Source organism: Roseobacter sp. (assembly GCF_045106495.1).
Taxonomy (GTDB): domain Bacteria; phylum Pseudomonadota; class Alphaproteobacteria; order Rhodobacterales; family Rhodobacteraceae; genus Roseobacter.
Window position 1 is genome coordinate 1 of the sequence record NZ_JBGCEQ010000011.1, and the last position, 55,830, is coordinate 55,830.

At 56.9% G+C, this 55,830-nt stretch carries 53 protein-coding genes, 1 tRNA gene and 1 pseudogene (1 of these 55 only partly in view); 32 read left to right on the plus strand and 23 right to left on the minus strand.

What is annotated here, in order from left to right; all coding sequences use genetic code 11:
- From AB8B75_RS08490 to AB8B75_RS08520, 7 genes are all read right to left on the minus strand, one after another.
- Positions 1-608: dimethyl sulfoxide reductase anchor subunit family protein (locus tag AB8B75_RS08490; protein WP_405361407.1), on the minus strand; the 608-nt coding region annotated here is incomplete at its 3' end.
- Positions 608-1,354, minus strand: coding sequence for a 4Fe-4S dicluster domain-containing protein (locus AB8B75_RS08495; protein ID WP_405361408.1), 747 nt, complete (start codon positions 1,352-1,354; stop codon positions 608-610). The genes AB8B75_RS08495 and AB8B75_RS08490, both read right to left, overlap by 1 nt.
- Positions 1,351-4,185, minus strand: coding sequence for a molybdopterin oxidoreductase family protein (locus AB8B75_RS08500; protein ID WP_405361409.1), 2,835 nt, complete (start codon positions 4,183-4,185; stop codon positions 1,351-1,353). The genes AB8B75_RS08495 and AB8B75_RS08500 overlap by 4 nt, the downstream gene beginning before the upstream one ends.
- Positions 4,186-4,209: 24 nt before the next feature.
- On the minus strand, positions 4,210-5,238 hold the full coding sequence (locus AB8B75_RS08505; RefSeq protein WP_405361410.1) for a YeiH family protein: 1,029 nt from the start codon (positions 5,236-5,238) through the stop codon (positions 4,210-4,212).
- A 7-nt stretch (positions 5,239-5,245) separates the two neighbouring features.
- Positions 5,246-6,250, minus strand: coding sequence for a phosphate acetyltransferase (pta, locus tag AB8B75_RS08510; protein WP_405361411.1), 1,005 nt, complete (start codon positions 6,248-6,250; stop codon positions 5,246-5,248).
- Positions 6,251-6,294: 44 nt separating this feature from the next.
- A complete protein-coding gene (gene xsc, locus AB8B75_RS08515; RefSeq protein WP_405361413.1) occupies positions 6,295-8,073 on the minus strand; it encodes a sulfoacetaldehyde acetyltransferase in 1,779 nt (592 codons plus the stop codon).
- Between the two features lie 70 nt (positions 8,074-8,143).
- The gene (locus AB8B75_RS08520; RefSeq protein WP_405361414.1) at positions 8,144-9,640 is read right to left on the minus strand and encodes a PLP-dependent aminotransferase family protein; all 1,497 of its coding nucleotides are present in this window, start codon (positions 9,638-9,640) and stop codon (positions 8,144-8,146) included.
- 263 nt (positions 9,641-9,903) lie between these two features.
- On the opposite strand from AB8B75_RS08520, the gene AB8B75_RS08525 reads away from it, so the two are divergent.
- Complete coding sequence (locus AB8B75_RS08525; protein WP_405361416.1) at positions 9,904-10,305, plus strand: BrnA antitoxin family protein; 402 nt, start codon at positions 9,904-9,906, stop codon at positions 10,303-10,305.
- A 475-nt stretch (positions 10,306-10,780) separates the two neighbouring features.
- Here AB8B75_RS08525 and AB8B75_RS08530 read toward each other — a convergent pair whose 3' ends face one another.
- Together AB8B75_RS08530 and AB8B75_RS08535 are read right to left on the minus strand one after the other, a co-directional pair.
- Entirely contained in the window at positions 10,781-11,338 is a 558-nt protein-coding gene (locus AB8B75_RS08530; RefSeq protein WP_405361417.1) for a hypothetical protein, read from the minus strand.
- A 162-nt stretch (positions 11,339-11,500) separates the two neighbouring features.
- A pseudogene (locus tag AB8B75_RS08535) lies at positions 11,501-12,892 on the minus strand (aspartate aminotransferase family protein).
- A 267-nt stretch (positions 12,893-13,159) separates the two neighbouring features.
- Here AB8B75_RS08535 and AB8B75_RS08540 point away from each other — a divergent pair.
- The 5 genes from AB8B75_RS08540 to AB8B75_RS08560 all read left to right on the plus strand — a co-directional run bounded on the left by AB8B75_RS08540 (position 13,160) and on the right by AB8B75_RS08560 (position 19,598).
- Positions 13,160-14,449 (plus strand): NAD(P)/FAD-dependent oxidoreductase, encoded by a 1,290-nt coding sequence (locus tag AB8B75_RS08540; RefSeq protein WP_405361418.1) that lies wholly within the window; start codon positions 13,160-13,162, stop codon positions 14,447-14,449.
- Positions 14,450-14,791: 342 nt separating this feature from the next.
- Positions 14,792-15,784 (plus strand): ABC transporter substrate-binding protein, encoded by a 993-nt coding sequence (locus tag AB8B75_RS08545; RefSeq protein ID WP_405361420.1) that lies wholly within the window; start codon positions 14,792-14,794, stop codon positions 15,782-15,784.
- Between the two features lie 111 nt (positions 15,785-15,895).
- Positions 15,896-16,702, plus strand: a complete 807-nt coding sequence (locus AB8B75_RS08550; protein WP_405361421.1) for an ATP-binding cassette domain-containing protein — start codon at positions 15,896-15,898, stop codon at positions 16,700-16,702.
- The gene (locus AB8B75_RS08555; RefSeq protein WP_405361423.1) at positions 16,699-17,967 is read left to right on the plus strand and encodes an ABC transporter permease; all 1,269 of its coding nucleotides are present in this window, start codon (positions 16,699-16,701) and stop codon (positions 17,965-17,967) included. Before AB8B75_RS08550 ends, AB8B75_RS08555 begins: the two co-directional genes overlap by 4 nt.
- A 578-nt stretch (positions 17,968-18,545) precedes the next feature.
- Positions 18,546-19,598, plus strand: a complete 1,053-nt coding sequence (locus AB8B75_RS08560) for a fatty acid desaturase (RefSeq protein ID WP_405361424.1) — start codon at positions 18,546-18,548, stop codon at positions 19,596-19,598.
- 144 nt (positions 19,599-19,742) lie between these two features.
- Here the strand turns inward: AB8B75_RS08560 and AB8B75_RS08565 are convergent, their stop codons facing one another.
- Positions 19,743-21,863 (minus strand): DEAD/DEAH box helicase, encoded by a 2,121-nt coding sequence (locus tag AB8B75_RS08565; protein WP_405361953.1) that lies wholly within the window; start codon positions 21,861-21,863, stop codon positions 19,743-19,745.
- A gap of 225 nt (positions 21,864-22,088) precedes the next feature.
- Here AB8B75_RS08565 and AB8B75_RS08570 point away from each other — a divergent pair, with 225 nt between their 5' ends.
- Complete coding sequence (locus tag AB8B75_RS08570) at positions 22,089-22,673, plus strand: hypothetical protein (protein ID WP_405361425.1); 585 nt, start codon at positions 22,089-22,091, stop codon at positions 22,671-22,673.
- A 14-nt stretch (positions 22,674-22,687) separates the two neighbouring features.
- Here the strand turns inward: AB8B75_RS08570 and AB8B75_RS08575 are convergent, their stop codons facing one another.
- Together AB8B75_RS08575 and AB8B75_RS08580 are read right to left on the minus strand one after the other, a co-directional pair.
- Complete coding sequence (locus AB8B75_RS08575) at positions 22,688-23,557, minus strand: hypothetical protein (RefSeq protein ID WP_405361426.1); 870 nt, start codon at positions 23,555-23,557, stop codon at positions 22,688-22,690.
- A 14-nt stretch (positions 23,558-23,571) separates the two neighbouring features.
- Complete coding sequence (locus AB8B75_RS08580; protein ID WP_405361427.1) at positions 23,572-24,381, minus strand: hypothetical protein; 810 nt, start codon at positions 24,379-24,381, stop codon at positions 23,572-23,574.
- A 222-nt stretch (positions 24,382-24,603) separates the two neighbouring features.
- Between AB8B75_RS08580 and AB8B75_RS08585 the strand changes: the two genes are divergently transcribed.
- From AB8B75_RS08585 to AB8B75_RS08595, 3 genes are all read left to right on the plus strand, one after another.
- Complete coding sequence (locus AB8B75_RS08585; RefSeq protein WP_405361429.1) at positions 24,604-26,481, plus strand: glycosyltransferase family 2 protein; 1,878 nt, start codon at positions 24,604-24,606, stop codon at positions 26,479-26,481.
- Positions 26,478-27,167 carry an FkbM family methyltransferase gene (locus AB8B75_RS08590; RefSeq protein ID WP_405361431.1) on the plus strand — a complete coding sequence of 230 codons (690 nt, stop codon included), beginning with the start codon at positions 26,478-26,480 and terminating at the stop codon, positions 27,165-27,167. The genes AB8B75_RS08585 and AB8B75_RS08590 overlap by 4 nt, the downstream gene beginning before the upstream one ends.
- 218 nt (positions 27,168-27,385) lie before the next feature.
- The gene (locus AB8B75_RS08595) at positions 27,386-29,293 is read left to right on the plus strand and encodes a SulP family inorganic anion transporter (RefSeq protein WP_405361433.1); all 1,908 of its coding nucleotides are present in this window, start codon (positions 27,386-27,388) and stop codon (positions 29,291-29,293) included.
- Positions 29,294-29,499: 206 nt separating this feature from the next.
- Here AB8B75_RS08595 and AB8B75_RS08600 read toward each other — a convergent pair.
- A tRNA-Ala gene (locus AB8B75_RS08600) sits at positions 29,500-29,575 on the minus strand.
- A 116-nt stretch (positions 29,576-29,691) separates the two neighbouring features.
- Positions 29,692-30,024 carry a TIGR02300 family protein gene (locus tag AB8B75_RS08605; protein WP_405361434.1) on the minus strand — a complete coding sequence of 111 codons (333 nt, stop codon included), beginning with the start codon at positions 30,022-30,024 and terminating at the stop codon, positions 29,692-29,694.
- A gap of 112 nt (positions 30,025-30,136) precedes the next feature.
- On the opposite strand from AB8B75_RS08605, the gene AB8B75_RS08610 reads away from it, so the two are divergent.
- The 3 genes from AB8B75_RS08610 (at position 30,137) to AB8B75_RS08620 (ending at position 32,161) form a co-directional block, all read left to right on the plus strand.
- Entirely contained in the window at positions 30,137-30,856 is a 720-nt protein-coding gene (locus AB8B75_RS08610; protein WP_405361436.1) for a M48 family metallopeptidase, read from the plus strand.
- Between the two features lie 21 nt (positions 30,857-30,877).
- A complete protein-coding gene (locus AB8B75_RS08615) occupies positions 30,878-31,528 on the plus strand; it encodes a GntR family transcriptional regulator (protein WP_405361437.1) in 651 nt (216 codons plus the stop codon).
- 150 nt (positions 31,529-31,678) lie between these two features.
- The gene (locus AB8B75_RS08620) at positions 31,679-32,161 is read left to right on the plus strand and encodes a GNAT family N-acetyltransferase (RefSeq protein WP_405361438.1); all 483 of its coding nucleotides are present in this window, start codon (positions 31,679-31,681) and stop codon (positions 32,159-32,161) included.
- 3 nt (positions 32,162-32,164) lie between these two features.
- Here the strand turns inward: AB8B75_RS08620 and AB8B75_RS08625 are convergent, their stop codons facing one another.
- Both AB8B75_RS08625 and AB8B75_RS08630 read right to left on the minus strand, forming a co-directional pair.
- Positions 32,165-33,127, minus strand: coding sequence for an acetyl-CoA carboxylase carboxyltransferase subunit alpha (locus tag AB8B75_RS08625; RefSeq protein WP_405361439.1), 963 nt, complete (start codon positions 33,125-33,127; stop codon positions 32,165-32,167).
- A gap of 63 nt (positions 33,128-33,190) precedes the next feature.
- Complete coding sequence (locus AB8B75_RS08630; RefSeq protein ID WP_405361440.1) at positions 33,191-33,787, minus strand: LysE family translocator; 597 nt, start codon at positions 33,785-33,787, stop codon at positions 33,191-33,193.
- A gap of 72 nt (positions 33,788-33,859) precedes the next feature.
- Between AB8B75_RS08630 and AB8B75_RS08635 the strand changes: the two genes are divergently transcribed.
- Positions 33,860-34,312: an Lrp/AsnC family transcriptional regulator gene (locus AB8B75_RS08635; RefSeq protein ID WP_405361442.1), complete on the plus strand. Its 453-nt coding sequence runs from the start codon at positions 33,860-33,862 to the stop codon at positions 34,310-34,312.
- An 8-nt stretch (positions 34,313-34,320) separates the two neighbouring features.
- Here the strand turns inward: AB8B75_RS08635 and AB8B75_RS08640 are convergent, their stop codons facing one another.
- Positions 34,321-34,791 (minus strand): DUF302 domain-containing protein, encoded by a 471-nt coding sequence (locus tag AB8B75_RS08640; RefSeq protein WP_405361444.1) that lies wholly within the window; start codon positions 34,789-34,791, stop codon positions 34,321-34,323.
- Positions 34,792-34,858: 67 nt separating this feature from the next.
- Complete coding sequence (locus AB8B75_RS08645) at positions 34,859-35,815, minus strand: L-malyl-CoA/beta-methylmalyl-CoA lyase (protein ID WP_405361445.1); 957 nt, start codon at positions 35,813-35,815, stop codon at positions 34,859-34,861.
- A gap of 249 nt (positions 35,816-36,064) precedes the next feature.
- Between AB8B75_RS08645 and dgcN the strand changes: the two genes are divergently transcribed.
- From dgcN to AB8B75_RS08660, 3 genes are all read left to right on the plus strand, one after another.
- Positions 36,065-37,066, plus strand: a complete 1,002-nt coding sequence (dgcN, locus tag AB8B75_RS08650; RefSeq protein WP_405361446.1) for an N-acetyltransferase DgcN — start codon at positions 36,065-36,067, stop codon at positions 37,064-37,066.
- Positions 37,067-37,131: 65 nt separating this feature from the next.
- On the plus strand, positions 37,132-38,097 hold the full coding sequence (gene dgcA, locus AB8B75_RS08655) for an N-acetyl-D-Glu racemase DgcA (protein WP_405361447.1): 966 nt from the start codon (positions 37,132-37,134) through the stop codon (positions 38,095-38,097).
- A gap of 69 nt (positions 38,098-38,166) precedes the next feature.
- Positions 38,167-39,027: a D-amino-acid transaminase gene (locus AB8B75_RS08660; protein WP_405361448.1), complete on the plus strand. Its 861-nt coding sequence runs from the start codon at positions 38,167-38,169 to the stop codon at positions 39,025-39,027.
- 27 nt (positions 39,028-39,054) lie between these two features.
- On the opposite strand, the gene AB8B75_RS08665 is transcribed toward AB8B75_RS08660, so the two are convergent.
- Both AB8B75_RS08665 and AB8B75_RS08670 read right to left on the minus strand, forming a co-directional pair.
- Complete coding sequence (locus AB8B75_RS08665) at positions 39,055-39,840, minus strand: leishmanolysin-related zinc metalloendopeptidase (RefSeq protein ID WP_405361449.1); 786 nt, start codon at positions 39,838-39,840, stop codon at positions 39,055-39,057.
- A gap of 178 nt (positions 39,841-40,018) precedes the next feature.
- On the minus strand, positions 40,019-40,330 hold the full coding sequence (locus AB8B75_RS08670; RefSeq protein ID WP_405361450.1) for a DUF1244 domain-containing protein: 312 nt from the start codon (positions 40,328-40,330) through the stop codon (positions 40,019-40,021).
- A gap of 205 nt (positions 40,331-40,535) precedes the next feature.
- Between AB8B75_RS08670 and pyk the strand changes: the two genes are divergently transcribed.
- From pyk to AB8B75_RS08735, 13 genes are all read left to right on the plus strand, one after another.
- A complete protein-coding gene (gene pyk / locus AB8B75_RS08675; RefSeq protein WP_405361451.1) occupies positions 40,536-41,984 on the plus strand; it encodes a pyruvate kinase in 1,449 nt (482 codons plus the stop codon).
- Positions 41,985-42,340: 356 nt separating this feature from the next.
- Positions 42,341-42,541 (plus strand): 50S ribosomal protein L35, encoded by a 201-nt coding sequence (rpmI, locus tag AB8B75_RS08680; protein ID WP_405361452.1) that lies wholly within the window; start codon positions 42,341-42,343, stop codon positions 42,539-42,541.
- Positions 42,542-42,552: 11 nt separating this feature from the next.
- Positions 42,553-42,918, plus strand: coding sequence for a 50S ribosomal protein L20 (gene rplT / locus AB8B75_RS08685; protein WP_219504822.1), 366 nt, complete (start codon positions 42,553-42,555; stop codon positions 42,916-42,918).
- Positions 42,919-43,062: 144 nt separating this feature from the next.
- Positions 43,063-44,001, plus strand: coding sequence for a lysophospholipid acyltransferase family protein (locus tag AB8B75_RS08690; protein WP_405361453.1), 939 nt, complete (start codon positions 43,063-43,065; stop codon positions 43,999-44,001).
- A gap of 94 nt (positions 44,002-44,095) precedes the next feature.
- The gene (locus AB8B75_RS08695; RefSeq protein WP_405361454.1) at positions 44,096-44,905 is read left to right on the plus strand and encodes an ABC transporter substrate-binding protein; all 810 of its coding nucleotides are present in this window, start codon (positions 44,096-44,098) and stop codon (positions 44,903-44,905) included.
- 7 nt (positions 44,906-44,912) lie between these two features.
- Positions 44,913-45,722 (plus strand): amino acid ABC transporter permease, encoded by an 810-nt coding sequence (locus AB8B75_RS08700; protein WP_405361456.1) that lies wholly within the window; start codon positions 44,913-44,915, stop codon positions 45,720-45,722.
- Positions 45,709-46,446 (plus strand): amino acid ABC transporter ATP-binding protein, encoded by a 738-nt coding sequence (locus AB8B75_RS08705; RefSeq protein WP_405361458.1) that lies wholly within the window; start codon positions 45,709-45,711, stop codon positions 46,444-46,446. The genes AB8B75_RS08700 and AB8B75_RS08705 overlap by 14 nt, the downstream gene beginning before the upstream one ends.
- Before the next feature lie 191 nt (positions 46,447-46,637).
- The gene (locus AB8B75_RS08710) at positions 46,638-47,045 is read left to right on the plus strand and encodes a universal stress protein (protein WP_405361459.1); all 408 of its coding nucleotides are present in this window, start codon (positions 46,638-46,640) and stop codon (positions 47,043-47,045) included.
- A 168-nt stretch (positions 47,046-47,213) separates the two neighbouring features.
- Entirely contained in the window at positions 47,214-48,287 is a 1,074-nt protein-coding gene (gene pheS / locus AB8B75_RS08715; RefSeq protein ID WP_405361460.1) for a phenylalanine--tRNA ligase subunit alpha, read from the plus strand.
- 39 nt (positions 48,288-48,326) lie between these two features.
- Positions 48,327-48,557, plus strand: coding sequence for a phenylalanyl-tRNA synthetase subunit beta (locus tag AB8B75_RS08720; RefSeq protein ID WP_405361461.1), 231 nt, complete (start codon positions 48,327-48,329; stop codon positions 48,555-48,557).
- A 127-nt stretch (positions 48,558-48,684) separates the two neighbouring features.
- Positions 48,685-49,488: an alpha/beta hydrolase family esterase gene (locus AB8B75_RS08725; RefSeq protein WP_405361463.1), complete on the plus strand. Its 804-nt coding sequence runs from the start codon at positions 48,685-48,687 to the stop codon at positions 49,486-49,488.
- An 87-nt stretch (positions 49,489-49,575) separates the two neighbouring features.
- Positions 49,576-51,975, plus strand: a complete 2,400-nt coding sequence (pheT, locus tag AB8B75_RS08730; RefSeq protein ID WP_405361465.1) for a phenylalanine--tRNA ligase subunit beta — start codon at positions 49,576-49,578, stop codon at positions 51,973-51,975.
- Between the two features lie 29 nt (positions 51,976-52,004).
- The gene (locus AB8B75_RS08735; RefSeq protein WP_405361466.1) at positions 52,005-52,454 is read left to right on the plus strand and encodes a YtoQ family protein; all 450 of its coding nucleotides are present in this window, start codon (positions 52,005-52,007) and stop codon (positions 52,452-52,454) included.
- A 77-nt stretch (positions 52,455-52,531) separates the two neighbouring features.
- Here AB8B75_RS08735 and AB8B75_RS08740 read toward each other — a convergent pair whose 3' ends face one another.
- Complete coding sequence (locus tag AB8B75_RS08740; RefSeq protein ID WP_405361468.1) at positions 52,532-53,236, minus strand: glutathione S-transferase family protein; 705 nt, start codon at positions 53,234-53,236, stop codon at positions 52,532-52,534.
- Between the two features lie 147 nt (positions 53,237-53,383).
- On the opposite strand from AB8B75_RS08740, the gene mscL reads away from it, so the two are divergent.
- Positions 53,384-53,815 (plus strand): large conductance mechanosensitive channel protein MscL, encoded by a 432-nt coding sequence (gene mscL / locus AB8B75_RS08745; protein WP_405361469.1) that lies wholly within the window; start codon positions 53,384-53,386, stop codon positions 53,813-53,815.
- A gap of 53 nt (positions 53,816-53,868) precedes the next feature.
- On the opposite strand, the gene AB8B75_RS08750 is transcribed toward mscL, so the two are convergent.
- Positions 53,869-54,150 carry a DUF1330 domain-containing protein gene (locus tag AB8B75_RS08750; RefSeq protein WP_405361471.1) on the minus strand — a complete coding sequence of 94 codons (282 nt, stop codon included), beginning with the start codon at positions 54,148-54,150 and terminating at the stop codon, positions 53,869-53,871.
- Positions 54,151-54,251: 101 nt separating this feature from the next.
- Between AB8B75_RS08750 and AB8B75_RS08755 the strand changes: the two genes are divergently transcribed.
- Positions 54,252-55,142, plus strand: a complete 891-nt coding sequence (locus tag AB8B75_RS08755) for a LysR family transcriptional regulator (RefSeq protein WP_405361473.1) — start codon at positions 54,252-54,254, stop codon at positions 55,140-55,142.
- Here AB8B75_RS08755 and ald read toward each other — a convergent pair.
- Positions 55,139-55,830, minus strand: partial view of an alanine dehydrogenase gene (ald, locus tag AB8B75_RS08760; protein ID WP_405361474.1) — the 3' portion only. Its footprint extends 427 nt past the window's final position; 692 of the gene's 1,119 nt are visible here — the last part of the coding sequence; its start codon lies beyond the right edge, outside the window; the stop codon is at positions 55,139-55,141. The two genes, AB8B75_RS08755 and ald, sit on opposite strands and share 4 nt — an antisense overlap.

The following is a 55,830-nucleotide window of genomic DNA, read 5'->3' on the forward strand; positions in this document are numbered from 1 at the left end:
ACGCTGCCAATACTGCCAAGACCGGTTGCGGTGGCCATATCCGTCCCGGAGCTTTCAAGGGCTTTGTCCCCTTCTACCCAAGTCAAGATCTGAACGACTCCCGCAATAGTCAAAAGCACCAGCGCCACGGAAACCTGGCCCGCCATCAAGGCACCACCGGCGAGCGACAAGGACAAAAACTTGATGGGTGTAATCCCCATGTTCCATCGCGGGATGGTTTTGAGCTGCGTGTAGATCATCGATGTGGTGAAAACCGTAGCCAAAGAAAACAGTGCACCGATGATGCCCAAAGGGGCCAGCGCCGTTTGAAAGAACACCAGTCCGGCGCCGTAGAGACCCATGGCGACAAGAGCAATGACGGCGCACCATGCCTCGCGACTCAACCAGCTCGATCGCCATTGCGTGAAGGCTTTGATCGCGCGTTCAGGGCGCCCCAAGTGGAAAGTCGAGGCCAATAATCCGCCCACGGCCATGGCGTAGGCGATGGCGAAAAACGCAAACGCCATCCAGCCGGTCACGGCCGGAAACCCCAAGCCTAGAAAAAACAAAAGCCCAAAGCCAAGTCCGCTGAAGGTGGTGAAGAAGATAACAGAGGGTGCCGGATGCATCAGAGTTTCTCCAGGGTTTTATCAAGCCATCCCAGAAAGCCCTTGGGCTCTTCTGCAATGGGTTTGAGGAAAGGTGCCAGGACGTCGAACTCGGGCAACTTGTCTTTGGGACGCGGCGGTAGATATTGATTGACCGGTTTGGTGCCTTGCTCGGGCATCAAATCCATGCCTCCACGTTCCGCAACCAGTTTGCTGACGTCACTGTCTGGATCACCAAGGTCACCGAAATGTCGCGCGTTGGACGGGCAGGTGCGCACACAAGCGGGCTGGCGGTCTTCTTCGGGAAGGTTTTCGTTGTAGATCCGGTCCACGCAAAGCGTGCATTTCTTCATGACACCTTCGGCCTGATCAAGTTCACGTGCGCCGTAAGGGCATGCCCAGGCACAAAGTCCGCAGCCGATGCAGTCGCTTTCATTGACCAGAACGATTCCGTCTTCGACCCGTTTGTAGCTCGCCCCTGTCGGACAGACGGTCACACAGGGCGCGTCCTCGCAATGCAGACATGACTTCGGGAAATGAATGAGCTGAGCTGCGCCTTCTTCTGGCTGCACTTCAAAACTGTGCACACGGTTGAGGAAAGTCCCATTGTTGTCGGCACCATAGGCATTCTGGTCCGACAAGGGCGCGCCGTAGTTCTCTGTATTCCAGCCTTTGCAGGAGATCACACAGGCATGGCAGCCCACGCAGGTGTCGAGATCAATGACGAGCCCGAGTTTCTTTTCAGTGTTGGTGGGGAGCGTCGTCATTTGCCAACCTTCCATTTCAGATCTTTTGGACCCTGGCCCACTGGGGACTTGATCGGCGCAAAACCCGGTTGCGCTTCGTCTGGCGGTGCCGCTTTTTCAAGCCTGACTTTCAAGTCAAACCACGCAGCTTGCCCTGTGATTGGGTCGGAATTGGCCCACCGCAATCCGTCACCCTTCGGTGGCAGCAATTCATGTATCAGATGATTGAGCAAGAAACCCCGCGTGGCCTCAGGCGCATCGTCTTCCAGAGCCCATGCACCTTTGCGCTTGCCGATGGCATTCCATGTCCAGATGGTGTTTTCGTTCAACGCGGCCATTTCCAGTACGGGGACGGTGATCTCGCCATGGGGCGAAGTAACTCGCGCCCAGTCGCCATCTGATAAGCCGTTTTCGCGCATCAGTTTGGTGGGAATATAGAGCGGGTTATGGCCATGCAGTTGCCGCAACCACGCGTTTTGCGACCCCCAGGAATGGTACATCGCCATTGGGCGCTGGGTGAGGGCCGTAATAGGAAACTCACCTGCCTTGTTCTCTTCTTCCGACGAGTACCAGATCGGCAAAGGAGACATCTTTTCGATGATCCGGCTGCGCAAGTGATCGGGTGGCTGTCGCTCGCCGTGGCCTTCGGCAGCCAATTGGAATTTCCGCAATGGCTCAACATAAAGAGAGAACAGATAAGGTGTCGGTTTATCATAAAGCCCCATGCCTACTGCCCAATCCTGATAGGCGGTATTCCACGGCTTGTAGTAATTCGAACCTTCGGGAATGTGCTCGACAAAGAACCCGCCGTTTTCAATGTACTTCTCAAGCTGGTTTGGGTTCACTTCACCGCGGCCGGATTTGTCGCCGTCTTTGCCTCGGAAACCAGCCAAGGGTCCAATGCCCGGACGTCTTTCGTGATTCACGATGTAGTCGGCATAGTCCTTGTATTTCTGGCTGCCGTCATCGTTGATAAACCCGGGAAGACCCAATTTGCCGCCTAATTCACACAGCGCAGACTGGAAGCCTTTGACATCGCGGTCTGGTTCAATAACGGGCCAGCGAATGGCATCCGCAGCCGCATCCGCTTCGCAGATCGGGCGATCCAACAGCGATATGCAATCGTGCCGTTCCAGATAGGTTGTATCAGGCAGGATCAGGTCGGAATATGCGACCATCTCCGAGGAATAGGCATCGGAATAGATGATCTTGGGGATCACATATTCACCGCTCTCGTCCTTGTCGGTGAGCATGTCGATCACGCCGCGTGTGTTCATGGATGAATTCCACGACATGTTCGCCATATACATGAACAATACGTCGATCTTGTAGGGATCACCGGCATGGGCATTCGAGATGACCATATGCATCAGCCCGTGGCTGGACATCGGGTTTTCCCACGTAAAGGCCTTGTCGATCCGGGCCGGCGTGCCGTCGTCTTTCAGAGCGAGATCTTCGGGCCCATGGGTGAAGCCAAGATGTGGGCCGTTCAGTGCCGCGCTGGGCGTAACCCCGACGTGTGGCTTGGGGTGGGCTGTTGCCGGTTTCGGATAGGGCGGCTTGAAGCGGAATCCACCGGGCACTTCGACAGTGCCGAGAATGATCTGCAAGACATGAAGTGCGCGGCATGTCTGAAACCCATTGGCGTGGGCCGAAATGCCCCGCATCGAGTGGAAAGACACAGGGCGCCCAGTCATAGTGGCGTGCTTTACACCCCTAAAATCGGTCCATTCGTGATCCAGCTCGAAGGCTTCCTCGAAGGCGACGCGCGCAAGTTCCGCGGCAATGGCGCGGATACGTTCCGCAGAGATGCCGCAGCGCTCGGCCACGTTTTCCGGGGTGTATTGATCATCCAGATACATGTCCGCCATTTGATGGAACACCGGACGGTGGGTTCGCCCATCAACTTCATAAGTTGCGGCAAGGTCAGGTTTCACACCAGGTTGGTCAAACGGTGTAAGCGCACCGGTTTTGCGGTCAACCACAAGTTCCTTGCCATCTTTGTCACGCATCAACAGACCATGGTCATTGCCACCGGGGTTGTTGATCACCAGAACAGGCGCGTTGGTATATTGGGCCAGGTAGTTGAGGTCCATTTTGCCGGCCTTCATCAGGCAATGGATCATCGCGAGAATGAAAAGCCCGTCGGTTCCGGGTGTAATGCCCACCCAGTCATCTGCTACGGCGTTGTATCCCGTGCGGATTGGATTCACCCCGATCACACGCGCACCACGTTTCTTGATTTTGCCAATGCCCATCTTGATCGGGTTGCTGTCGTGATCTTCAGCCACGCCGAAGAGCATAAAGAGTTTGGTATGATCCCAATCCGGTTGCCCGAATTCCCAGAAGGCACCGCCCATCGTGTAGATGCCAGCTGCCGCCATATTGACGGAACAGAACCCGCCATGTGCGGCGTAATTTGGTGTCCCGAACCCCTGAGCCCAGAGGCTTGTGAAGCTTTGCGACTGATCACGTCCGGTAAAAAAGGCAAGCTTTTCGGGATTGTCTTTGCGTACAGGTTCCAACCAATCCGCGGCGATCTGCAAGGCCTCGTCCCAGCTGATTTCTTCGAACTCGCCCGACCCTCTTGGCCCGACACGTTTGAGCGGTTTGCGCAGCCGAGAGGGCGCGTTTACCTGCATAATTCCCGCGGAGCCCTTGGCGCAGAGCACACCTTGATTGACCGGGTGATCCTTGTTGCCTTCGATATAGGCGACTTGCCTTTTGCCGTCCGGCCCGTCTTTCATATGCACATTGATGCCACAGCGGCAGGCGCACATGTAACAAGTAGTTTTGCGCACCTCGTCAGAAACATGGGGTGAGGTATCTACCTTCGGTTGCTGGAATGTCATCTGGCCTCCCGTTTGCCCGTTTTTTCAGGCGAAGTAATAAATCCCCGCAAGTATCAGTCCTGCGATGAAAAGTGTTTCTGTCATTAGTAAAGCGATGGCAGGGCCTCCCACGGCCAGTACCCGTTTGAGATTTGTCTTCATTCCAACAGCGGCAATCGCGATCAGCAACATCCATCGGGACGCTTGGCTCATGAAATCTGCGACACTCACGGGAATCAAGCCAAATGAGTTCATGGTGGCCAGAACCAGAAAACCAAGCACGAAAAATGGCAGCAATGGAGGCCGTTTCCCATTCTCAGGGGCATCTGCAAAAGTCCGTATCATAATGGCGGCCACCAACACGACTGGTGCAAGCATCGACACCCGTATCAGTTTGACAAGCGTTGCCGTATCCCCTGCGCTCTCGGAAATGGAAAATCCTGCACCCACAACCTGTGCGACGTCATGGATCGTCGCCCCCAGGAAAATGCCACCCGCGGTCTCCGGCAAACCGAGGCGCGTCACGAGAATGGGATAGGCGATCATGGCAACCGTTGAGAGCACGGTGACGCCCAAAACGGTAAAGATCAGACGTTGCTCGGATTTGTCGTCCTTTGGAAGGATCGCGCTGATCGCCATAGCCGCCGAAGCGCCGCAGATCGCCACCGATCCGGCGGTCAGGAAGGCAAACCGCCATCCATGTCCAAAAATCCGTGAGATCAGCAGGCCAAACCCGATGGTCGCCAAGACGCCGACGATGACAAGCAGTACAATTTCCAGCCCAAGACCGGCCATCAGATCAAAGGAAATACGCACGCCCAAAAAGGCGATGCCGGCGCGCAAAATGGTGCGCGCGGCAAAGGAAATGCCATCGACAGTTTTGCCTTCATCCCCCAGAAAGGCGACCGCAATCCCCAACAGCAGCGCCATCAGCATCGCCGGAGTTTCGTAGTGGTCTGCCAGAAACTGCGCCGTCATTGCAACGATGATGGCGACGATAACGCCGGGGAAAAGTTCGCTTGTGCGTTTCGGGATATCGCTTGCGAAGTCCGTTACAGTTGATGCGCTGATCATGAAGGCGTCATCCGACGGCCTGTGCCTGCAGGGCTGTCACGGAAATCATATTTGTAACATCCTCAGCAGCACAGCCACGCGACAGGTCATTGGCCGGTTTGGCAAGACCTTGCAGGACCGGGCCGATTGCTTGCGCGCCGCCAATACGTTGCGCAATTTTATAGCCGATGTTACCCGCGTCGAGGTTTGGGAAGATCATGACATTTGCATGACCGGCCACCGTGGATCCTTTTGCCTTTGCGGCGGCGACCTCGGGTACGAAAGCTGCATCAAACTGCAACTCTCCATCCGCTTTTAGATCGGGATGATGGGTTTTGAGAAGCGCTGCGGCTTCAGCAACTTTGGTCACAACCGGGTGGCGCGCGGACCCCATCGTTGAAAACGACAAAAGCGCCACGATTGGTTCAATCCCAAGCAGTTGCTCGCACGATGCGGCAGATGCCACGGCGATGGCGGCCAATTCCTCTGACGAAGGATCGATTACCAATCCGCAATCGCCAAATATCATGCCTTGTCGGCCAGACGGATGGTTTTCCGGCAGGGCCATCAGGAAGAAACTGGATACGAGCGGCGCGTCCTTGGCTTTACCGATCACCTGAAGAGCGGCGCGTACTGTGTCTCCGGTGGTGGCAACCGCGCCACCAACCGTGCCGTTTGCATGACCAAGACGTACCATCATGGCGGCAAATACCAGAGGGTCATGCGCCTGTGTCTCGGCAACCTCGCGTGTGACGCCCTTGTGCTTGCGCAGGTCATAGTAGGCATCGGCAAATTCCGATGTCAGCGCCGATGATGCCGGGTCCATGATTTTGAGGTTGGGTTGTTCTATCTCGCCCGCAGCGGCAAGTTGGGCGGCCACCGCGTCTTGCGCGCCGATTAGTGTAATGCGGGCCGTGCCCGTTTTCACGGCAGCGATGGCGCCAGCCACGATCCGAGGATCGTGGCCTTCGCTCATCACGATATGAGCAGGCCGTGCGGCGGCGCGTTTTGAAAGTTCACGCAGCACGTTCATGGCCTGCTCCCTTGATTTATGCAGATGTCGTCAAACACCTGGTCTTATACGTTCTGTGGGCGCATGTCGTCTTTGCTGATGCCAGCAACTTCAACGGGCTTCTTCATGGCATCACGGCGGAAGGGGTCACCCAGCTCCTGGTTGATCATGGCTTCGATCAACGTGGTAATACCGTTCTCCATCTGGTCTTTGATCGCTTGATCCAAGGCCGCCGTCAGCTCTTCCTGGGTGCGTGCAACAACGCCTTTGAGGCCACAGGCGTTCGCGATTCCGGCGTAAGACACCTCTTCGTCCAGCTCCGTGCCCACGAAGTTGTCTTCGAACCACAAAGTCGAATTACGCTTTTCAGCGCCCCACTGGTAGTTGCGGAAGACGATTTGCGTGATTGCGGGCCAGTCGCCACGCCCAATCGCTGTCAACTCGTTTACCGAGATACCAAATGCGCCATCACCGGCAAAGCCGACCACTGGAACTTCCGGTTGCCCGATTTTTGCTCCCACGATAGATGGCAGGCCGTATCCGCAGGGTCCAAAGAGACCAGGCGCCAGATACTTCCGGCTTTCATTGAAGGAGGGATAGGCGTTGCCGATGGCGCAATTGTTGCCGATATCCGAAGAGATGATGGCTTCGACAGGCAGAGCTGCTTGAATGGCGCGCCATGCCATGCGAGGCGACATCCAGTCAGGCTTGGCTGCACGTGCGCGTTCGTTCCAGTTGGTGCCGGGATCGTCCTGCTCGTCAGTCATGGACGTCAGTTCTTGTGCCCAAGCCGATTTAGTGGTGGCGATCAGGTTCTTGCGTTCTGCACGTCCGGCATCGCCGGCGTCATCTGCCAGTTTAGCCGTGATGGACGTGGCAACCTTTGCCGCATCTCCAACAATTCCGACAGTGACCTTTTTGGTTAGACCAATGCGGTCTGCGTTGATGTCGACCTGAATGATTTTCGCACCTGTCGGCCAATAGTCGATGCCATAGCCCGGCAGTGTGGAGAACGGATTGAGCCGCGTGCCCAGGCAGAGGACCACGTCGGCTTTTGAGATCAGTTCCATACCGGCCTTGGAACCATTGTAACCCAAGGGGCCCGCAAAGAGAGGGTGATTGCCAGGAAAGGCATCGTTGTGCTGGTAACCAACGCAAACAGGCGCATCGAGTGCTTCAGCCAAAACGCGGGACGCTTCGATACCACCCTTCGACAACACAGCACCAGCGCCGTTCAGAATGACAGGGAATTTTGCAGCAGACAGAAGGTCAGCTGCGTTTTGCACGGCACCCTCGCCACCTTGCGGCAATTCAAAGTCCACGATCATCGGCAATTCAATGTCAACAACTTGCGTCCAGAAATCGCGTGGGATGTTGATTTGCGCCGGACCAGATGCGCGTTTGGCTTGCATGATTACACGGTTCAGGGTTTCGGCGATCCGCGATGGATCTCGCACCTCTTCCTGATATGCGACACAATCGGCAAACAGGTTCATCTGTTCCATTTCCTGAAACCCACCCTGACCAATTGTCTTGTTAGCGGCTTGTGGTGTCACCAGCAGAACCGGTGTGTGGTTCCAGTATGCAGTCTTTACGGCTGTTACGAAGTTGGTAATGCCAGGACCGTTTTGAGCAATCATCATACACATCTTGCCGGTTGCCCGCGTGAAACCGTCAGCCATCATCCCGCCAGTTGTTTCGTGAGCACAATCCCAGAACTTGATGCCCGCATCAGGAAAGATGTCAGAAATCGGCATCATGGCCGATCCGATAATCCCAAATGCATTGTCAATCCCATGCATCTGGAGTGTTTTTACAAAGGCTTCTTCAGTTGTCATTTTCATGGCGAGGGTCCTTGGATGAAGAGTTACGATTCTTGGTTGATGACTAGTTAGAGCGTACGGGGACGTCCGGTTAGGGCCAGTTGTGGGCTTCACTTAATTCCAGATTTGTCATGGCGCGCATTTCGTCGGCGATCAGTGCCACGCCATCCGCGATACGCGTTTCCGGGATCGAAGAATAGGCAAGCCGATAGTAGTCTTTCGGTTGTGATGGCCCAGAGAAAAATGAGTGTCCGGGTTCGATTAACACGCCGCGGGCCTGGAGGCGACGCGCAAGTTCAAAGGTATCGATATCAGGCTGTGCACGCATCCAGAACGAAGACCCGCCGTAAGCACCCTGACCTGCGATTTGTAGACCATGTTCGGCAATTGCAGTGGCCATCACCTGGCGACGCCCGTGCAAAGCGCTGCCCATGCGGCGAATCAAGGCGTCGTGGTGGCCGAGCGACAGGAAATACGCGGCGGTGCGCTGAACATGCCCCGGCGGGTGGCGCAACACGGAGGCGCGCAGGGCGCGGGCTTCGCGGATAAACGGCTCCGAACCCACCAGATAGCCCAGACGCAAGCCCGGAAAAAGGGATTTTGAAAAGCTGCCGACGTAGATCACCCGCCCGTCTGTGTCGAGGCTCTTGAGTGCTGGAGACGGGCTTTTGAGAAAGGACATCTCGAACTCATAATCGTCTTCGACGATCAATGCATCCATCCCCGAGGCGTGCTCAAGCAGTTCGTGGCGCCGGTGCATGGGCATGGTGTTTGTGGTCGGACATTGATGGCTTGGGGTCGTGAAAATCACATCTGTATCGGGCGGGATGGCATCGGGCGGCATGCCGTCTGCGTCCACGCGCACAGGGGTGACGTGGCATCTCGACTGAGACAGGATATCGCGCAAAGCGTGGTAGCACGGGTCTTCGAGCGCGGCGCGACGGCGTTGCGTCAACAAGATCTGCGTGGTCAGCCAAAGGGCGTTTTGCGCGCCCAAAGTGATCAAAATCTGTTCGGGTCGGGCGGTGATGCCACGGCGGGGCAGCGTATGGCGCGCAATGAATTCAACGAGTTGCGGATCATCCTGATCATAGTAATCGGTGGTCAGTGAGGTAAAGTCTTTTTGCCCAAGTGCCTTGAGAGCGCAAAGCCGCCAATTGCCATGGTCAAACAGCTCGGGATCTGCCTGGCCGTAGATGAACGGGTATCTGTAACTGGCCCAATCGGCGGGTTTGCGCGGCATGTCGCCGCCGGAGAACCGCTGGCCAATCGCGCGGCTCCAATCTACGGCGTCGGGCCCGGCTTCGCTTGGCGTGAAGGCGGGTGGCACAGGCGCGTTGTCGGAGACGAAATACCCCGAGCGACCGCGCGAGGTCAGGTAGTCATTGGCCAGAAGTTCCGTATAGGCGATGGTAACTGTGATGCGGCTGATGCCGAGATGTATCGCCAGTTTTCGTGTGGAGGGCAGTTTTTCGCCACGCTGAAAACGTCCGGACAAAATGCCCTGCGCAATCATCTGCTGGATCTGCGATTGCAGAGTCCCCTGAGCGTCAGGATGCAAAAAGAATGTCTCGACAGGCAGCGTCATTCTGATAGTCCATATTGGATATAGACTGCCCGAAAACTGGACTTACTCAGACCTCAAAAAAGCCCGATTTTCCCCCCTCGCGCGCAGTCATATTCGACCAAAAAGCGTATTATTGAAACTTTGAGTATCATTAATGTGGTTAAATGGCAAGAAATTCTACGGAAAAATTGGTCACACCACGTGCACAACCTGTGCACTCCCTCTATTTTAACGGGAGGCAATCAGTTTGGAGCGCGACAAAACCATCCCAAGGACTGACGATCATGAGCCCCAAGTCACAACGCACGTCACATACGCAGTTGATCCACGAATTGGAAAGATTGCAGCAGGAACTCAGTCAGGATTGGCTGGATCAGAGCTTGCCGGATTATTGGACCGGGCTGGATTGGGAGGCGGCAGTGGAACGTCACAAGACCCGCGTCACACTGCGTTTGGATACCGATATGGTGCGGTGGTTCCGCGCCTTGGGTCCGGGATATCAGGCGCGCATCAATCGTGTGCTGCGGATCTATTGGATGGCGCTGATGTCGGGGCATATCAAAGGGTTTCCCAGTGACAAGACCGTGCCGCGATTGATGGCCGAAGCGCGGCGTTTGCAGGAAGAGATCGCTGAGCGACGCGGTGGTGGGGCGCCGGAGTTGGAAGGCCGAAACCCGGACCTCTGAGAAGGCAAGCTTTTTGGAGCCGCTGTGCCAGCAGCACTTGTCAGGCGGCGCTGATTTTAGCGCAAGCTGTGAAGTTGGGCGCGGGCGGCGGCGGCGCCGCGGAACCTCCTAGTTTGCCCCGTTTTCAAGGGTTGGGAGCGTGCCAAGTAAGGGCCGCGCGCGCAGGATGCGACGGCATCTTGAGAACTTCGAAGATCAATGCGTATCAACTGGGCTAGACCTTGGGGGAAAGGCTGTACCGATAAGGCAAGAGCCGTTTTGTCGAGGTTTTCGACAGCTCGGTGTTTGAGGTCGTGACTGATGCGGGGGTGGCGGGTTATGCGGCGTGTTGCCCGTCGGGCTCGGTCTGTTTGCCGTATCATGCGCTGGGCACGCGGGCGGGCTTGCAGCAGCCGGCGCCGCAGTTGGTCGGGTTGGACCCCTGCAACACCGGCGCGGTCACCCGCGTGATGAACGCGACCTTGCGCGCGCATTCCTAGAGGCAGACCCAGGCGCCGTGCTGTTGGTCGTCAATTTCAGAGAAATGCAGTTTGAGCGGTTCGTGGGTGTCCACAAAGGATGAGGCAAAGCCCCGTTGCGGCAGGTCGCGGCGCACAAAGAACCCTGCGATCCAGACGCCCAGCAGCAGGCCGTTTTTCTCACGCAGTTCGATGCGGTGGCCCTGCACGTCGCCGTAGTCGAGCTGGCCGCTTTTGTTGGACATTTTGGCGTCGAAGCAGACCAGCCCGTTGCTGTAGAATCGCCAGCGTACGGTGCCCCATTCGCATTCGTCTATGGTGGCGGGGCCCTGCCAGAGGTATTCGCGCCATTTGAGTTCGGTGCCATCGGCGGAGGTGATCGCGCCGGTGGTAAAGCCATCGTTGTCCTGGGCGTCCCAGCGGACGTAGCCGGCGGGTTCGTCTTCGCGGCCGATGGGGATGCGCGTGTCGGCAAGGCCGAAGGTGCGTTTGATCAGCCCGTCCTGGTCGAGGGATTTGTCGCCCGATTTCTCGGCGAGTTTGGTGATGATTTTTGATGCAGCCGCCCAGACCATATGCCGTCCTTTCTGGAGTAGTTGTTTGGTAACTGTGACCAATCCGGCATGGGATGTCGACCGAAACACAAAGGCGGCGGGCGGTCTGAAGGTGACATGCCGCGTGAAAAAGGCCCCGGCGGCGTGCACCGGGGCCTTGCGATGAGATTTTGAGCGGTCCGGTTAGGCGAAGACGCGGCTCAGTGCGCCGTCGACGGCAGAACAGATGTGGTCGATGTCGTCGGAGGTGGCGATCAGTGCTGGCGAGAAACACAGCGTGTTGTTCTTGCCGGGCAGGGATCGGTTGGTCGCCCCGATGATCACGCCTTGTTGCATGCAGTCGCCGACCACCGCCTGTACTATTTTTTCCGGCACTGGCGCGCGGGTGTCGCGGTCTTCGACAAGTTCCGCGCCCAGAAAGAGACCCTTGCCGCGTACCTGCCCGATGCAGGCGTGTTTGTCGGCCAGGGCATTGAGCTGTTCGAGCATATAGTTGCCCTGGCGGACTGTATTGGCGAGCAGGCCTTCGTCTTCGATGATGCCCATGTTCTCGATCGCCGCGGTCGGGCCAGCAGCGCAACCGCCAAAGGTCGAGATGTCGCGGAAATAGTTCATCGGATCCGTGTGGTCATCCTTGAACATGTCAAAAACTGCTTCGGTTGTGACGAGACAGGAAATCGCCGCATAGCCCGACGCCACGCCTTTGGCCATGGTGACCATATCCGGCTGGATGCCGTAGTGCTGGTAGCCGAACCACGTGCCGGTCCGCCCGACGCCGCAGACCACTTCGTCAATGTGAAGCAGGATGTCGTATTGGGCGCAGATTTCCTGGATTCGCTCCCAATAGCCGTCGGGTGGCGTAATCACGCCGCCGCCTGCGGTCACCGGCTCAAGGCAGAGACCGCCCACGGTTTCCGGTCCTTCGGCGAGGATGATTTTTTCGATCTGATTGGCGGCCCAGAGGCCGTAGTTTTCCCGCGGCGCGCCGTCCTGTTCGTGGGCGCGGTATTCGAGGCAATGCGGCACGCGCACGAAACCGGGCGTGAAGGGACCATATTGTGCCGATCGCTCATCCTGACCGGTGGCCGAGAGCGCGGTGATCGTGGTGCCGTGATAGTCGCGGTCGCGGAACAGGATTGTGTGTTTCTTGCCGCCATAGCGCTAATGCGCGATCTGGCGGATCATCTTGAAGGCCTTCTCCTTCGCCTCTGATCCGGAGTTAGCATAATAGACGCGGCTCATACCGGGCATTTTCTCGATCAGCTTTTCGGCAAAGATGGAGCCCGGGATAGAGCCCGCGGAGCCCGCAAAGTAGTTCAGCTTGATCAACTGATCGCGCACGGCATTGGCGATACGCTCGCGGCCGTATCCCACATTGACGGTCCAGACACCGCCGGACACGGCATCAAGGTGCTCTTTGCCCTTCTGATCCCAGACCTTCATGCCCTTGCCTTCGACGATGATGCGCGGATCGGTTGTTTCGTAGGGCTTGTGCTGGCTCAGATGGTGCCAGATATGGGCGCGATCCGCTTCGACGATGCGGCTCAGATCGTTTTCATTGAAATTGCCATCCATGGCTGAGACCTTTCATGAGGGTGTACGAATTGTGTGAAATCGAAGGGCGTAGCTGTCCGAACTTCCATGAATTGACTGTTTTTAGGGCATACAAGTAGGGCCAGATGCTATCCAATGCTAATGCCAGATTCCCCATAAACTCAAGTGATTCTCCGGCCACGACACTGTAAACAGCGGGAAATCGGCGGATCGCGGCGGTAATATAGCCATGGATATGCTGATCATCAGTATATTGACCGGTGCACATATTTTGAGCGACAGGAGGCCATGCAAATTCCTGATGCGCTTTGGCGGACCACCGCCCCGGACCCGGCCCCACCTGTGCGGCTGGAGGGAGATGTATCGCTCGATGTGGCGATTGTTGGCGGGGGTTTCACCGGGCTGCGCGCGGCGCTGATGTTGGCCGAAGCGGGCACCTCTGTGGCGGTTTTCGAGGCAGGTGATGTGGGTTTTGGCGCGTCAGGCCGCAATGGCGGGCAGGTCAATCCGATGTTGCCGGTGGCCGCGCCTGATGATCTGCACAAGGCGGTGGGGTCCAAATACTTCGAGCGGATGGCGGAGACCTCATTGCGATCGGCGGATGATCTTTTTGACCTGATCCGTGCCTACCAGATTCAATGCGACGCCCGGCAAAAGGGTTGGATCCGCGTTGATCATTGTGGTGCCGCGCGCGATGTGGCGCGCCGTAACGCCCGGCTTTGGAACGAACATGGCGCGGATTTCGAGTTCTTGGAGCGGGCGGATGTGGAACGGCTGACCGGCGCAAAAGGCTATGCCACCGGCACGCTGTCTGCACGCGGTGGCGCGGTGCAGCCGATGTCTCTGGTGCGGGGCTTGGACCGCGCGGCGCGAGGCGCTGGCGCGCAGGTCTATAGTTTCGCCCTGGTCAAAGGGATGGCCCGTCAGGCGGGCCTGTGGCACTTGGATGTGGCGGGTCACAAGGTCACGGCCGCGACGGTCATTGTGGCCACCAATGGCTATTCGGACGCTTTGGTGCAGGGGCTGAAGCACTCCGTCCTGCCGCTCTTTTCGATACAGATGGCGACCGAACCGCTGAAGGAAAGCGAAATTGGCCCCATCTTGCCGCAGGGGCATACGATTTCGGATACCCGAAAGTTGATCATGTATGCGCGGCGCGAACCAGGCGGGCAGATGTGTTTTGGCGGCATCGGATACCGCAAACCGCAGGGCGGCGTTGGCGGGTTCAACTGGATCCTGAAAGATGCGCCCGAAACCTTTCCCAGCCTCAAAGGCGTGAAATGGCGCTACCAGTGGGGCGGGCATGTGGCGCTGACCGAAGACAAGGTGCCGCACCTGCATGAACCGGCACCGGGGCTGATCTGTGGCTTGGGGTACAACGGGCGGGGCGTCGCGATGAGCCATGTAATGGGACGCGAGCTGGCACGGCGGGCCCTTGGGACACCGGCAGGAGATCTGCCTTTTCCCGTGACCCGGATCGAACCCTACAGGTTCCGTATGCCGCAGGTTTTGGGCGCGGGCCTGGCAATGGCATTTCTGCGGATGCGAGACCGAATGGAATGGAAAAGCAGCACATGATGCCAAACTGGACTCATCTAGGGCCAAAAAGTGGACATTTGAGATGTCGCGCGGAGGCGACAACTATGCGCGCTATCGCATTGGGTACGGTCTCTAAATTTGATGTTTCGCAATGTTGAATTTGGAGTTTTGCAATGTCCCGTTGGGATTGAATGGAGAAGGCGCAATTTTCAAGCACATGCATCAAATTACGTCATTTCCGGCGATATCGCCCTTGCAGGCGTTGAAAAACTGACGTTGGATGAGCCGTGCAAAGGAAGAAAGACAAACGGTGACAAACCGCGACGCACCAAAACAACCACGGTTCCGAGGGAGCCGAAAAAGAGTAACGGGAGAACTAGAATGATCAAAAAAACAAAATGCGGATTAATAGCAGGCGCTGTGATGGCCATGAGCGCACAAGCCGCTTCCGCCGAAATCACCGTGGGCTATTTCCTTGAGTGGCCGATGCCATTCCTGGCGGCCAAAGCGTCGGGCGCCTATGATGAAGCGCTTGGCATGAAAGTAAACTGGGTGTCCTTCGAGACCGGCACCGCGATGTCCGCGGCAATGGCCTCTGGCGACGTTCAGCTGTCTGTCAGCCAGGGTGTACCACCTTTCGTGGTTGCGGCTTCCGGCGGACAGGACATTCAGGTCGTGGACGTAGCGGTGAGCTATTCAGAGAATGATGGCTGCGTTGTGCATGCCGATCTGGAAATCGACAAGGATTCTGCCGGCGAGCTTGCGGGCAAGAAAGTTGCCGTGCCGCTGGGAACAGCCGCGCACTACGGTTTCCTGCGTCAGATGAACCACTTTGGCATTGACGTGGCCTCGCTGCAGGTTGTGGACATGGCGCCACCAGAGGGCGCTGCCGCTTTGAGCCAGAAGGCGGTTGATTTCGCCTGTGGATACGGTGGTGGTCTGTCCCGCATGAAGGAGTACGGCAACGTGCTGCTGACCGGTGACGAAAAAGAAGAGCTGGGCATTCTGGTTTTTGACGTGACCTCGGCCCCGGCTGCTTTCGTGGCGGAAAACGGTGACATTGTGTCCGGTTTCCTGGCCGTGACTGCTGCTGCCAACGAAGAGTGGAACACGAACCCCACGGATGAAATGCTGGGTGTGATTGCCGAGCAGTCCGGTTTGGATCTGGATGGCGCGAAAGCGGCCATTTCGACCATGAAGTTCCCGGGTTTGGATGAGCAACTTTCAGAGAAGTGGCTGGGTGGCAATGCGCAGTCCTACATGAAGGGTGTTGCGGATGTCTTCGTGGAAGCCGGGTCCATCGACTCGGCGCTCGACAGCTACGTGGATGCGGTGAACACTGGTCCGCTCTCATCAGCGGCCGGCGGCAGCTAAAAAAACGAAGCGCGGCGCGGGACACTCCCGCGCCGCTTTTCATTTGAAGACCAGAGGCGGGGCCAACCCCGCCCGGCCACCCGCAGTGCGCGGACAACAGGTGGGGACCTCATGACCGGACTATCCATTGACAACTTATCCATGCGATTTGAATTGCCCAACGGCGATCATGTTCAGGCGCTGCAGGCTGTATCGCTTGACCTCAAGGCGGGCGACTTGCTGAGCGTTCTGGGGCCACCTGGCTGTGGCAAGACGACGCTTTTGAACATCGTGGCGGGCTTTCTGGCGCCGACCGCGGGCGATCTGGTCCTGAACGGGCACAAGATCTCCGGGCCGGATGCGGAACGTGGCATGGTGTTCCAACAGGGCGCGCTTTTCGGGTGGATGTCCGTGCGCGAAAACGTGGGCTTTGGTCCTTCGATGAAAGGCACGCCCAAGAAAGACAAAGACGATACCGTGAACCATCTGCTGGACGTGGTCGGTTTGCAGGATTTCAAGGAAAAGGCGGTTTACGAGTTGTCAGGCGGCATGCAGCAACGGGTGTCTCTGGCCCGCTGTCTGGCCAATGACCCGGACGTCATCTTGATGGACGAACCGCTGGGAGCTTTGGACGCACTGACGCGGGAGAAGATGCAATCGCTGGTCCTCAAGCTCTGGAAAGAGACCGGCAAGACGATCATCTTGATCACGCCCTCGGTAGAAGAGGCCCTGCTATTGGGCGAGCGTCTGATTGTCATGGCCCCGCGACCGGGGCGAATTCACAAAGAGTACCGGCTGCCCTTCGCGGATTTGGGCGTGGATGCGGATCTGCGCGAAGTGAAAAAACATCCCGATTTCGGGCCCAAGCGCGAAGAGATCCTGAACATGATCTGGGATATGGAAGAAGAGATTATGGGCGCTAAGGAGAACGCGGCATGATCCCTCTGCTGATCTATATCATCATCTTTGTTGCGGCGTTTTTTATCGTCACCAAAGTCGTGCAAGGCGCAGGTCTGAGTGATTACACGTCTCTCAAAACCGTGACATTCGGGGATGAAAGTGCCGTGCGGCCCAACCGGGCGGCGGGGATCATTTCGATCCTGACCATATTCCTGATGTGGGGCATCTTTACCGGATCCAGCCTGTTGCCCGGTTTTTTGCACGCGCCGGGTCCTTTTGAAGGGACCACCAGTTTTACCTATACAGCTCAGGCCGAGGGCCAGGCGCCAGACGACGCAACGGTCACGGTTGTGGTCCATCCGCGAGAAGTGGACACCGAGGCCCCTGAAGTCGAGCCGGGGGATGGTTTTGCAAAAAACGATTCCGTGGCCATCGCGCAGTGGCGCACAGGTCTGATCAACGTCGACCGCAACGATGAGATCACAAAGAAAGACGGGGCTGAAGTCATTGCTATCAACGGCGAAAAGATCGCACCCGGCGAAACGGTCAAGGTCGAGGGCGGTGCGGTGACGCTGTCTGACAAAGGCACCCCCAACTTTGAACCGATACGGGGCTGGCAGATGGAGCCCTTGTATCTGCCCGCGCCGGAAAAAGTCTGGTCACGCACCTTGGTCATTGCCAGTGAGGGGTTCCGCAATTTCACCTTGCTGGAACATCTCGGCTATTCGCTGTTCCGCGTGGTTCTCGGGTTTGTACTCGGCGCCCTTGTGGGCATCCCGCTGGGTTATGCCATGGGTTTGAGCGACTGGTTTCGCGGCTGGTTTGACCCAATCGTGGAGTTCATGCGGCCGGTCCCGCCACTGGCGCTGATCCCGCTCGTGATCATCTGGGCCGGGATCGGAGAGGCGGGCAAGATCATCCTGCTGTTTCTGGCGGCGTTATGGATCATGGCGATTGCGGCGCGCTCGGGTGTGTCCGGCGTCAAGATTTCCAAGGTACATGCTGCGTATTCGCTTGGCGCCAGCAAGTGGCAGATCATGCGCTACGTGATCGTTCCCAACTCGTTGCCTGAGATCTTCACCGGTGCGCGTGTGGCCATGGGTGTGTGCTGGGGCACGGTTGTTGCGGCCGAATTGGTCGCGGCGGAACAGGGGGCGGGCATGATGATCATGACTGCGTCGAAGTTCCAAAACACCGACATCGTGATCATGGGTATCATCCTGATCGGCGTCATCGGCTTTGGCATCGATATGCTGATGCGCTGGGCTGAGCGGATTCTTGTACCATGGAAGGGTAAAGGCTGAAAAAGAAAAGGTCCGGGGGACTTTTTCCATCCTTTACGGGCGGCGCCCCGGGGTCAGCGACAGGCGGCGCCTTGGGTTTACCTTTAAGAGCAGAGATTCGGGGCCAGCACCAAACGCGGCCCCGGATTTGTTTTATGGCCTTGAGCTACGGTGCGAACCATATGCAAAAGCAAGCTCACCAAAGACTGTCTGGTTCGCTCTTTCGACTGCTGTCGCGGACGCCCCCGCAGAAGGTCTGCGGCGACTTAAATTCCGTCATTGTTTTGTCGCTACAAATCGGCAATTGCTGCTGGCCGGAAACTGACGTGCAACGGATCCAGCCAAGCGGGCTCGAGCCGCCCGGAATGCGATCGAACTTACTTTGCAAAGGTTGTTTTGACCTGATTCCCTCATGAAGTCTGTGAAAGTCCGACGGGCTCAATGGAACGCTCCGAGATAACAATTAGTTAACAAACCCTGAAAATAGCACCAGATCTGCAGGATAAATCCTTAAAACCGTTAACGATTGCTCAATAAGCTTGTTTAATTGTGGATGATGGGTATCCCTGTGGAAACGAGCGAGAAAAAGGCAGGCATCCATGACATCCGAAACCCCCTTTGAGGGCGCGATCCCTGTGGATCCTGCGGCCAAGCCAGCCATCGCTTGGGTGAAAATTCTGGCCAAGTACCGGGATCCGAATCCGGCCCGATCTGCTTTTGAAATCGCGGTTAGCCTGATCCCGTTTCTGGCCATTTGGGCCGTCGCCTGGTGGTTGTTGTCGATCAGCCCCTTGGCCGCATTCGGATTGGCCTGCCTGAACGGGTTGTTCCTGGTGCGCCTCTTTTGCATTCAGCATGATTGCGGACATGGGTCCTTTTTTGCGAACCGAACTCTGAGCGACTGGATCGGCCGGGGTTTGGGGATTCTGACATTGACCCCCTATGATGTCTGGCGGCGCAGCCATTCCCTGCACCACTCTGCCGCGGGAAATCTGGACAAGCGCGGCATCGGCGATGTGATTACTCTGACCGTTCAGGAATACCGCGCGCGCAGCTGGTTTGGACGTTTGAAATACCGGACCTATCGCAATCCGCTTGTGTTGTTTGTGCTGGGTCCAGCCTATTTGTTTTACCTCGAAAACCGCGTGCCGGTCGGTCAGATGGGTGAAGGCTGGCGTATTTGGCTCAGCTCGATGGGAACAAATCTGGGCGTGGCCGTGACGGTGGCGCTGATTGTCTATTTTGGCGGACTGATGCCATTGCTGTTGGTGTTTGTTCCGACGACGCTGGTTGCAGCGACCGTTGGTGTCTGGTTGTTCTATGTCCAGCATCAGTTTGAGGAAACCCACTGGGACCAGCCCGAAGACTGGGCGCTGCATGAAGCGGCGCTGCATGGCTCGTCGCATTATGTGATGCCCGGCATTTTGCAGTGGTTTACCGCCAATATCGGCATCCATCACGTGCACCATCTCTATAGTCGCATCCCGTTTTACCGGCTGAAGGAAGTGCTGCGCGACCACAGCGAGCTGGCCGAGGCCAAGCGGCTCAGCATTGCAGAGAGCATTGCTTGCGCACGCCTGCATCTGTGGGATGAAAAGGAACGGCGCTTGCTGTCTTTTCGCCAGATGCGCATGGCCTACGGCGCCATCTGAGCGACAAGCAACGCGTCTGGCGGGGCTGACACCTGAGCGGCGCATCGCAAGGTTCCTGCCACTGGGGACATCAGAGCCTCGCGCTTTGCACTCTTGTCACGCCTTTGGATTTACCATTTTTCCCGTTACCGGGCTGGTCTGGCGTCAAGGTTTGCGACGGAGCGTCGCGTTCGGGCCTTTGCCGGGGGGTTTGCCACGCTTGTTCGGCGGCACAAACCGTTTGGAGGGGTCAGCAGCGCGTTTCTTGCTGGCACTTTGATCCCGCGGTGGGCCGCCCTTGCCACCCGGCTTGCCATCACTGCCTTGATTGGGGCGCTTGCCTTTGGGGGCCGCACCTTCCCGGGCCGGGCGCTCGGCTTTGGCTGCGTCACGGTTTTCCTTGGTCCAGACCGCCTTGGCGCGGGGCGGGCGCGGGGCATCGGCGGGGGCATTTGACTTGGATTTAGGTTTGGCACCGGGTTTCATCGGCGACCGCTCGGTCTTGTGCGACTTGGGCGGTTTCTTCCCTTTGGGTGCGACGGCGGGCTTGTGCGGCTTGTCTGTGGTGTCGGCGCGCGGCTTTTCGCGTTTGTGCGGCGCTTTGGCCGGTGGGCCGACGTCCATCGGATCGTACCGTGGACCGTCGCGGCGCGGCTTTTTGAAATCTGGTTTGGGGTCGCGCGGTTTGCGGTCAGGTTTGGGACCCCGATCCAGATTGGGCGCCGCATCTAGGCGGGTCAGTTTCGCACCATCCTCCAGCACCATGTCGGGCCCGACGGCAGCCACAAAGGCATCAGCCCGCGCGGCACTTACCTCAACAAAGCTGTGGCTGGGCTGAATGCGGATCGCGCCAATGTCGTCCTTGGTCAAATTGCCCTTGTTGCAGACCATCGGCAGCAAAAAGCGTGGCTCGGCACCGTCCTGACGGCCCAGCGAAATTGAAAACCAGACCGAAGGACCGAATTCTTTGCGCGGGCGGTCATCTTTTGTGCCGGGGTCTGAGAGCTCTTCGGGCGCGGACTGGCGCGCGCGCATCAGGTTCACAAAAGCCGCGGCGAGTTGTTCGGGCGAAAACCCCTCGACCAAACGAGCGACGATGTCTTGGGCGTTTTCGGGTACGGGCTCAGACCACGCGGGGTCTTGCAACAGACGCGTTTCATCTGCGGCCATGACATCTGCGGCTGACGGGGGCGCGTCCCATGCAACGGAGAGTTTCGCGCCGCCGATCAGACGGTTAGCCTTGGAGCGCAGTTTCGGCGGCACAATCAGGGCGGATACGCCTTTGCGCCCCGCGCGCCCGGTGCGGCCTGAGCGGTGCAGCAAGGTGTCCGAATTCGACGGTAGATCGGCGTGGATCACCAGCTCAAGGTTCGGCAGGTCAATCCCGCGCGCGGCCACATCCGTGGCAACGCAGACCCGTGCCCTCCCATCGCGCAGAGATTGCAGGGCGTTGGTGCGTTCTGATTGGGTCAACTCACCCGAGAGCGCCACGACCGAAAAGTTGCGGTTCGTCAGACGCGAGGTCATCCGCGCCACAGCGGCGCGGGTGTTGCAAAAGACAATGGCGTTCTTGGCCTCGTAGAAACGCAGTACATTGATGATCGCATTGTCGATGTCGCGCGGGTGCGTGGTCATGGCGCGGTATTCGATATCGGTGTGTTGGCGGGCCTCGCCTGCGGTGGAAATGCGCTGCGCATCCTTTTGGTAGCTCTTGGCCAATTTGGCGATGGCAGCGGGCACCGTGGCTGAAAAAAGCAAGGTGCGACGGTCCTGGGGCGCTTCGGAGAGGATGTATTCAAGCTCTTCGCGAAAACCCAGGTCGAGCATTTCATCCGCTTCATCCAGAACCACGGCACGGATCGCGGAGAGGTCGATGTTGTTGCGTTTGATGTGGTCGCAGAGCCGTCCTGGGGTGGCGACGACCACATGGGCACCGCGCTCCAGCGCGCGCCGTTCGGTGCGGGTGTCCATGCCACCCACACAGGAGGTCACAACCGCGCCCGCCAAACCATAGAGCCACGTCAGCTCGCGGCTCACCTGCATTGCCAGCTCGCGGGTGGGCGCGATGATCAGCGCGAGCGGGGCGCTTGCGGGACCAAAATGCAGCGCATCACCCAGCAGTGTTGGCGCGATCGCGAGACCGAAACCGACGGTTTTGCCTGAACCGGTTTGGGCGGAGACCAGCAGATCGGTGGCAGCAACGGCCGGATCTGTCACGGCCTCCTGCACGGGGGTGAGCGTTTCATAGCCTTGTTTGGCCAGAGCGTCAGAAAGGGTCTGGATCACGAAATGTACCTGCATCTTGGGCGGCGTCGAGCCGAAAATCTGCGTCTTGCGCAGCTGAGTTGCGGCGTCGTTATGCCTTTGCCGGGCAAGAGTCGATGGGGATTTGTCATGGTGGCGGCGGGAATGCACAGGCGGCATGGCAGTATCTCAGCCATTCTTCTCTGGCCCCACGCGCGGGTTATGCCTAGTTATCTGTATGCGTATTGAACGGGAAAGACTTGAACCATGAAAACCACAATCCTGGGCGGCCTGCTTTTTCTGGTCCCCTTCGCCGTTATTCTAATCGTTCTGGGCAAGGCCTATCAGGTCAGCATCGTTGTTGCGACAGTGTTGGACAAGTACATCCCGATTACCCATGTGGGCGGTGTGGCCTTTGCCAATATTCTCGCGCTTTTGCTGATTGTCCTTGTCTGCTATCTGGCCGGACTGGCCGCGCGTACCGGCATCATGGCCAAGCGTATGGAGCAAATAGACGGGTTTCTGATCGATGTCTTGCCCGGATACGCCGTCGCCAAGGGGATGATCGGATCGGTTGCCAACAAAGATGATGTCGCGTCGCTTTTGAACCCGGTGATCGTCAAGTTCGACGATTATGATCAGATCGCTTTCGAGATCGAAAGTGACGCGCAGCGCAGCGTGGTTTTTCTGCCCGGTGCGCCGACGACATGGGCGGGCTCAACGGTTGTGGTTGAGAAAAGCCGGGTTCAGCCGCTCTCCATTCCGGCGCATCAGGCGGTCAAGCTGATGCGGGTGCTGGGACGTGGATCCCTGGCGTTGTCTCTTGAGGGGCCGGGCGCGGCACCGCGCTAGAGTGCGGCCTTATGTCAGGCGAGCCGCCGCACGAATTTCTCACCAGTCAGGCGTTTGTGGTTCTCGCGCGCTTCTGACAGCTTGCCGGACTGGCGCAGATTATCCATGTTGCGGTAGTGGATTGTATAGATGTCACGGTCGGTTGGCAGAGGTTCGTTCTTGAGCTTGCCGCCGAGGATGAAGTGTTGCTCTTCCGGCAGAATGTTCCAGTTGAACCCGGCCCGACGGATGGCTGCAGGCAGGGTCATCTGATCGAGGTAGGGCCTGCGCCGGTCCAGCGTTTCTATCTTGTCAACGATCTGCGCGGTTTCATACCAGATGTCTGCAAAACGCCCCTTGCCGGTTGTATCCGTTTCGGGAAAACCGACCAGACCGGAGCTGAAATAGGGGATCAGCGGGGCCTTGCTGCGCCGCATGAGCGGGTAGCGCTCGGGCGGGATGTCCATGTCCAGCGCGCCGTAGATGTCCTCCCAGATCGATTGCTCGGCCCAGAGCATCGAGGCCGCCATGGAGCAGGAGACATGCCCGTCACGCAAGATATTTGCAGCGGCATTGTCACGGATAAAGAGCACATCACTGTCCACAAACATCGACCATTTGGTCTCGCGTGGTTCCAGCGCGGCGAGGATTTTATTGCCATGTGGGTAGGGCGGGTCAAACCGCGCATCCGTGTGGAAGGTTCTGATTTCCGCGCCCATTTTCGCGTGCGCGACATGCACGGCAGGGTGCAGGGCGTCGTAACGATGCGCCGGACAATAACCAATGGCCTGGACAGTACCAGCAAACCGCGCCCGGATCGAGGCCAGTAGGTAGCAGGCCATGCTCTCATACTCGGGCGGCTCGACAATGTAGAAAATCGTCAGCGATGCGGCAGGGTCCGTCACCGGTGCAGGCCTCGCTATTTCAACGCGTCTTCGGGGGTGATGCCGGTTTGCGCGCACATCCGTTGCATGTAGGAGCCGGCAAGCGGCGGGTTTTTGCGCCACCAGGGCTTGGTGCCATTGGTGTAGAGATGCACCGACATTGTGGTGTCCGTGAAATGGTCTTCGACACGGCCATGAGGATCGAAGAACACGTCGTTGAGCTGGAACGGCACCGGATAAAGGGCGCTGCTGTCGAGCGCTTTGTCATAATCGCCCGTCTGTTTGGCGAAATAGGTGAAGGCTTGCGGCCCGAATGCGGTGCGTTCGGCCTTGTAGATGCGTACGGCGTGCGGCCCCTCTTTGATGCGGTCGAGTTTCTTGCACTGGTTCTTGTTGAACCAGGGCGGCGCATCGGGGAGGTTTTCGTAATAATCGAGCAACACATCAACAAGCGCGCTTTGCGGCGGGACATAGACCACACCGCAGTTCAGCGCGCCCAGAAACCCGTGGCTGGCATAAATGTGGGTCATGTGATCGGGGAAGGGCTTGTGGCAGAAGGCGTCGCAGTCGATCCAGATCGCATTGGTCTGGCGGATCATCTTGTAGCGAAACACATTAGAGAGAAAGGACGCGCTGGTTTGTTCGACGATGTCCATGTCGATGTTCATGATCTCGGTCGCGGGGCGGATTTCGACGCCTTGCGGCGCGTTCGTCACGGTGTCGGTGCAATAGAGCGTGGTCGGATGGCCGGCCAGAAGGTGCGATTTCAGGCAAAGCTGGTTGATGTAGTGCAGCTTCTCTCCGATCCACAGGGAGGCAACCGGTCGGCGGTTCAGCTCTGCCATCTAATACTCCACGCCAAGGGGTTACATGCTATGGTTGTGTCAAACGATGGCGCACTTCTGTTTGAGTTGTCCAGTGATTTTGCCGTAATGCGGGCAGTACTCGCGGGGGTTGGCGGAATTACCACTGTTCATCCGCGGTGGTCTCTGACAGGGTAAGCCCATCAAAAACTACCGTATTTCATGTTTTGATCGCGGATGCGGCACCTGGATCTGATGGCTTTTATGAGCAGGCCCAAACCCAAAGAGACCCCTCGCCACGCGCCGGATGTGTCGGATATCTTTGGCACGGTCGATTTTGCCCTCAAACGTCACATCAGCCCGCACGGGCGGGTGACGGCCGTGTCCATGATGAAGGATGAGGGGCCTTATGTGCTGGAATGGGTGGCGCATCATCTCGGTCTGGGGTTCACCGATCTGGTGGTCTATACCAATGATTGCTCGGATGGCACCGATGAAATGTTGACCCGGCTCGAGGAGTTGGGCCTGGCGCATCACCGCCGCAATACCATCCCAGAGGGTAAGAAACCGCAGCCCTCGGCGCTCAAATGCGCGCAGGATGAGCCGGTGGTGTGCAACAGTGATTGGGTGATGGTCTTTGATGCGGATGAGTTCTTGTGCGTCAAATACGGGGACGGAACGCTGGACGACTTGATCGACGGGGCGCATGATGCTGGCGCGAACGGGATTGTCATCACCTGGCGTATATTCGGTTCTAACGGGGTACAGGAATGGTCCCGCGCACCGGTGACAGAACAGTATTTGAGTGCCGCACCGCAGACCTGGAACAAGGGGTGGGGGGTCAAGACCCTGTTCAAGTTCGACCCTGGTTACTGGCGGTTGGGCATTCATCGTCCCAAGATCAAGAACAAGCATCTGGAGACGGATTTTCCTGAAACCGTGCATTGGTTGAATGGTTCGGGTCGCGAGATGGAGACCTATTTCAAATTCCGCGGCTGGCGGTCCATTGTGCGTACGGTGGGGTATGATTGGGCGCAGGTGAACCACTACGCGGTCAAGTCCATGGACAGCTACGCGATCCGAAAGCTGCGCGGCAATGTAAACAACAAAAAGGACAAATATGACGCTGATTACTGGGCGCTGCAGGACCGCAATGAAACCGAAGACCGGTCTGCGCTGCGCCATCGCGTGCGGCGGCAGGAGATTCTTGAGATGCTGTTGACCGACCCGGTGTTGGCGCAATTGCATGATTGCGCGGTCTCGGGTGTGGAGCGCCAGTTGGCAGAGATAAAACAGACGCCAGCCTATGATGCATTGCTCGACAGCCTGAAAGCTGCCTCCACCGTGCCGATCACGCAGGTCGTCGCAAAACCACCCAAACCGCGCGACAGCGCAAAAATCGCGGCACAAATGTCCGAAATCGAGCGGAAACAGGTGCAAGCTGCAAGCGATGCGCGCGGCTCTGGCGATCAGAACGCGCATTTGTATGTCACCGGTCGCATTGATCTGACCGAACCGACAACGGCACCGATGTTCGCCAACCAGGACATTCAATTGCCTGCGGATGCGCGGGTTTTCAGCGCCACCGCGCTCCGCGCCATCGAGGCGGGCAAGTTCGAACGCAACCATGCCCGCTGCTTGCCGGATTTGATGAATGCGCAGGATCGCTATCTGGAAATTGGTGCCGGTGTGGGGTTTCTGGGTGCGATTCTGGCCAAGCGATTTCCCCATATGCAGATCACCATACAGGAGGAACGGTATCCCTTTATCGTGGCAGCGGCGCGCATCTGGAAGACCAATGGCATCACGCATCCGAACCATCGGCGGCTTCTGAATGAACCTCTTTTTCGACCTGATGACGGGCAGCATGTGTCTTCGGGCCTGACCCAGCTGATTGGCCAAACCCGGGCGACGATCCTCTATGTCAATGACCCCAGAATGAGTGCGCAGATGATCGAAGCAGCACTAAAGGCGCAAAAGCATCAGGTGCCGGAGCGGGTTATCGTGGGGGCGCGTGCTTTTGCGGGCCAATGCGATGAAGGGGGCTGCTGCGACCGTCTGGCAGATTTGGGTTATGCCCCTGCCACAGACCCGCCCTTGGATGCGGCCCTCACCCTGTTTCGACGGGATGACACGACATGACGCAAGAGACAGATTTGGCCGCCGCGCAGGACGCCCTTGCCAAATTGAAACGGCGACAGAAACGTAACCAACGCGCGGCTTTTGCCAAGGGCTTGATGCAGGGCATCTGTTCGATGTTGAAACCGGGGGACGTAGCACTAGACTGCGGAGCCAATGTTGGAGACGTGACCCTGATGTTGGCGCAGACCGGGGCGGATGTGCAGGCTTTTGAGCCAGATCCTTATGCCTTTGCCCGGCTGACGGCGGCGACCCAAGGAATTGGCAACCTGACCCTGCACCCCGTGGCGGTCGGGGTTGCAGAGGGCACGGTACGGCTGATGCGGGCGGATAACTTTGGCGACAACCCGGCGGGCGCATCGGTCAAAAGTACCGTCGTGTCAGGCGGGCGCAAAATCGATGAAGCGGCGCAGAATGCGATCGAGGTCAGCCAGATTTCATTGCTGGATCACATAGACGCACTTTGCGAAACTCACGGCGAAATAGCCTTTCTGAAGATGGACATCGAGGGGGCAGAACTGGACCTGCTTGAAGAGATGTTGAAACGCGGGACCTTCCAAAAAGTGCGTCTGACCGTGGTGGAAACACACGAAAATAAGTTCAAGGATCTGCGCCCGCGGTTTGCCGATCTGCGGGCGGCTGTGGCAAAGGCCTATCCGATCACCAGGGTCAATCTGGACTGGATTTAACCGCCTGGGCGTGGGGGTGGCCCGTCATCCATACGAGGGGTTGAGCCATCCGGCGTTAACATCCAATAGGATCCCGGCGCAGAAGTGCGGATCAGTCCAATGCCAAACCTGTCGTAAGACCAGCTTGCAATAGCTGCTGCAAAGGGGACAGAACCCTTTTATCGAGGGGGTGATTGGCATAGCATTGCCGTATATTTGAAGATAGAAAGCTGCCCCCCATGACATGGCGTTTCGGACGACCCGCGGATGAGGCACCGCATATCGCACCCTCCAGCACCAAGCACAAACTGACGGCGCGCGAACGACTGCGGACCATGATGCCTTTTCTCGAATGGATGCCGATGGTCAACCGCGAAACCTTTCGCGCGGATGTCTTTGCGGGTCTGACCAATGCGGCCATCGTCCTGCCGCAGGGCATCGCTTTTGCCGCCATCGCAGGTCTGCCGCCGCAATACGGGCTCTATACGGCAATGGTCACGCCGGTGATCGCGGCGCTTTTTGGCAGTTCCTGGCATTTGGTATCCGGTCCGACAACGGCCATTTCGGTGGTGATCTTCGCAACCCTGTCGGAGCATTTTGTCCCCGGCTCGCCCGAATTCATTAGCGCCGTCTTCAGCATTACACTGTTGGCGGGGTTGTTTCAGCTTTGTTTGGGGCTGGTCAATCTGGGGCAGCTCGTCAGTCTGGTGTCACATTCGGTGATGGTCGGTTTCACGGCGGGGGCGGCAATCCTGATTTTTCTCAGCCAATTGCCGGGGTTCATTGGAAAATCCTTACCCAGACCGGATGAGTTATTCGAATTTGGCACGGAGCTCTGGCACGCGTTGCCGCATCTCAGTCCGCATGTTCTGGCGGTCTCCACCATGACGCTTGCCGTGGCCGTACTTCTCAAGAAATACAAGCCTGTCTGGCCGAACTATCTGATCGCCTTGGTTGTCGGCAGTGGTTTGGCCTATGTGCTTGATTCCGTGTCAAATATGTTTGGTGGCGGCGATACCGAACTTGTTTTTGTCGAGGCCATAACCTCGGGTATTCCACCCTTTGCGGTGCCTGAAATGTCCTTCGATGTTGTGCGCGACTTGTCCCAAGGGGCCTTTGCGCTGGCATTGATCGGCCTGTTGGAAGCGGTATCCATTGCCCGTGCCATGTCGCTGCAATCGCATCAGTCGCTCAACTCCAATCAGGAGATCATCGGTCAGGGCTTGTCGAATATGGGAGGCTCGTTTTTCTCGGCCTATATGGGGTCGGGGTCTTTCACGCGCAGTTCGCTCAATCTGGAATCTGGCGCCAAAACACCGCTGGCGGCCATTCTGGCAGCTATTTTTCTATTGGTCATCTTGTTGATGATCAGCCCGTTGATTGCCTATATTCCGATCCCCGCCATGTCAGGGTTGATCATGCTGGTGGCGTGGAAGCTGATTGATCTGAAGGAAATCAGATACATTCTGACGACCAGCGCGTCGGAAACGGCCATCTTTCTGATTACCTTCCTTGTTGTGCTTCTGGTTGATCTGGAGTTCGCGATATATTCCGGCGTCATCGTGTCGCTCTCGCTGTTTTTGCGAAAGACCATGCGTCCGGGTTTGCCGGTTAACGTGCCGAATGCCACCGTTGAGGGGCGTCCCTTCATGAGCCCGATCCATTGGCGGTTGCCTGAATGCCCGCAGGCGATGTTTATCCGGGTGCAGGGTCCGATGTATTTTGGCGCGGTCGAATATCTGGAGAAGGAATTCCGCAGGCTGGAAAGGCAACGCCCGGGACAGAAGCATCTGGCCCTGTTGGTCGATGGGTCTGTGGGAATTGATCTGGCGGGCGCAGAGTGGTTGGTGGAAGAGAGCCGGAACCGCAAGGAATTGGGCGGCAGCCTTTACATCGTGGGGCGGTATCCGCCGCTGCGCCGACAGATGGATCAGTTTCACGTCACCAAGCTCATCGGCAAGGATTACATTTTCCGGCGCAAACGGGAAATGCTGGAGAAGATGGTGCCGACGCTTGACCCGAGCATTTGTGCCGATTGCAGGCTGCGCGTATTCTTAGAATGCAAGTCAATGCCGAACAACGCGGAAAGTGAAACGGACGTGGAAGGACCGCCGCCTGGGCCCATGTCAGAAGAGGCGCGTGCCTGAGGGCAATGCCGCAGCCCATGTAATATCGCTAAAGGGCCTGTGCTGTTTTGGCATCGCTCAAGTGCAAGGCTGCAGTTGAGCGGATCATCTTTGTCGCCTCTCGGTTTTCCGTATGTTTGGTCTGGGCAAAACAAAATTGCCCAGGTCATACACGCTAAATTCGTGGCCAAAACGGACAGCGATTGCACTACTGTAAGGGAGGGATTTGGTGGAGCCTAGCGGGATCGAACCGCTGACCTCCTGCATGCCATGCAGGCGCTCTCCCAGCTGAGCTAAGGCCCCGATGTGTGGGCCTGAGCCCCACGGGATGGATAGATGATCCAGTGACGCCGCTGAATAGGCGCAACGCGGGGCAGGATCAAGTTAAAAACTGACTGCCCCGCGCGAAAAGTTTGAAATCAGGTGTCGTCGTCGTTCGCTGCCACATCCGCGATCTCTTCGAGCGGGACTGTGTCATCATCGTCTTCGTCGTCATCCAGGATGTCATCGCCCAGATCCACATCCACGTCGTCTTCATCAACTACCAATACCGGGTCATCTTCTGTCTCCGCGGCCTTGGCTTTGGCGGAAGCAGCGTCTTCAGCGTCTGCCGCGATCATGCGGGATTTGCTCAGATCAACTTCGACCACTTCACCCGTATAGGGGCTGACAATCGGATTTTTGTTCAGATCATAGAAACGTTTGCCGGAGGTGGGGCAGAGTCGCTTCGTTCCCCATTCTTCTTTGGGCATGAAAACCCCTTTTCATTTTCGATTCCAGAGTAGATGATTCCGGCCAAGTGCCATATGAAACGCAGGCTGTAAAGGTCTGCCGGGCGGAAGACCACCCCCTTGCGAGCTTCGAATGTCCAATATGTATCTCCCCGGCGACCCGCCAATCTCATTGACCCTGCGCCGGTCGCGGCGCGCGCGGCGGATTTCACTTCGGATTTCGCAACTGGACGGGCGGGTTACGCTCACCTTGCCGGACCGCGTTCCCGAACGGGAGGCGATGGCTTTTGCATGTGAAAAAGAAGCGTGGATTCGCAAACATCTGGCGGCGCGCGGTACGGATGTGATAGTGGGTTTGGGCGCGATGGTGCCTGTGGGCGGACGTTTGCATGAGGTTGTGGCGGGGTCCGGGCGCAAAGTGTCTTTCGAGGTGGGTCGCGTGGCGGTGCCGGGTGCACCGGAGCGTGTGGGGCCTCGCCTTGCAGGTGACCTGAAAACACTGGCCCGTGCGCGCCTGTCCGAGTCCTCGGACCATTACGCGGCCAAACTGGGAAAATCATATACCGCGATGACCCTGCGCGACACACGGTCCCGCTGGGGGTCGTGTACGTCACAGGGCCGGCTTATGTATTCGTGGCGTCTTATTCTAGCGCCGCCCGAAGTGCTGGACTATGTGGTCGCGCATGAGGTTGCCCATCTGGCACAGATGAACCACGCGCCGGTGTTTTGGCGTGAGGTTGAACGGATTTATGGCGACTACAAGGAACCGCGATCCTGGCTGCGCAAAAAAGGTGGCGACCTGCACCGGTATCGATTTGACCGCTCGGAGGCCTCGGCGCTTGACCTTGGGTGACTTTGTGATCACAGAATACATATGATCCTGAACCCCCGTCCAGCCGATGCCACGCCCGTTGCCCATGATCGGGTGTATCGAGCGCTGCGCGGTCGGATCATGCAGGGTGACCTGCCTCCGGGTGAAGGGCTCACGTTACGCGGAATCGGCAAAGAATACGAAGTCTCCATGACGCCTGCCCGTGAGGCGGTGCGTCGCCTTGTGGCGGAAGGCGCTTTGACGATGTCTTCGTCCGGGCGGGTCGCGACCCCGGAGTTGAGCAATGAACGCATCGAGGAACTCGCGGCTCTTCGCGCGCTGATCGAGGTGGAACTTGCCAGCCGCGCCTTGCCAAGGGCGCATATGGCGCTGATCGAACGGTTGCAGGCCATCAACGTTTCCATCGCCGAGGCCGTGGCACACCGCGACGCAGCGAGCTACATCCGGACCAATCTGGAGTTCCACCGCACGCTTTACCTGCGGGCTCAAGCTCCGGCGATGCTGGCCATGGCGGAGACAGTCTGGCTGCAGATGGGGCCCACGATGCGTGCGCTCTACGGCCGCCTGCGCAAAACTGAGCCTCCGCAGTTTCATCGCCTGATCATTGCTGCCTTGCGCGCCGGGGATGAGCCAGGTCTGCGGCTCGCTGTCCGTTCGGATGTGACCCAGGGATTGCGCATGCTGGCGAGTTGAACCGCCCATCTAACGCGACGTCTCATCTTGAATAATTCAACTATGTATAGAATTTTAACAAAATTCGGCCTTTTGAATGACACAATTTTACGTTGAATTTGACTCGTGGTGTCTGGGGTTGGTGAAAGTTTTAATTGGTTAGCTTGTCAAATGGATAGAAATAGTTTCGAAGTTTTGGGTCATATCAGACCTGCCGAAGCCAAAGATCTGACAGCCCTTCTGGGAATGATTGCGGCACTGGCACAACACCACGGTGATGTAGCGACGGTGTCGCTTGATACGTTGGCACGCGATGTTCTTGGACCCCGCCCTTGGGTGCGTGTCTTGCTGGCTGAACATGCAGGTGAATGTATCGGCTATGCGGCACTGTGCCCGCTTGCCAAGATCCAATTTGGGCAGCGTGGTATGGATTTGCAGCATTTGTTTGTCGTGCCAAAAGCCCGCAGAATGGGGGTTGGCCAAGCGTTGGTCCGTGCCAGCGAGGCCGTCGCACATCGGGACGGCTGCACCTATTTGTCAGTGGGCACGCATCCGGACAACACCGAGGCCCATCAGATTTACCCGGCTCTGGGATTCGAAATCCTCGGATCACCTGGTCCGCGATTTGGCATCACGATCGCTCCGAATGCCTAGCTTTTAAGCTGCAAGCCCCTTGGCGCCGATGTCGATGAATTTGGTGCGGCGATCCTTGATGAGCGTCGCCGGATCTTTGGCGTCAAGATCCTTGAGCATGCCTTCTATGGCGCGGCCCACAGCAGCGATGGCGGCGCTCGCATTTCGATGCGCGCCGCCCGTGGGTTCGGGTATGATCCGGTCGATGACCCCCAATTGTTTGAGGTCATCTGCGGTCAATCGCAGGGCTTCGGCAGCTTCGCGCATCTTCTCGGCGTCCTTCCACAGGATAGAGGCACAGCCTTCCGGGCTGATCACGGAGTAGATCGAATGCTCGAGCATCGCGACCCGGTTTGCCGTGGCAAAAGCCACAGCGCCGCCGGAGCCACCTTCGCCGGTGATCACCGAGACCAGCGGCACGCCGATCTGCAAACACTTCTCCGTGGCGCGGGCAATGGCTTCGGACTGGCCGCGTTCTTCTGCACCTTTGCCGGGGTAGGCGCCCGGCGTGTCGACCAACGTAATCACAGGCAATCCAAAGCGGTGCGCGATATCCATTAACCGGATCGCTTTTCGGTATCCTTCGGGGCGCGCCATACCGAAGTTATGCTCAATGCGCGACTTGGTGTCCTTGCCCTTTTCGTGGCCGATCACCATCACGGGTGTGTCATTGAACCGGGCGAGCCCGCCCATGACCGCATGGTCGTCCGCGAAGTTACGATCGCCCGCCAAGGGAGTGTAGTCGGTGAAAAGCGCGTCGATGTAGTCGCGGCAATGCGGGCGTTCGGGGTGGCGTGCGACCTGGCACTTGCGCCAAGGGGTCAGGGATTTGTAGAGATCCACTAGCATGGCACTGGCCTTGGCATCCAGTGCGGCGGCCTCTTCGGTGACATCCATCTCCTCGCTGGCGCGCGCCAAAGCCCTGAGTTCTTCTGCTTTGCCTTCAATCTCGGCCAGTGGTTTCTCGAAATCCATGTATTGGGTCATGGCTGCCTACCTGTTGTTTCCGCTCTCGTATATGGCGGGCATTGGCGGGCTTTGCAACGGGGCTCAGGCAGGCCAGAGGACCGGGTAGAGCGACGCCATCAGCAAACCGGCCATGCTCCAGTTGAAGATTTGCAACCGCAGCGGGTTGGTTAACACGCGCGCCATTTGTTGGCCCATCAAGGTCCAAAAGGCGATGGCTGGCAAGTTTACCAGACCGAAAACCAGCGCCACCAGAGCAAAGGCAACAAGCGTCTGGCTTGGTGCGTAGACAGACAAAGCGGTCAATGCCATTGCCCAGGCTTTGGGGTTGATCCACTGAAAGGCGGCGGCCTGGAGAAACGTCATAGGGGTGCCATGCCGACTCTCCTTTTTGATCGGGGCCGCAGTGGCGATTTTCCAAGCCAGATAGGACAAATAGACCACAGATACGGTTTTCAGCAGCAGAGCTGTGATGGGGTAGGTGTCAAAGACCTGCAACAGCCCGGCCCCTACCAGAACAATCATGCCTGAGAACCCGACCGAAATGCCCAACATATGCGGCAAGGAGCGGGCAAATCCGTAGTTGGCGCCAGACGCCATGAGCATAAGGTTATTGGGTCCCGGCGTTCCCGAACTGACAAGGGCAAAGAGGATCAGGGCGGAGAGAAAGTCCAGCGTCATAGCGCAATGATATGACGTCTGGAGTGATATAGGATTGCGAAATGATTCGATCTGAGCTTACTTAAGCAACTTATGGCGGTTATCGACAGCAAATCAGAGCAGATATTGTGTGAACTCAAGCGCGATGGTCGTGTCAGCAATATAGAGCTTGCATCGCGCGTGGGGCTGTCACCCTCGGCTTGCCTTCGGCGGGTGCAGGAATTGGAGCGCAGTGGTGTGATCAAGGGCTACCGCGTTGTGCTTGACCCGACGGCGCTGGGTATTGGGTTCGTGGCCTACATCGGTGTCGGGCTCAACGACCATTCCAAAGCCTCACAGGAGGCATTCGAGCGGGCTATGGCGCTGGCTCCCGAGGTCGTCGAATGCCACAATACCACCGGATCCATCGAGTATTTGCTGAGGGTCGAAAGTGCTGATCTGCCCAGCTACAAGCGCTTTCACACTGATAAATTGGGCGCATTGCCGCAAGTGAATTCAATCACTTCTTATGTTGTGATTGGCTGTCCGAAAGACGAACGGGCCTGACAGGCGCGCTACTGTGCAGCGGCCTCAGCTATGTTGGCAAAAATGCCATCCAATTTGGTTGCAAGCGCCTGCAAGTCTTCGCCGCCTTCATTGAAATAGGGCGCGAAAACGAAACTGGGTGTCTTGTAGGAAAGGGTCGCGTTTTCATCCGCATTTTCCGTGACATAGAACCGAATGGGCGCTTCGATCATGGCTGCCGTGGACGTGGCCAGCACGCGGACGGCAAAGTCATTGTTGAACACACCAACGACCCGGTTTTCCGGGATGGTTATACCCCTTTTCTGTGCCGCACCTGTGGGGCCCGCCTGCGTGACAACGCCCATTTTATGGGCCTTCACCGCGGCTTTCAGATCCGCGAGCAGGTCGCCATGTGTTTTTTCAGTGGGGATGATGACCCAGCCCTCCCGCGGCGCCATGGACTGAGCCTGCGCGGTCGTGATCCACAAGGTGGCAAGTAGAAGGGCAAAAAGACGGTACATCGCAGGCTCCGGGGTCTGGCGCAGCCAAATAGCAACGCGCTAGGGTGAAAGCCAAATCAAACTTGCGTCAGCCGTTGATCATTTCCGATTGCCGTACGATGACCTCGGCTTGTTTGATCGAAGCGATATCGACAAGGCGACCTTTGTAAACAGTGGCGCCTTCTCCCTTGGCCTTGGCCTCTTCCATCGCGGCGAGAATCTCACGCGCCTCGGCGACGGCTTCCTCTGAGGGGGTGAAGACCTCGTTGGCGATGGTCACCTGTTTGGGATGGATGGCCCATCTGCCGACCATACCCAAGGTCGCAGAGCGGCGCGCCTGCGCACGGAAGCCTTCATCATCGGAAAAATCGCCAAACGGGCCGTCCACGGGCAAGACGCCGTGGGTGCGGCAGGCCGCGACAATGGCTGCTTGCGCCCAATGCCAGGGGTCGGACCAATGCTTTTGCCCGTCGCGAACCATGTAATAGTTTTCCTGCGTGCCGCCGATGCCCGTGGTCTGCATGCCCATGGAGGCGGCAAAATCAGCCGCCCCGAGGCTCATTGCAGCCAAGCGAGGCGAGCTGGCTGCAATCTCTTCCACATGGGCAATGCCCGCCGCAGATTCGATGATCACCTCGAAAGTGATCTTCTTGGTGCGTCCTTTCGCAGCTTCGATGGCCGTGACCAGCGCATCCACCGCATAGACATCTGCGGCACAGCCCACCTTGGGGATCATGATCTGATCCAACCGGTCTCCTGACTGTTCGAGCAGGTCTACAACGTCGCGGTACCAAAACGGCGTGTCCAACCCGTTGATGCGTACCGAAAGCGTTTTTGTTCCCCAATCCACATCTGAGATAGCGGCGATCACGTGGGTACGCGCACTGTCTTTGTCTGACGGCGCAACGCTGTCTTCGAGGTCAAGGTTGATGACATCCGCGCCCGATGCCGCCATTTTCTCAAAAATCGCAGGGCGTGATCCGGGACCGAAGAGTTGGCATCTGTTGGGGCGGGCAGGGGCTGCAGGCTGCAGTTTAAAACTCATGTCGGACCTCGGTGCAATAAAGTGTCGGAATTCACGCCTCCGCTGTTATTAAATTGCGCAGGGCCTCGCAAGGGCATTTTGCAGTTGCAGCATTTTCGGTTGCTATGTTTACATTTGCAATGATTTTGCGCAAATGGCTATAAAAACCGAAGATCATTGCACAGTTTTGTCGAGGTTGGGAAACTTTGCGATGTGATTGCGTGAGATATCAGCAAGATTGCCGCAACACATGGATTCGGGGGACGACGCATGATTGAAACACCATACCTCTTGTTTTTGGGCGACGCGCCTGACCAATTGGCGGCGAAAGTCGCGCAGGGCATCAAGGACTGGCGCCCTGAGAATGCGGTTGGGCAATTCCGCATGGAAGGTTGCAAGGCAGATGTGGGTTTGCAGGACATGACCCTCGAAGAAGCCAAGGAAGCTGGAGCCAAAACACTGGTGATCGGTGTGGCCAACCGCGGCGGTTACATCAGTTCCGAATGGCGCAAGGTCCTCGTTGAAGCTTTGGAGTTGGGATTTGATCTGGCCAGCGGGCTTCACAATCTGTTGCGTGACGAATCCGAACTGATGGCGGCCGCCCAGGTTCATGGCGGTACATTGCACGATGTCCGAGTGCCGACGGATGCTTACCCGATTGCAAGTGGCGTGAAACGCACGGGCAAGCGCGTGCTGGCGGTAGGAACCGATTGTTCCGCAGGCAAGATGTACACGGCGCTGGCGCTAGATGCCTCGATGCGGGAACGCGGCATGAAGAGCACCTTCCGCGCCACAGGCCAGACAGGGATTCTGATCACGGGGCATGGGGTGCCGCTGGATGCAGTGATCGCGGATTTCATGGCGGGTGCGGTTGAATATCTGACGCCGGATAATGAGGACAATCATTGGGATATTATTGAGGGGCAGGGCAGTCTGTTCCATGTGTCTTACTCCGGTGTCACCTTGGCATTGATCCATGGTGGACAACCAGACGCGCTGATCATCTGTCACGAACCGACCCGCACGCACATGCGTGGCCTGCCGGGATACAAGCTGCCCAGCATCGAGGCGGTGAGGGACATGGCTTTACAGTTTGCTCATGTGGCGAACCCCGATTGCAAGGTTGTAGGGGTATCGATCAACACCCAACACCTCAGCGAAGAAGAGGCGACCGCCTATTGCGCCGCAGTGGAAGAACGCCTTGGATTGCCCACTGTCGATCCTTTCCGTCAGGGCGCCGGTCGTCTGGCGGAGGCGCTTGCCGCGCTTTAACGTAAAGGCCTGATCTCTGCCAGTGCTGCTGGCGGGGATTGGTTTGCCCAAAGGAAAATGTGAGCATGGAAATCAGCGTCACCCAAGATGTGTTTCGCCTTGCACAGGCTTTTACCATCAGCCGGGGGTCTCGAACGGAGGCCAAGGTGCTGACCGTACGGATCAGGGACGGAGCCCATGAAGGACGGGGCGAATGCGTGCCCTATGCGCGATATGACGAAACCATGGACAGCGTCACAGCCCAGATCGAAAACCTGCCGAGCGATGTGACCCGCGCTGGGCTTTACTATATGTTGGCGCCAGGTGCGGCGCGTAATGCAGTGGATTGCGCGCTTTGGGATCTGGAAGCAAAGCAGGCCGGCAAGCGGGCATGGGAATTGGCGGGCCTGCCCGCGCCATTGCCAGAGATCACCGCTTACACGCTGTCGCTGGACACGCCGGAAAAGATGCAAGCGCAGGCGTCGAAACACGCCCATCGTCCCTTGTTGAAGATCAAGTTGGGCACCCCGGATGACATGCCCCGTTTGGAAGCCGTGCGCACGGGGGCGCCCAAAGCGCGGATCATCATCGATGCCAATGAGGGTTGGAGTGCTGAGGTTTATGCCGATCTGGCCCCGCATTTGGTGCGACTGGGCGTGGAGTTGGTAGAGCAACCCTTGCCCGCAGCCGAGGATGATGCCCTGATCGGTCTGGACCGTCCTCTGCCGATCTGTGCTGATGAAAGTTGCCATGACCGTGCCAGTCTACCCAAGCTCAAGGGCAAATATGACATGATCAACGTCAAACTGGACAAGGCGGGCGGGCTGACGGAGGCTTTGGCGCTGCGCCGGGAAGGTTTGGCGCTTGGATATGATGTCATGGTTGGATGTATGGTCGGGTCCAGTCTTGCGATGGCCCCGGCGACCATTTTGGCCCAAGGCGTGCGTGTCACGGACCTTGATGGCCCGCTTCTGCTGGCAGAAGATCGCGAACATGCGCTGGTATTTGACGATAAAGGGGTTCACGCGCCGGATGTCAGATTATGGGGCTGACGCGCCCGGATGTCTGAGGTACCCAATGGTTTGAGGATGCGGGTGCAAAGCCCCTGTTAGGAGAATGAAATGCGCATTGTGTACTTGAATGGGGCGTATATCCCCGAAAATGAAGCATCGGTGTCGATCTTTGATCGGGGTTTCTTGATGGCGGATGGCGTTTACGAAGTCACTTCTATTCTGGGGGGCAAGCTGATCGATTTTGAAGGCCATGCCCTGCGGTTGCAGCGCTCTCTTGACGCGCTGGACATGCGCAACCCGATCACGTCGGAAGATCTGCTTGAGGTGCATCGCGAACTGGTGCGTTTGAACGAAATCGACGAAGGCATGATTTATCTGCAGATCACCCGCGGCGCGCCAGGTGACCGTGATTTTGTCTTCCCCGATCCCGAAACAACCGAGCCGACCATCGTGTTGTTCACTCAATCCAAACCCGGCCTTGCCAACAGCCCAGCGGCGCAAAAGGGCATGAAAGTCATCAGTATCGAAGACATTCGCTGGGGCCGACGCGACATCAAGACCGTGCAGTTGCTCTATCCGTCCATGGGCAAGATGATGGCCAAGAAAGCTGGTGCCGATGACGCCTGGATGATTGAGGATGGCTTTGTGACCGAAGGCACCAGCAACAATGCGTACATCGTGAAGGGCAACAAGATCATTACCCGGGCGCTCAGCCATGATATCCTGCACGGAATTACACGCGCGGCCGTGTTACGGTTTGCGCAAGAAGCGCAGATGGAAGTGGAAGAGCGCAACTTTACAATCGATGAAGCCAAAGAGGCGGATGAGGCCTTCATTACCTCGGCCAGCACCTTTGTCATGCCGGTGGTAGAAATCGATGGGGTGCCCTTGGGCGCAGGCGTGCCGGGAAGGGTCGCCCCACGACTGCGCGAAATCTACCTGGAAGAAAGCATGAAGGCCGCGATCTGAGCAGCCTTACATTTACTGGTTCAACTCTCAGGCCGGGACGATGGCCTGAGATCTGCGTTTTTGCAGACACCGGATCGCGCCCATGACGCCAAAGCCTGCAAGTCCCAGCCAGATCCCTGCGGGCAGGGGTACCGGTTTCATGTCGTAAGGGGCCGTGTAGCCCAAATCGCGAAACGAGGCGATTGTCGTCTTGCTGAGAAACAATGGGGGGTCAACATAGCCGGTCATAAGTTCGAGCGGGCCGCCCGCCCAGTTCTCGTCCCAGTGGGAATCCCGCGTGCCGGGTCCACCGTCCAACTCCACCGGTATAAACTCGGCAGTTGGGTCGAATTCCGCGCGGTAGGCTTCCAGACCGTTAAGGCCAACGTATTGGCCACTGCCGAACATGGAAACCTCGTTGCTCCACAGGGTACCAAACCCAAGAACGTGGGCAACTTCATGCAGCAAGATGCCAAAAAGTGTGCCTTTCGCTTCGATCCGTTCCAGGTCGGAAATGTCGAATTCCACCACTCCACGAGTCGGAAGTACAAACCCGTTTTGTTTGACAATTTTGGTTGGTCCGGCCTGTGCCAGTATGCCTCTGGTACCATCGATGCCGAAAGCATCAACGGTTATGTTGACGCTGTCGATTTCTATACCAGGCTGATAGCCAACCAAAGTGGACTCCCAGAATTTTTCGGCGTTCGACAGCAGTTTTCTTTGGCTTTCTGACGCGGCGAGGGGGCTTTGGAATTGGATATCAAGCGTCGAAGAAGTGGCGAGTGTGGGGAGTGATAGAGCAGATAACAACAGCGCAAAAAAATTGCGTTTCATAGTAAACCCTCCGATTACAACTGCACTGTGAAAACAGTTTACAACCCTGTCAATGACCGATCAAAACTTGAGGCATTTTTTGAACATGAGCGCTCAAAAGTACTTTTGACGGTTGCGGATCAGCGCCGATTATGTACAAAAATCAGGCACTGCAACTCAAAGTAAAAGGTCTGCAGCTTCAGGTTTTACCCACGTTTTCAGCAAAGGATTTTTCAAAGGTTTTTTGTTGATCTCCGGTCGCGTCGGTTTGGTAATCCCTTTTCCAGGCTTCCATTGTCATGCCGTAAAATAGCTCCCTTGCGGCATCTTTGCTGATATCGACTCCCTTTTCGGCGGCAGCCTCCGCATACCAGCGACTTAGGCAGTTGCGACAGAACCCTGTCAGATTCATCATGTCAATGTTCTGAACATCTGTGCGATCTTCCATGAGGTGCTTTTGCAGGCGGCGGAAGGCAGCGGCCTGAAATTCTATCTCTTGCTGGGTCGGCATGGTGGACTCCTTGATTGTATCTGTCAGATTGGGGTAGCAGCGGCGCATGTCAACCTGTACGCGATGCTTGCGACTTAGGCATTTGGCGTGTCATCAAAGTTAAATCAAATGCCGCCACGGTGACGATGGTTGCTCTGGCGGCCATCATGCGACATAACGTGCGCGAACCGTTAGCGGTAACAAGCCAATAAGGACGACTATCAAGATGAGACGCACCCGCAACGTCAAAATCGTGGCGACCCTCGGACCCGCCTCTGACACCCGAGAAATGATTGAGGCGCTCCACAATGCGGGCGCGGATGTGTTCCGGCTCAATATGAGCCACGGCACTCACGCAGAGATTCGTGAAAAACATCAGATCATTCGCGAGATCGAAAAGGATACTGGTGGCAACATCTGCATTCTGGCCGATTTGCAGGGGCCGAAATTGCGAGTCGGCGTTTTTGCCAACGAAGATGGCGAAATGCTGGAGGAAGGCGCCAAGTTCCGCATGGATTTGGATCCAGCAGCCGGCGATGGCACGCGTGTTTGCCTGCCGCACCCGGAGATTTTTGCTGCGCTGAAGCCTGGGTCCAGCCTTTTGGTCAATGATGGTAAAATCCGGCTGCATGTTGATGCCTGCAGCGCTGACTTCGCGGAGTGCACAGTCGTTGCGGGTGGCGTTATCTCCAATCGAAAAGGCGTGAATGTTCCCGATGTCGTTCTACCGTTGGCGGCATTGTCAGATAAAGATCGCAAAGATCTGGAGTTCGCCTGTGAACTGGGCGTCGACTGGTTGGCCCTGAGCTTTGTCCAACGTCCTGAAGATGTTCTGGAAGCTTCAGATCTGGCGAATGGGCGCGCCGCGATCCTGTCCAAGATCGAGAAACCAGCAGCGGTTGAGAATTTTGATGACATCTTGAAGGTCAGCGATGGGATCATGGTGGCGCGTGGCGATTTGGGCGTTGAGCTGCCTGTGCAGAATGTTCCGCCGATCCAGAAACGCCTGGTGCGCAAGTGCCGACGCGCCGCGAAACCGGTGATCGTGGCCACGCAGATGATGGAAAGCATGATCGAAAGCCCGATGCCGACGCGGGCGGAAGTCTCTGATGTGGCGACAGCCATTTATGAAGGCGCAGATGCAGTGATGCTTTCGGCGGAATCTGCGGCGGGCGATTACCCTATCGAAGCCGTGACCACGATGAACAATGTTGCGACGGAGGTGGAGCAGGATCCGACCTATACTCAGATCATCGAAGCTTCGCGCGAAACCAAGGGTGCGACCATCGCAGATGGAATCGTTTCAGCCGCACGCGAGATCGCTGAAACCACGGACATCAAGGCCATTTGCTGTTTTAGCCAAAGCGGGACAACCGCCCTTTTGGTCGCGCGGGAACGGCCCCGAGTGCCGATCCTGGCGATGACGCCGCTGGTGCGCACAGCGCGTCGCCTGACGCTCAGCTGGGGCACAAACTGCGTCATCACGGATAAACTTGATCGGTTCAAACTGGCGGTGGTGGCATCGGCGCGCGCGGCACTCCGGCAGGGCTATGCGGAGGAAAACGACCAGATCGTTGTCACGGCGGGCGTGCCGTTCAATGTGCCGGGCAGCACCAATATTCTGCGAGTTGCACCCTGCGACGAGCGCCTGATATTCAATACCGATCCAGAATAGTTGTTGCGCGCCAGAAAGAGTGTCAGGCAGGCGGTTATCGCCAAACGCCAGGCACAAACACGGGCGCGTCACACGTCATTTCGTTGTGCAATGTTGGCCACCTAGCGCGCTTAACCGGTTAGTATGTTCAAAATTGTCTCAAATCTCTCGACGGGCGGGGTTTTTGTCGAGCCGCTTATGATGTTTGCGCAGCTTCTTTCGAAAGATTTGCTTTAAATGCGGTTGGCAGAGAACACATTGCACTCTGCTCTTGCCATATGCGGCCCAACCGCCTAAAGAGCGGCTTCTTTCCGCACGACCGGCCACAGTGGCATGCCGAGTCGCGCGCAAACCGATCTGAACGATAGGAGACGGAAATGCCCAAGATGAAGACGAAATCAAGCGCCAAGAAGCGTTTTAAAGTGACGGCCACCGGTAAGGTGATGTCCGGACAAGCCGGCAAACGCCACGGTATGATCAAGCGCTCCCGCAAATTCATCCGCGACGCACGCGGGACGACAACACTGTCGGCCCCCGACGCAAGAATCGTCAAGGGCTTCATGCCCTACGACCGTTAAGGAAAGCTGATATGTCCCGAGTTAAAGGTGGAACAGTCACCCACGCCCGTCACAAGAAGGTCATCAAGGCCGCAAAAGGCTACTACGGTCGCCGGAAAAGCACATTCAAGGTTGCGCGTCAGGCGGTCGACAAGGCCAATCAATACGCCACCCGCGACCGCAAGAACCGCAAGCGCAATTTCCGCGCTCTGTGGATTCAACGGATCAATGCGGCTGTGCGCAGTCACGACGAGGCGCTGACATACAGCCGCTTTATCAATGGTCTGAACCTTGCGGGCATCGAAGTGGATCGCAAAGTGCTGGCCGATCTGGCCGTACATGAGCCGGATGCCTTTGGTGCGATTGTAAAGCAAGCACAGGATGCCCTGGCTGCCTAAGCGGCTAGACGAAAGAGAGAAACCAAAGCCGCTCCGGAACAGGAGCGGCTTTTTTCGTTTTTGACGCGCGTTCAACAGCTTCGCCTGATTTGTTCCAAGAACCTCAGACTTGTTACGGTCGGCCTATTGAGCCGCCGGAGTTAAGTGGTACAACCTCGGCAACCGATCAAACGCAAAGACCCGATGATACCGAACCGCACCAAAAATCAGGAAGTCGACGCCGAGGTGGACTTTAAGGACAGGGTCATCAGTGCGATGATCATTGGGATCATCCGGTCGCTGACGCTATTGCCCTATAGCACCCGCGTGCCGATGGGGGGGTGGTTGATTTCGCGCTTGGTGGCCCCTGTCATCGGATATCGCGGGCGGATACGCGACAACTTGCATTTTATCTTCCCGGATATGTCAGAAGAAGACGTGGCGCAGATGACTCGCGATGTCCCCGACCAGATCGGTCGGACTTTATGCGAACTCTTCTCACCCAAAAAACTGGTTGAAACGGCAGCGCGCACACCGATTACCGGCGATGGGCTGGATGCCGTGGATGCGGCCCGTGAAGCGGGAAGGCCCATCATCATCGTCTCGGGTCACATTGGAAACTACGACATTGCCCGGTCCAAACTCATACAGCGCGGCCACAAGGTTGGTGGGCTGTACCGCAGCATGAACTACAAGGGTTTCAACGACTTCTACGTATCGCGGATTTCCCAGGTGGGCACGCCGCTGTTTCTGCGTGGGCGGCGTGGCATGGGTGAGATGCTCAAGTTCCTCAAGGCCGGCAATGCAATAGCCCTGCTGATCGATCAGCATATGTCCGCTGGTGCGCCACTGAAATTTTTTGGACATACGGCTTATACGGCGCTCTCGGCAGCAGAGCTGGCTTTGCGCTATGACGCGCTGCTTGTGCCCTGTTATGGCATCCGGCAACCGGATGGTCTGAGCTTTGAGATGATCGTCGAACCTCCGATCCCGCATACAACGCCGGAAGAAATGACTCAGGCCTTGAACGACAGCCTTGAGCAACAGATACGTGCCAACATGTCCCAATGGCTTTGGGTGCATCGTCGTTGGAAGTCACAATAGCAGGAACCCAGGCGGTCCGATCCAGACTTGCGCGCAGCCCATGCAACAGGGATAATCCAAGCAATCAAACAATCGATTTCGGGGAGAAATCTCAATGTGGAAACTTCTGATACCAGCGGCTCTTGGCACTGTTTTGGCGGCGAGCGGCGTCGCTGCGCAAAGCTGTGCGGATGGCAAAACCTTGACCGAAGGCAAGTTGACCATCGCAACCGGCAATCCGGCCTATTACCCTTGGGCGATTGACGATACGCCGGAATCGGGTCTGGGTTTTGAACCGGCCGTGGCCTATGCGGTGGCGCAGGTCATGGGGTTTGAGGAAAGCGATGTGGTCTGGACAAGGACATCGTTTGATCAGGCGATCCAACCGGGTGCAAAAGACTTCGACTTCAATATGCAGCAGTTTTCGATCACCGCGGAACGCGACAAAGTTGTCGATTTTTCCGAGCCATATTACACAGCACCCATGGCAGTTCTGGTACGCGGTGGGGAGGGGTTAGATCCCAGTCTTGAAGGGTTGAAAGCATTGAAGTGGGGCGTTGTGGCCAGCACCACAGCGCTGCCGGTGGTCATGGAAACCATCGCACCCTCTGACAGCCCACTGGTTTATGACGACAATGCCAATGTGGTCGAAGCGATGAAAGCCGGTCAGGTGGACGCGGCTCTTTTCGATCTGCCGACCGCACTTTACTTGTCGGCGGTTGTTTTGGAGGGCGGTAAAGTTCTGGGCCAGTTTGCGCCGGATGAAACCGCCAACCCGGACCATTTCGGGATGTTGATGACCGAAGGCAACCCGCTCAAGGAATGCGTCGACGCGGCTCTGGCGATCTTGAACGAGGATGGATCGCTCGCCGGGATTGAGGCGGAGTGGTTGCAAGAAGCGACGGGCGTACCATTGATCAAATAGGCCGCTTGTGAACCGCAGGCAGGCATATGAAGCAGCACAGAGACGTCGGTCACTGACCGTCGCCGGCATAAGCACGGTGGCTGTGTTCATCGCAGTTGTCCTGCTTGTGCCGCTGGCGCCCGGCTGGCCGCAGGTGAAGGCCAGTTTCTTTGATGGGGGTGTTTTTGCGCAAACCTTTCCGACCCTGCTGAAGGCCTTCTTGATCGACGTGATGATCTTTGCGTGGTCGGTGCCGTTGATTTTGGGCATGGGGTTGGCGATCGCCCTGGCGCGGGGCGCACGAGCACCTGCCTTGTTTCCCTTGCGGATTTTTGGTGCAGTCTATGTCGATATTTTTCGCGGCATACCGGTGGTTTTGACCATCTATCTGATTGGATTTGGCATTCCGGGTCTCGGGTTGCCGCGTCCTTGGAACAGCCCTTATATCTGGGGAACGGTGGCCTTGGTACTGACCTACGCCGCTTATGTGGCCGAAGTTTTGCGATCGGGGATCGAGAGCATACACGCCAGCCAGCGCAACGCGTCGATTTGCCTGGGTTTGAGCGAACGTGACACCATGCGGTATGTGATCCTGCCACAGGCGATCCGACGGGTCGTGCCCGCAAACATGAATATGCTGGTGGCGTTGCAAAAGGATGTGGCGCTGCTGAGCTTTATTGGTCCGGTCGAGATACTGCGCCAGGCGGGTATCTACAAAAGCCTGCTTGCGAATTTCACACCCTATGTGGCTGCAGCACTGATTTTCTTGCTCGTAACGGTACCTGCGACTCGATATGCCGATCATCTTTTGAACCGGGACCGTGATGCCAGAAGCTAAGCTTTCGTTGCGCGGGGTGCGCAAGTCCTTTGCCGAGCATGCTGTCCTACGGGGGATTGATATGGAGGTTGCGGCGGGCGAAATGATTTGCCTGATTGGCGCCTCAGGATCCGGTAAGTCGACACTTTTGCGCTGCATCAACCAGCTTGAACCCATTGATGATGGCTTGGTTTTATTGGACGGTCAGGACATCTCCGAGCCCGGGTTGGATCTCGGACCGGTGCGGCGTCGGATCGGGGTCGTGTTTCAATCCTACAATCTGTTTCCGCATATGAGCGCCCTCGAAAACGTCCTGCTGGCCCCGCGCCGCGTTCTTGACGAAGAAAGTGGCCCTCTACGCGCTCGGGTTGCGGATCTGTTTGCGCGGTTTGGATTGGCTGCACATATGGAGAAGTACCCCGACCAGCTGTCGGGCGGCCAGCAGCAACGGGTTGCGGTCATTCGAGCATTGGCCATGCGACCGGAGATTATGCTGTTTGACGAGATCACTGCCGCACTTGATCCTGAATTGGTGGGCGAGGTGTTGAACGTGCTGCGGCAGCTGCGCAGCGAAGGCATGACCATGGTCTTGGCGACCCATGAGATGGGGTTTGCCCGAGAATTGGCGGATCGGGTCTGTTTCATGGATGAGGGCGTCATCGTCGAAGAGGGTCCGCCGGAGCAGATATTCACGACCCCAAAAGTGGAGCGGACACAGGTATTCCTTCGATCTGTTTTGCGCTAAGAGCGCGGTGCAGGCCGCCTTACCGTGCAGGCCCAGCATGAGGTTTGCCCAATGCGTCCGCTAGAAATACCACGGCACACAGCCCGGGAAAACGAAGAACCGCAGGGTTTGACATAGCTCAAGGCTTGCGAGTCACTTCGTACTTATGCTGTTTCCACGCCTTTTTGGCTGAATTTAGTGGAGGTAGGACCATGTATAAGAATATTCTCGTTCCGGTGCTTTTTGACAACCAACACGACACGCCTGCGTCTTATGCGGCGGCACGCGCCTTGGGGGACGATGATGCGGCCTTTACTGTAATGCATGTTCTGGAGGCGATCCCCGCTTACGCAGCATCCGAAGTTCCCAAGGAGGTGCTGGCCAAAACGAAAAATGACGCCGAAGAGTTTCTGACAGAGTCTGCCAAAGCTCTGCCGGGTGCATCGGCGGCTTTGGTCTCTGGTCATGCCGGAAAAACCATCGTCGACTATGCTAACGAGCACGATATCGATTGCATCATTATGGCGTCACACAGGCCCGGGATCGAAGATTTTTTCCTTGGATCCACGGCTTCTAGAGTGGTGCGCCACGCAGGGTGTTCGGTACACATCATTCGGTAGACAACAGTTCGAACTGTGAAATGGGTATAGAAGGGCAGTGCCGTTGAGTTGGAAGCTTGGCCTGAATTCATGGTGACGGAAACGGTTTGCAAGCCATAGCGGGTCCGATGCCTTGCAATCATCCCGCATTCTGGTAGCACCGCTGGAAGTTGGATGTATGAGGCAGAGATGGACGATCTCAAGCAAAAATACCTGCGCCAGATTGCGGATGCAGCAGACGAAGCATCACTGGAGTCGATCCGTTTGGCAGCCGTCGGCAAGAAGGGCGAGGTTGCGTTGAAAATGCGCGAACTTGGCAAGATGACGCCAGAAGAGCGTCAGGTTGCAGGCCCTGTGTTGAACGCGCTGAAAGATGAGATCAATTCCGCGCTGATCGCAAAAAAGGCCGGTCTCGCAGATGCGGCTTTGGATGCGCGGTTGCAGGACGAATGGCTGGATGTCACACTGCCGGGCCGCGTGCGCCCGCAAGGGACGATCCACCCCATTTCACAGGTCACCGAAGAGGTGACGGCGATTTTTGCGGAAATGGGATTTTCGGTTGCCGAAGGTCCGCGCGTTGACACGGACTGGTATAATTTTGACGCGTTGAACATTCCCGGCCACCATCCTGCCAGAGCGGAGATGGACACATTCTACATGCACCGGGCGGAAGGCGATAACCGTCCGCCGCATGTTCTGCGCACCCACACCAGCCCGGTACAAATCCGGTCCATGGAACAAATGGGCGCGCCCTTGCGGATTATCTGTCCAGGCGGTGTCTATCGCGCGGATTATGACCAGACACATACGCCGATGTTCCATCAGGTCGAAGGTCTTGCAATCGACAAAGATATCTCCATGGCGCATTTGAAATGGGTGCTGGAAGAATTCGTCAAAGCCTATTTTGAGGTGGATGGCGTGGATTTACGGTACCGCGCGTCGCATTTCCCATTCACAGAACCTTCTGCCGAGGTTGATATCCGCTGTTCCTGGGAGGGTGGCACGCTGAAAGTGGGCGAAGGCGACGATTGGTTGGAAATTCTGGGCTCTGGCATGGTGCATCCCAAAGTATTGGCCGCAGGTGGCATTGACCCGGACAACTGGCAGGGATTTGCCTTTGGCATGGGGATCGACCGCATTGCGATGCTGAAATACGGGGTGCCCGATCTGCGCGCTTTCTTCGATTCCGACTTGCGGTGGTTGCGGCATTACGGTTTCGCGAGCCTAGACCAACCCAACCTGCACGGCGGCTTGAGCCGTTAAAGCTCGACGAATTGATATGATTATGCTACCCTGCGTTCCATGGACGATGAGGAATACAACCCAGAGTTTAGTTCACGCGCGGTTTTAGTCGCCGTTATGGTGTGCCTCATTGTGGTGGCGCATGTCTTCATGTGGTTCTCTGACATGCCCCAAGACCTCAAAATTACTTTTACTATTCTGAATATTGTGGGCTGGACAATTGTGCTGATGCCTATCTTGCTCGTGGACAAATGGCTAAATGCCATTCAGAACCGCAACAACGACGAATGATCGGTTGAAATTGAGCGGGTTCTTGTCCCGACCTTGCGCGCTGCGACTCTTGCACTGCTGGCAGATAGGATCTCGCCAAACGCTTTTGTGACGTGACACGGCATTTTTCTGCGTTAGCGTGCCGGCTATGAAGCTTCTGATTTTGCTGTTGATCCTGATTGCGGGGCCGGTCGCCGCGATGACGCCGGAAGAAAGATCCTGCGAGGGTGTCGAGCCCTGTATGATAGGGGATCGCAGCTACCACTTGCGCGTGCCGGACGATTGGGATGGGATGACACCTTTGCCGGTCATGCTGCATTTTCATGGATGGCAGCGGCAAGGAACTTTGACCATTCGACACCCGAGAATTTCCGACGCAACCCGAAGGCGTGGCGTGTTGCTGATTGCGCCTAACGGACTAGGGCGTAGTTGGGATTTCTGGCGACCCGGCACAGATGATGTGGGTTTCGCGCGCGCTGTTCTCGAAGATGTCAAAGCCCGTTACCCGATCGTCGAGGACCAAGTGTTCGTCTCAGGTTACTCATGGGGAAGCAACATGGCCTGGCGATTTGTCTGTGAAGATGGCGCGGACATCGCCGCGCTCCTGGCCATCTCCGGCACGCTCGAGCAAACCGAGGACTGCGAAACAGCACCAAAGGAAGTCAGGCAGGTCTATGGGTTGAGCGATCCGGTCCTGGATTTCCCATTCGGTCCTAACGGCGAATCAGACTATCCCGTATTCTTGTGGCGCGAAAGATATGGATGCGGTGAAAGCCGCGCATTGGGGCCTTGGCAGCAGGTTCCTTTCCTGACCTTGGAACGTACCATTTGGGAGGCTTGTGACACTGGCCGCGTCAGCCTTGATTTGCACCCAGGAGGCCACTTCATTCCGCATGGTTGGATCGCGCGTCAGCTTGACGAGCTGCTGGGCCTGCCAAATTCATATCCGTAAGGTCGAGCTTTGCGTCACCAATGGCTTTCCCCCCCGGTTGCTTTGAGCTATCACGGCGCGACACAGAATTGACGCCGGTGATCCTTCATGAAATTCACGCTCTCTTGGTTGAAAGACCATCTGGACACGACTGCAACGCTCGATGACATCCTTTATGCGCTGACAGACCTTGGTCTTGAAGTGGAGGAGGTCGAAGACCGCGGGGCAAGCCTGCGCGATTTCACCATTGGCTTTGTCAAATCGGCCGAAAAGCACCCCGATGCGGATCGCTTACGCGTGTGCCAGGTCGAAACCGACGAGGGTGTTAAGCAAATTATCTGTGGCGCACCGAATGCGCGGTCCGGTATTACAGTCGTTGTTGCGAAACCCGGCGTATACGTGCCCGGCATTGATACAACCATCGGCGTTGGCAAGATCCGCGGCATAGAAAGCTTCGGCATGATGGCTTCCGAGCGCGAGATGGAACTCAGTGACGAACATGATGGGATCATCGAATTACCGTCGGGCGAAGTTGGCCAATCCTTTGCAGACTGGTTGTCAATAAACGACCCCGCAAAAGTTGACCCGGTCATCGAGATTGCAATCACACCGAACCGTCCTGATGCCCTTGGCGTGCGCGGCATTGCACGCGACCTTGCTGCCCGCGGCTTGGGAAACTTGAAAAACGGTGATGTGGATGCGGTGCCTGCAGAATTCGCTTGCCCCGTCACAGTCACCATCGAGGGCGATACTCTGGATCAATGCCCTGTATTCTACGGGCGCGTCATCCGCGGCGTGACGAATGGGCCATCGCCTGCCTGGTTGCAAGATCGCTTGCGTGCGATCGGGCTGCGGCCAATTTCTTTTCTTGTTGATGTGACCAATTTCTTCACTTTTGACCGCAACAGGCCGCTGCATGTCTTTGATGCGGACAAAATTGCCGGCAATGCCCTGCTTGTGCATCGCGCCAAAGGCGGCGAAACCATGACCGGTCTGGACGAAAAAGAATACACCTTCGAAGAGGGCATGACTCTGATATCAGACGCCAATGGCGTAGAGAGCATCGGTGGTGTGATGGGGGGGATGGCCTCCGGTTGTACGGAAGATACTTCAACAGTGTTTATCGAAGCTGCGTATTTTGATCCCGTGCGCACCGCCTTTACGGGTCGTGCACTCAAAATCAATTCCGATGCGCGCTACAGATTTGAGCGGGGGATAGACCCTGCCTGGACACCCTATGGCATTGAGCATGCTACCCGGATGATTCTGGATCACGCAGGGGGCGAAGCCTCCGAGGTGATCGTTGCGGGCAAAGTACCGAACACAGACCGTGCTTACAAACTTGATGCTGCCCGTGTGCGATCGCTTGTCGGTATGGATATTCCCGAAAGCGAGCAACGCCAGACTTTGACCGCCTTAGGCTTCATTCTCGAGGGCAACTTGGCGCATGTTCCCAGTTGGCGCCCGGATGTTCAGGGTGAAGCCGATTTGGTGGAAGAGGTTGCGAGAATTGCGTCTCTAACGCAACTACAGGGAAAACCGCTTCCCCGGATGACAGATGGCGTGCCGAAACCCATCCTTTCACCGATGCAACGCCGCGAGGCAATTGCCCGCCGGACATGTGCGGCTTTGGGGTACAATGAGTGTGTCACTTATAGCTTCATAGATCAGGCCTCTGCGCTCCTCTTTGGGGGGGGCGATGACGCCACGCGTCTCGAGAACCCGATCAGCAATGAAATGAGTCACATGCGGCCTGCTCTTTTGCCCGGGCTGCTTCAGGCTGCAGCTCGCAATCAGGCTCGGGGGTTTTCCGACTTGGCGCTTTTTGAGGTCGGACCCGCTTTTCATGGTGGCGAACCCGGCGACGAGCATGTGCTGGTATGCGGGCTGTTGGTTGGCCGTACCGGGCCAAAAGACGTGCACGGATCATCACGTGGCGTTGATCTTTATGACGTGAAGTCGGACGCGGAAGCAGTGCTTGGTGCGATGGGTGCGCCGACCAAGGTCCAAATCCTTAGGGGTGCGGCGGATTGGTGGCATCCTGGACGTCATGGGATGATTTGCCTTGGGCCCAAGAAGGTACTGGGGATCTTCGGTGAAATACACCCACGCGTGCTTGAAACTATGGGTGTCAAGGGTCCTGCGATGGCGTTCACATTATGGCCCGCTGAGGTACCACTGCCGCGCAAAACTACGGCAAACCGGGGCGCTTTGGACATCAATGATCTGCAAGCCGTCGAGCGAGATTTTGCATTTGTTGTCGATGCCAAAGTCGAAGCACTGACCTTGGTAAATGCTGCTATGGGTGCAGACAAAGAGCTGATCGAAGATGTGCGAGTTTTTGACGAGTTCATCGGTGGCAGCCTGGGCGATAACAGAAAGTCCCTGGCGCAGACCGTGCGGATGCAACCTGTTACCGCAACACTCAAGGACAAGGACATTGAAGCCGTAAGTGCAAAAGTTGTGGATAAGGTCCAAAAAGCCACGGGCGGTGTTCTGCGCGACTAAAACGGGGCGTGCATCAGGAGGAGAAAAGAATGACGTTAAATGTCTATCTGTCAGGTGAAATTCACACCGACTGGCGAGACCAAATTATGAAGGGCGCGGCGGAACTGGATGTTGCATTTGATTGCCCGGTTACCGATCACGCCGCAAGCGACGATTGTGGTGTTGCCATCCTGGGTGCGGAAGACAACAAATATTGGCACGATCACAAGGGCGCCATGGTCAACGCCATCCGCACGCGCAAGGGGATTGCGGATGCAGATGTGGTGGTTGTCCGATTTGGCGATCAATACAAGCAATGGAACGCGGCCTTTGATGCCGGTTATGCGGCCGCTTTGGGCAAATCGCTGATCATTTTGCACGGCCCTGACCACGCGCATGCTCTTAAAGAAGTGGATGCAGCGGCATTGGCTGTTGCACAGGAGCCCGCTCAAGTCGTCGAAATATTGCGATACGTCCTGACGGGCGCCCTGCCTCAATAAACGCGGGTTTTGGCATTGTGGCCTGAAGCCCGCACTATTGAAGGGCTAGCAGGGCGTTCAAGTCACAGTGCTATGATTCAGGCCGGCGTGCGAGGGGGGATCTGCAGACCTTTGACAATGGCCGGTCTTTCCAGAAACCGATCCAGATAAGCGGCGACATTTTTGTATTCAGAAAATCCAACCGCTTCCTTTGCGCCGTAAATTTCCAGGGCACGCAACCAGGGTGCGATCGCTATGTCTGCGATTGAATAGTCGCCCGCTATCCAGGTTTTTCCTTCGACCGCGCCGTCCAAAACGTTAAGCAGTCGTTTCGCCTCACCCAAATATCGTTGCTGAGGGCGTTTATCTTCCCATTTAGATCCGGCGAATTTGTAAAAGAAACCCAATTGCCCAAACATGGGACCTAGGCCCCCCATCTGGAACATTAACCATTGGAGGATATGCGCCTTCTCTGTCGCGGTCGAACCCATTAATTTCCCTGACTTCTCAGATAGGTAGATCAAGATTGCTCCGCTTTCGAACAAAGCCAAGGGTGATCCGTCGGGACCATTTGGATCAATGATCGCGGGAATTTTGTTGTTGGGGTTCAATGATAAAAACTCAGGGCTTTTCACATCGGTGTCCGACAGGGTCACGGTATGCGCTTCGTAGGGAATACCCATTTCTTCCAGTGCGATCGATATTTTGACGCCATTCGGTGTAGGGAACGAATAAAGCTGTAAAACGCTGGGGTCCTTTGCCGGCCATTTGTCGTTTATTTTGAAATTTGACAGGTCGCCCATTTGGCGTCTCCTTTTGAAGGTTACGGGTAAAACCTAGGCGGATTTCCCCGCAAAAACAGTCTCGCGCGCGCGCAGCAATATGTTAACACGTGCACATTGGGCAAAACCGCTCAGAAAAAGCCCGCAACTAACGCGAGAGGGAGAGACATGATCAAGGAATTCAAGGACTTTATCGCCAAAGGCAATGTCATGGACATGGCTGTTGGCATTATCATCGGGGCCGCATTTACAGCTATTGTCACGTCGCTTGTAGGCGATTTGATTAACCCAATAATCGCACTTTTTACCGGTGGGATCGATTTTTCGGGTTGGTTCTATGTGATGGGCGACGAGAGTTTTCCTTCCATTGAGACGGCCACAGAAGCTGGTGTGCCTGTTTTTGCGATCGGCAAATTTGTCATGGCGGTCATGAATTTCATGATTGTCGCATTTGTCGTCTTTTTGTTGGTCAAGATGGTCAACCGCATCAAGGAAGGCGCTGAAAAAGAAGCTGAAGCAGCTCCGGAAGAGCCCAAAGGACCGTCCGAGCTGGATGTTCTTTTGGAAATCAGAGATTCTTTGAAGAGTTCAGGCAGCTAAGTTCAAGGACGAAAAGGGACCCGCGACACGCGCGTTGCGGGTCCTTGGAGGCACTACAACACAACGATCTGCGTTTCCGCACCTTTGTTGCGCAACGAATGGGTCTCGACCAACTCAGGGTCGTCGATCCAGGCCTGAGCCGCACCTCGATCCGGGAAGGTCAAAATCGCAACGCCGTCCGGCAGTGGTTTTTCTCCTTCCAGGCGTTTCAGATCGGTGGAAGCCTGCAAGATCGCGCCACCATGGCGTGCCAGCGCGGCGCCGGCTTTTTCGCGATAGGCAGCAAGAGCTTCCGGGTCTTTTAGTTTCAAAGTCGCAACGGCGTGGGCAGTCATTTCATTTCCTTTTCTTTCGATTACGTGTTCGGAAAATAAGGCCGGCCTTTCTGTGCGGTAATACCTCAACATTGCAACCACGATGTGCAATAACGATCATTATGTTGGACTGGAATGATCTGCGATACGTTTTGGAAACCGTACGACACGGCGGTTTGAGTGGTGCGGCGCGCGCTTTGAAAGTGAACCATGCCACTGTCTCACGTCGGATTGTTGCGGCTGAGCGTTCCATGGGTGCGCGACTGTTCGACCGCGCTCCGGGTGGATATCGGCCAACTGACGCTGGAAGAGAAGCTGCCCAAATCGCGGAACGTATGGAAACCGCCAGCCACGAATTGAGCCGAAGCCTCAGTGCACGTGATCAACAACTCAGTGGCGTTTTGACCATCACGGCCCCGCAGTTACTGGTTGAACGTATGCTGGCCTCTATCGTAAAGGATTTCATTGCAGAATACCCGGCAATTGAATTGAAGATCATTGCCGCTAATCGAGAGTTGAACTTGTCGGCGCGTGAGGCGGACATCGCTTTTCGCATTTCCGACACTCCGGGTGACACGTTGGTCGGGCGGCGTGTCACAGAGCAGTCGGCGGCTGTTTATGTGGGAAAGAAGCAGGCCGCGCTTCTGAAGGCTGATCCATCGATACCTTTGGATTGGATACGTTTTGCCCATTGGCCGGGCCCGCCCGACGTATTGAAACTGGCTTGGCCCAACCGGCGCGTAACACTCACAGTCGATGATATGTACGCAGCTCTTGCCGGTGTCCGCGCCAACATTGGCGCAACTCGGTTGCCTTGTTTTTTGGGGGACAGCGAACCCGAGATGGAGCGGTTGGCGCGCGTGCCTCTGATGCCCTACCGTCCAATCTGGGTGCTCACACACGCCGATCTGCGCGCAACGCGCAAGGTGACGACGTTTACGGATTTCGCCGCCACTAGAATTCACGCGATGCGCCCAGCTTTTGATGGCCGTGGCCTGCAATTGGGGCGCTAGTTTTTGACCGCGACATTTGGCGAGACGACGTCGATCCCAAGGGCTTTACCCACAGCATAGTAGGTCAATTGACCGGCATGGATGTTCAGCCCGTTCATCAAATGTGGGTCATCGATGCAGGCTTGCCGCCATCCTTTGTCGGCCAACGCCAACATGAAGGGCATGGTTGCGTTACTCAGAGCGATGGTAGAGGTACGCGCGACAGCTCCGGGCATATTCGCAACGCAGTAATGCATGATGCCGTGGACATCGTAGATCGGGTCCTGATGGGTCGTGGCTTTCGAGGTTTCGAAACACCCGCCCTGATCAATGGCCACATCCACAAGAGCGGCACCCGGCTTAAGCATACCGAGCTGTGCGCGGCTGATCAGTTTGGGTGCGGCGGCACCCGGGATCAATACCGCGCCAATGATCATATCTGCTGCTTGTGCCAGTTCGATGGTGTTGCCTGCCGACGCGTACGACGTTTTGAATGTTCCGCCAAAAACGTCATCGAGATACCGAAGCCGCGACAGGGATCGATCGAGCACGGTAACATCCGCGCCCATGCCGGCCGCGATTTTCGCAGCATGCGTGCCGACAACACCGCCGCCGATCACGACGACGCGCGCAGGACCGACGCCCGGAACTCCGCCCATCAAAACACCACGCCCGCCGTTGGCTTTCTGCAATGTCCATGCGCCAACCT

What these genes read in the sequence shown, in the direction of transcription:
- AB8B75_RS08495 (WP_405361408.1), bottom strand. Translation starts at nt 1,354, where the DNA reads ATGACGACGCTCCCCACCAACACTGAAAAGAAACTCGGGCTCGTCATT.
- AB8B75_RS08500 (WP_405361409.1), bottom strand. Translation starts at nt 4,185, where the DNA reads ATGACATTCCAGCAACCGAAGGTAGATACCTCACCCCATGTTTCTGAC.
- AB8B75_RS08505 (WP_405361410.1), bottom strand. Translation starts at nt 5,238, where the DNA reads ATGATCAGCGCATCAACTGTAACGGACTTCGCAAGCGATATCCCGAAA.
- pta (WP_405361411.1), bottom strand. Translation starts at nt 6,250, where the DNA reads ATGAACGTGCTGCGTGAACTTTCAAAACGCGCCGCCGCACGGCCTGCT.
- xsc (WP_405361413.1), bottom strand. Translation starts at nt 8,073, where the DNA reads ATGAAAATGACAACTGAAGAAGCCTTTGTAAAAACACTCCAGATGCAT.
- AB8B75_RS08520 (WP_405361414.1), bottom strand. Translation starts at nt 9,640, where the DNA reads ATGACGCTGCCTGTCGAGACATTCTTTTTGCATCCTGACGCTCAGGGG.
- AB8B75_RS08525 (WP_405361416.1), top strand. Translation starts at nt 9,904, where the DNA reads ATGAGCCCCAAGTCACAACGCACGTCACATACGCAGTTGATCCACGAA.
- AB8B75_RS08530 (WP_405361417.1), bottom strand. Translation starts at nt 11,338, where the DNA reads ATGGTCTGGGCGGCTGCATCAAAAATCATCACCAAACTCGCCGAGAAA.
- AB8B75_RS08540 (WP_405361418.1), top strand. Translation starts at nt 13,160, where the DNA reads ATGCAAATTCCTGATGCGCTTTGGCGGACCACCGCCCCGGACCCGGCC.
- AB8B75_RS08545 (WP_405361420.1), top strand. Translation starts at nt 14,792, where the DNA reads ATGATCAAAAAAACAAAATGCGGATTAATAGCAGGCGCTGTGATGGCC.
- AB8B75_RS08550 (WP_405361421.1), top strand. Translation starts at nt 15,896, where the DNA reads ATGACCGGACTATCCATTGACAACTTATCCATGCGATTTGAATTGCCC.
- AB8B75_RS08555 (WP_405361423.1), top strand. Translation starts at nt 16,699, where the DNA reads ATGATCCCTCTGCTGATCTATATCATCATCTTTGTTGCGGCGTTTTTT.
- AB8B75_RS08560 (WP_405361424.1), top strand. Translation starts at nt 18,546, where the DNA reads ATGACATCCGAAACCCCCTTTGAGGGCGCGATCCCTGTGGATCCTGCG.
- AB8B75_RS08570 (WP_405361425.1), top strand. Translation starts at nt 22,089, where the DNA reads ATGAAAACCACAATCCTGGGCGGCCTGCTTTTTCTGGTCCCCTTCGCC.
- AB8B75_RS08580 (WP_405361427.1), bottom strand. Translation starts at nt 24,381, where the DNA reads ATGGCAGAGCTGAACCGCCGACCGGTTGCCTCCCTGTGGATCGGAGAG.
- AB8B75_RS08585 (WP_405361429.1), top strand. Translation starts at nt 24,604, where the DNA reads ATGAGCAGGCCCAAACCCAAAGAGACCCCTCGCCACGCGCCGGATGTG.
- AB8B75_RS08590 (WP_405361431.1), top strand. Translation starts at nt 26,478, where the DNA reads ATGACGCAAGAGACAGATTTGGCCGCCGCGCAGGACGCCCTTGCCAAA.
- AB8B75_RS08595 (WP_405361433.1), top strand. Translation starts at nt 27,386, where the DNA reads ATGACATGGCGTTTCGGACGACCCGCGGATGAGGCACCGCATATCGCA.
- AB8B75_RS08605 (WP_405361434.1), bottom strand. Translation starts at nt 30,024, where the DNA reads ATGCCCAAAGAAGAATGGGGAACGAAGCGACTCTGCCCCACCTCCGGC.
- AB8B75_RS08610 (WP_405361436.1), top strand. Translation starts at nt 30,137, where the DNA reads ATGTCCAATATGTATCTCCCCGGCGACCCGCCAATCTCATTGACCCTG.
- AB8B75_RS08615 (WP_405361437.1), top strand. Translation starts at nt 30,878, where the DNA reads ATGATCCTGAACCCCCGTCCAGCCGATGCCACGCCCGTTGCCCATGAT.
- AB8B75_RS08620 (WP_405361438.1), top strand. Translation starts at nt 31,679, where the DNA reads ATGGATAGAAATAGTTTCGAAGTTTTGGGTCATATCAGACCTGCCGAA.
- AB8B75_RS08625 (WP_405361439.1), bottom strand. Translation starts at nt 33,127, where the DNA reads ATGACCCAATACATGGATTTCGAGAAACCACTGGCCGAGATTGAAGGC.
- AB8B75_RS08630 (WP_405361440.1), bottom strand. Translation starts at nt 33,787, where the DNA reads ATGACGCTGGACTTTCTCTCCGCCCTGATCCTCTTTGCCCTTGTCAGT.
- AB8B75_RS08635 (WP_405361442.1), top strand. Translation starts at nt 33,860, where the DNA reads ATGGCGGTTATCGACAGCAAATCAGAGCAGATATTGTGTGAACTCAAG.
- AB8B75_RS08640 (WP_405361444.1), bottom strand. Translation starts at nt 34,791, where the DNA reads ATGTACCGTCTTTTTGCCCTTCTACTTGCCACCTTGTGGATCACGACC.
- AB8B75_RS08645 (WP_405361445.1), bottom strand. Translation starts at nt 35,815, where the DNA reads ATGAGTTTTAAACTGCAGCCTGCAGCCCCTGCCCGCCCCAACAGATGC.
- dgcN (WP_405361446.1), top strand. Translation starts at nt 36,065, where the DNA reads ATGATTGAAACACCATACCTCTTGTTTTTGGGCGACGCGCCTGACCAA.
- dgcA (WP_405361447.1), top strand. Translation starts at nt 37,132, where the DNA reads ATGGAAATCAGCGTCACCCAAGATGTGTTTCGCCTTGCACAGGCTTTT.
- AB8B75_RS08660 (WP_405361448.1), top strand. Translation starts at nt 38,167, where the DNA reads ATGCGCATTGTGTACTTGAATGGGGCGTATATCCCCGAAAATGAAGCA.
- AB8B75_RS08665 (WP_405361449.1), bottom strand. Translation starts at nt 39,840, where the DNA reads ATGAAACGCAATTTTTTTGCGCTGTTGTTATCTGCTCTATCACTCCCC.
- AB8B75_RS08670 (WP_405361450.1), bottom strand. Translation starts at nt 40,330, where the DNA reads ATGCCGACCCAGCAAGAGATAGAATTTCAGGCCGCTGCCTTCCGCCGC.
- pyk (WP_405361451.1), top strand. Translation starts at nt 40,536, where the DNA reads ATGAGACGCACCCGCAACGTCAAAATCGTGGCGACCCTCGGACCCGCC.
- rpmI (WP_405361452.1), top strand. Translation starts at nt 42,341, where the DNA reads ATGCCCAAGATGAAGACGAAATCAAGCGCCAAGAAGCGTTTTAAAGTG.
- rplT (WP_219504822.1), top strand. Translation starts at nt 42,553, where the DNA reads ATGTCCCGAGTTAAAGGTGGAACAGTCACCCACGCCCGTCACAAGAAG.
- AB8B75_RS08695 (WP_405361454.1), top strand. Translation starts at nt 44,096, where the DNA reads ATGTGGAAACTTCTGATACCAGCGGCTCTTGGCACTGTTTTGGCGGCG.
- AB8B75_RS08705 (WP_405361458.1), top strand. Translation starts at nt 45,709, where the DNA reads ATGCCAGAAGCTAAGCTTTCGTTGCGCGGGGTGCGCAAGTCCTTTGCC.
- AB8B75_RS08710 (WP_405361459.1), top strand. Translation starts at nt 46,638, where the DNA reads ATGTATAAGAATATTCTCGTTCCGGTGCTTTTTGACAACCAACACGAC.
- pheS (WP_405361460.1), top strand. Translation starts at nt 47,214, where the DNA reads ATGGACGATCTCAAGCAAAAATACCTGCGCCAGATTGCGGATGCAGCA.
- AB8B75_RS08720 (WP_405361461.1), top strand. Translation starts at nt 48,327, where the DNA reads ATGGACGATGAGGAATACAACCCAGAGTTTAGTTCACGCGCGGTTTTA.
- AB8B75_RS08725 (WP_405361463.1), top strand. Translation starts at nt 48,685, where the DNA reads ATGAAGCTTCTGATTTTGCTGTTGATCCTGATTGCGGGGCCGGTCGCC.
- pheT (WP_405361465.1), top strand. Translation starts at nt 49,576, where the DNA reads ATGAAATTCACGCTCTCTTGGTTGAAAGACCATCTGGACACGACTGCA.
- AB8B75_RS08735 (WP_405361466.1), top strand. Translation starts at nt 52,005, where the DNA reads ATGACGTTAAATGTCTATCTGTCAGGTGAAATTCACACCGACTGGCGA.
- AB8B75_RS08740 (WP_405361468.1), bottom strand. Translation starts at nt 53,236, where the DNA reads ATGGGCGACCTGTCAAATTTCAAAATAAACGACAAATGGCCGGCAAAG.
- mscL (WP_405361469.1), top strand. Translation starts at nt 53,384, where the DNA reads ATGATCAAGGAATTCAAGGACTTTATCGCCAAAGGCAATGTCATGGAC.
- AB8B75_RS08750 (WP_405361471.1), bottom strand. Translation starts at nt 54,150, where the DNA reads ATGACTGCCCACGCCGTTGCGACTTTGAAACTAAAAGACCCGGAAGCT.
- AB8B75_RS08755 (WP_405361473.1), top strand. Translation starts at nt 54,252, where the DNA reads ATGTTGGACTGGAATGATCTGCGATACGTTTTGGAAACCGTACGACAC.